Here is a 57,671-nt window from a genome sequence, read left to right as displayed (position 1 = left end):
ATCTGCGGCAGACCGGCGTCGCCTATGGCATGGCTACCTTCGCCGAAACGCTGCGCAAGGCGCAAGGCGTCACAGCCAACCTCATCAACCTGTTCGAAGCGCTGCATGATCCCGCCGCGCAGGACGGCGCGGCCGACCGGATCGCCCAGGCTCAGGCGGCAATCGAAGCGGGTCTGGAGCAGGTCACCGCAATCGACGAGGACCGCGTGCTGCGCCTGCTGCGCGCCGTCATCACCGCCACGCTGCGCACCAATTTCTACGCCCCTGCGGCGCAGGAAGCGCTGGCGTTCAAGCTCGACAGCGCACAGGTGCCCGGCCTGCCCGCGCCCCTCCCCTGGCGCGAAATCTGGGTCTATTCGCCCCGCGTGGAGGGCATCCACCTGCGCGCCGGTCCGGTGGCCCGCGGCGGGCTGCGCTGGTCAGACCGGCGCGACGATTTCCGCACCGAAATCCTGGGCCTGATGAAGGCGCAGCGGGTCAAGAACGCCGTCATCGTGCCGACCGGCGCGAAGGGCGGCTTCTATCCCAAGCAATTGCCCAGCCCCCAGGTCGATCGCGACGCCTGGCTGGCCGAAGGCACGGAAAGCTATCGCATCTTCATTCGGTCCCTGCTGTCGATCACCGACAATATCGTGAAGAACAAGGTGAAGCACCCCGCGCAAGTCGTCATCAACGACGGCGATGATCCCTATTTCGTCGTCGCGGCGGACAAGGGCACCGCCACCTTCTCCGACGTCGCCAACGCGATCGCGCTGGACCGCGATTTCTGGCTGGGCGACGCCTTCGCCAGCGGCGGCTCCAACGGTTACGATCACAAGGCGATGGGCATCACCGCGCGCGGCGCCTGGATCAGCGTACAGCGTCACTTCGCCGAAATGGGCATCGATGTGCAGAGCGAACCGGTCAGCGTCGTGGGCTGCGGCGACATGTCGGGCGACGTGTTCGGCAACGGCATGTTGCTCAGCAAGGCGATCAAACTGGTCGCCGCCTTTGACCATCGCCACATCTTCTTCGATCCCACGCCCGATCCGGCGAAGAGTTGGGAAGAGCGCCACCGGATGTTCGCCCTGCCCCGCTCCAGCTGGGAGGATTATGACAAGGCGCTCATCTCCAAGGGCGGCGGCGTCTTCTCGCGCAGCCTCAAGCGTATCGCGCTGACGCCCGAAATGCAGACTGTGCTCGACGTCACCGACAAGGAAATGGAGCCGGCCGCGCTGATCTCCGCCATCTTGAAGGCGCCGGCCGACCTGCTCTGGTTCGGCGGCATTGGCACTTATGTAAAGGCCGCGGGGCAAAGCCATGGCGATGTCGGCGATCCCGCCAACGACCGCCTGCGCATTAACGCCGAACAACTGCGCGTCAAGGTGGTGGGCGAAGGCGCAAATCTGGGCGTCACCCAGGCTGGCCGCATCGCCTTCTCACTCCATGGCGGCCGGATCAACACCGACTTCATCGACAATAGCGCTGGCGTTGACTGTTCGGACAACGAAGTGAACATCAAGATCGCGCTGAACAAGGAGATGATCGAGGGTCGCCTACCCTTCGACAAGCGCAACGCACTGCTCGAAAGCATGACCGACGCGGTCGGCGACATCGTGCTGGAGGATAACCGCCTCCAGGCGCTCGGCCTTTCCATCGCCGAAGCGGGCGGCGCGGCCGACCTTGCCTCCTATGTCCGCCTGATCGAGACGTTCGAGGAAACCGGCCGGCTCGACCGTCAGGTTGAAGGGCTGGCCGCTAACGACCAGTTGCTGCGTCGCGGCCAAGACGGCCAGGGGCTGACCCGCCCTGAACTGGCCGTCCTGCTCTCGACCGCCAAGCTGGCGTTGCAGGATGCGATCGAACATGGCGATCTGGCGACCGACGACAGCATGACCGGCGAGCTCATGGCCGCCTTCCCCGCCGCAATGCAGAAGAAGGAAGCGGACGCCATCGCCGCCCATGCGCTGCGCAAGGAAATCATCGCCACCAAGGTCGCCAACCGTATCGTCAATCGCCTGGGCCTCATCCATCCGTTCGAACTGGCGGAAGAAGAAGGCTGTTCGATGGCCGACCTTGCCAGCGCCTTCCTGATCGCCGAACGGCTTTACGACATCGGCGCGCTCTGGGCGGATATCGACGCAGCGGACATGTCGGAAGGCGCCCGCCTCGCCCTGTTCAGCGATATCGCGGGCGGCATGCGCGCGCAGATTGCAGACATATTGCGCGCCCTGCCCGCCGGGACGCTGCCCAGCGAAGGGCATGATCGCCTGTCCAAGGGCGTCGGCACCCTGGCCGCCCAGGTCGACGATCTGCTGACCAGCGAGGCGCAGCGTCGCACCAATGCCGTCACCGACCGGCTGCTCGGCCTTGGCGCGCCCGAAACCCTGGCGCTGCGCACGGCGGGGCTGTTCAAGCTAGACGGCGCGGTCGGCATCGCCGCTCTCGCCGCGCGCATGGGCGTGGAGGAAGTCGCGCTCACCCGCGCCTTCACCCATCTGGGCGAAGCGGTCGGCATCGACTGGGTCCAGTCCGCGGCCGCGCGGATGGAGCCGACCGATCCGTGGGAACGGCTGCTCATTTCCGGCGTCGCCCGCGACATGCAGCAGGTCCGGCTCGATTTCCTGGCCCAGGGGAAGGGGAAGGATATCGCCACCCATGTCGAGAACTGGTTGCAGGCCAAGGGCGCCCGCGTCCGCCAGTTCCGCACCCTGGTCCAGCGCGCCAAGGCGGCCGCGACGCCCAACGTCGCAATGCTCGCCGAGATAGCAGGCCAGGCGCGCGGCCTGCTGGGGCGGTAAGAGACGGGCGTTCCGGCGAAGGCCTGAACCCAGTCCTGCCGTCTGATCTGGGAACACGCCATGCCTTAGCCGCCAACAGAAAGAGCGTCATTCTCTTCGCGAGAATGACGCTCTTTCCGTGTCGCGCGAATACAAGCTTTATTGCGGCGCGTCCGGCGCCGGTTCGGCGGCATCATCGTCCGCATAGGGATCGGGTAACACGACCTTGGGCGCATCTTTCTTGCCCGGCGTGCGCAGGCCGTCGCCATAGATGGGCACAACCGGCTCCGCCGACACGCGCCCGTGCAGCGCTTCGATCTCCGCCTTACGCTGTTTCAGGTACAGCGTCTTGTAGACGGTATAGGGATCGTCTTCCTTGCGGATCGCCGTGATCGTCTCGTCGAATGCGGCGCGCTCGCCCAACTGGTTCAGGATCGTCGCGGGAATGACATAGGCCGGCTTGAAGAATTTGCCGCCCAGGGCGAAAGGCAGGATCATCTTGTCCGCCGTATCGCCGATGATGTCGCGCAACGTGGTCGGCCCGACGACCGGCAAATACATATACGGCCCCGGCCCTACGCCGTAGAAACCCAAAGTATTGGCAATGCCATTGTCGCGATGGGGCAGGTTGAACGGCTTGCGCTTGGCCACATCGAACATCCCGACGAAACCCAGCGTCGTATTGACGCCAAAGCGCCCGGCCGTCTCGAACGCCTTGCCCGGTTTGAACTGCAACAGATAGGCGGCCGCCACGATCGGTTCGCCCAGGTTCGAAAAGAAGTTGCGCAACCCCTTGCGCACCGGGCGCGGCAGGCCCTTGTTATAGGCCTTCGCCACCGGCTCCACGACCGCCTTGTCGACCGACTGCACCGCCTCGAAACTCTTGGCGTTGAGCTGCTCCAGCGGGTCGCCTTTGGGCGCGCCCTTGTCGCCGGTGACCACGATGTCCTGCGCCGCGTCGCCCTGTGGGGCGAGCGGCGGGGCAGCGGGCGCCTGAACGGGTGCCTGGGCCGTGGCGGCGGACGGAGCGGACGGCGCGGCATCCTGCGCCTCGCCAGCAACCTCCGCAGCCACGGCCAGTTGCGGCGCGGCGGCTTCCGCCTGCGTCCCGATCATCATCATTCCCGCAGCTACGGCCGGCAATAGCATAGTCATGTCCTAGCAGCAGCCACGCGCTCTCCCCCCGCGCAGCTATCAAAATCCGTGACATACCGGACATATAATCCGTGTTACATCAGGCATACAGTGCGGCTAGAGGTGGTGGCCATGGTCGTCAATAGCAAGGCCACGCCATAGATCGGCCGGAAGGGGCCTCTTGTCGCATCCCGATCCGGCTCTCCTTACATTTTGATACAATTTCCTGCTGCGACTCGTTTGCAACTGCGAGTCGTTCGCGTTATGCGAGGATCATCATAGCGCAGGACATATCCCACCCCATGCACGGAACCGCCCGCATCCAGACGACCAGGAAGAAGAGCGCCAAGGCCTTCTGGATGAAGCAGCTCCATACCTGGCATTGGGTGAGTTCGGCCGTCAGCCTGATCGGCCTGCTGCTTTTCGCCTTTACCGGCATCACCCTCAATCACGCCGCCGATGTCGAAGCATCGCCCCGGACCATCGAAAAGAGCGCCACCCTGCCCGCCGACCTGCTGCAACAGGTCGCGGCCAATGACGCGCCCGACGCGAAGAAGCCCCTGCCCGCGCCCGTCGCGACATGGGTCGAAAAATCGGTGGGCCTGCCGGGCGTCGGCAATGCCGAATGGTCCGCCGATGAAATCTATCTGGCCCTGCCCCGCCCCGGTGGCGATGGCTGGGTATCGATCGACCGGCACAGCGGCGCCGTCACCAGCGAAAGCACCAGCCGCGGCTGGATCAGCTATCTCAACGATCTGCACAAGGGTCGCAATGCCGGCGGCGTGTGGAAATGGTTCATCGATATTTTCTCGATCGCCTGCTTCGTCTTCGCGCTGACCGGCCTGGTGCTGCTCCACCTTCACGCCAAGAAACGGCCCAGCACCTGGCCGCTGGTCGCGATCGGCCTCGCCCTTCCGGCGCTTCTCGCCATCATCTTCATCCACTAAAGGGGAATTTTCCGCTCATGCAGATCCGCCACACGCTTATCCTGACGGGCAGCGCGACGCTGGGCGCGGCCGGAGCGCTTGCCGCCCCCGCGACTGCGCAGACGCTCGACGTCACCCTCACCCTGCCGCGCCTGTCGGTCGCCGAATATCACCGTCCCTATGTCGCGATCTGGATCGAAAAGGAGGGCGCGCCCGCCCGCACCCTGTCGATCCTGTACGACGTCGACAAGCGCAACAATGCCGGCGTCAAATGGCTGCGCGACGTGCGTAGCTGGTGGCGGGTATCGGGCCGTGCGCTCAGCCTGCCTGCCGACGGCGTCAGCGGCGCGACCCGCGCGCCGGGCACGCATAAGCTCAGCTTCACCGCCGGCAAGAGCGGGATGCCGAACCTCGCGCCCGGCAAATATACGCTGGTGGTCGAAGCCGCGCGTGAAGTGGGCGGCCGCGAAGTTGTGCGCGTCCCGCTGACCATCGGCGCATCGGGCGCGAAGGGCAGCGCCACCGGCTCGGCCGAGCTGGGCGCCGTCAATGTCGTCGTTTCACGCTAAGGGGATGCAGGTCATGATGAAATTCCGCACGCTGCTGCTCGCGGCGGGGGCTGCGCTTGCCCTGCCATCCACGGCCGGCGCCGCGCCGCGTCCCTGGATGCTGCCGTCCGAAACCATGTTCGCCGGCACCGGCAATGAATGGCTGACGGTCGATGCCGCCATCTCCACCGACCTCTTCTATTTCGATCATCCGGGGCAGGATTGGGAACCGGTCGTCACCGCCCCCGACGGATCGATCGTTCCCGCGGAAAACCGCTCCGTCGGCAAGCTGCGCGAAACCTTCGACGTGCCGGTCAAGGCCAAGGGCAGCTACAAGATCACCATCACCAATGTCGCGGTGATGGGCAGCTTCATGCTGAACGGGGAACGCAAGATGCTGCCGCGCGGCACCACGCCTGCGACGCTCGCCACCGCCGTCCCGCAGGGCGCCACCGACGTCCAGACAGCCCAGGCGATGACGCGGATCGAAACTTTCGTCAGCGCCGGCGAACCGACCCACGACATTTTCAAGCCGACCGGCAAGGGGCTGGAAATGGTGCCCGTCACCCATCCCAATGATGCGGCCGTGGGCGAGCCGGCCACCTTCCAGTTCCTGCTGAACGGCAAGCCAGCGGCTGGTCTGGACGTCACCGCCATCGCCGGCGGCGTGCGCTATCGCCAGGATCTCAAGCAAATGGACGCCAAGACCGATGCAGAGGGCAAGGTCACGCTGACTTGGCCGGACGCAGGCATGTATTGGGTCAGCGTCAGCACGGGCGGCCGTCGCGGCGGCGAGGGTGGCCCTGGTGGTCCCGGTGGCCCTGGCGGCCCCGGTGCTGGCGGCCCACAGGGTCCGGCGGGCGGCGAAGGCCAAGGCGGCCCCCGCCCACCCATGGGTCCGCCGCAGGACCGCGCCACCTACGCCATGACGATCGAGGTGCAGGGCTGAGCACCCATGGCGTCCGCATCGCGATAGCACCCGGCCTGTCGCCCGACCAGTTTGTCGGGCGACAGCGCAGGGGCGCTATCGTCCCATATGGCGGTGCCACCATGGGGACCAGCTGGTCGGCGCAGATCGTCGATCCGCCCGCCCGCTGTGAGAGCGCCATCGAAGCCGTACTGGCGCGCGTGATCGACCAGATGAGCAATTGGGAAGCGGACTCGACGATCAGCCGCTTCAACCGCTTGGGCCTTCGGGCCTGGATGCAGCTCCCCACCGACATGCTGACCGTGCTGCGCGCCGGGCTGGACATGGCGCGGCTTTCGGGCGGCGCCTTCGATCCCGCTATCGGCCAGTTGGTCGATCAATGGGGCTTCGGTCCCGGCCATGGACCGGCCGCCAAGTCCGTCACCGCCCCCTGGACTTGCATAGAGGTCGAAGGGGATCGCGCCCGCCGCCGGGCCGACGTCGCGCTCGACTTTTCCGGCATCGCCAAGGGTTTCGCCGTCGATGCCGCCGCCGCGCAGTTGCGCGCCATGGGCGTCGCCAATTTCCTGATCGAAATCGGCGGCGAGTTGCGCGGAGAAGGCATCAAGCCCGACATCCAGCCCTGGTGGGTCGATGTCGAATCCCCGCCCGACCTCGCCGTCCCCACGCTCCGCATCGCGCTGTGCGGCCAATGCGTCGCCACCTCCGGCGACTATCGCCGCTTCCGCCTCGAAGACGGCGCGCGTCTGTCCCACAGCATCGATCCCGCGACCGGCGCCCCGATCGCGCCCGGCGTCGCTTCCGTCACCGTCCTGCACGACAGCGCCATGATGGCCGACGCATGGGCCACCGCCATCACCGTCATGGGAGCCGACCGTGGCATGGCGCTGGCCACCCGCCACGATCTCGCCGCCCGCCTCGTGCAGCGCACGGGCGACGGCGCGCAGGAATATATGACCCCCGCGCTAGCGGCGATGCTGGAGTGATGGCGCTAATCCGGTGATCGAGAATGGCGAATTGAGGTGGATTCCCACCATTCTCCGATTTCTAACAACCGTTGGGGATTTGCAGCCGGTCGCTGCAAAACCAATGATCACAAATGTTCCAATGTAGGATTTTCTCTGGTCTGTCCGCGCGATGGCGTCACAGGGGCCTGGGCGGTACGATTGCCCGAAAAAGTCCGACAACGGTGTGAACTTCGGCGCGCCCGATCATGGCGCATCATCGCCCCCTACAGCGCTCGTCAGGCGTCGGCCCAGCGCCGCAGCAAATTATGATAGACGCCAGTCAGCCGGATGACCTGCGCATCGTCATGGCCGAGGGTTTCGGCAAGCTGCTGGATGCTGCTGTCCAGATCGAACAGGGTCTGGCGCGCGCTATCATCCCGCACCATCGACTGGACCCAGAAGAAACTCGCCACACGCCGCCCGCGCGTCACCGGCTCGACCCGGTGCAGCGAGGAAGAGGGATAAAGCACCGCATGACCGGCGGGCAGCTTGATCTGTTGGACACCATAATGGGTTTCCACCGTCAGTTCGCCGCCATCATAAGCCGCCGGGTCTTCCAGAAACACGGTCATGGACAGGTCGGACCGCACCCGGAATGTCGTGCCCTTGCGGATGCGGATCGCATTGTCGACATGGGTGCCGAACGCCTGCCCACCGGCATAGCTGTTGAACAGCGGCGGGAAGATGCGCTGCGGCAGCGCCGCCGCGATGAACAGCGGGTTTTGGCCAACGGCATCGAAGACGATCTGCTGCGCCTCTTGCGCGGCAGGCGAATCTTCGGGCAATTGCAGGTTGCGCTTGGCCAGCGCCGACTGATGGCCTGACGTGATGTTGCCATCCACCCAGTCGCCAGCGTCGATGACGGCACGGATAGCGGCGACGCCAGCGGGGTCGATCAGGTCGGGGATGGCGATCAACATGAAAAAGCGTGTCCGTTAGGCGGCATCGGTGCGCAGAATGAAAGGGATTTCGACCACGCCCCGAACTCGGACCGGCTGCCCGCCCCGGATGGTCGGCTTCCAGCGCCAGCCCTTGACCGCATCCCTGGCGGCATCGTCGAGCCGGGCGAAACCGCTGCTCTGGCTGACGACGATGCTCTCCACCCCGCCATCCATTGCCAGGGTGATGGTCAGCACCACCGTCCCCTGCTCGCGCTTGCGGCGGCTGTCGATGGGATAGCGGGGCGGCTTGCCCGCCACCATCTGGGCGCCCAGATCGCCGCCCTGCACCATGCTGGGCGGAGCCGGCGGCGCGGCGACCGACGTGCTTGGTCCCGGCGCGATGACGGTGACCGGCGCGGCCGCCTGCACGGGCACGGGTTCGGGCGATGTCTGGACGGTTGGCACCGGCGGCGCCGGCGTCTGCACGATCGGCGGCGGCGCGACCACTTGCGGCGCGGAAGGCGGCGGCGGGGGCGTTTCCGCTGCGGGCGGCGGAGGGGGCGGCGGCGACAGGTTCACCACCGTCAGCTTGGCCGCCTCCGTCCGCTGCACGTGGTTGCGCACCTGAATCAATGCGCCGATCAACAATGCGTGGACGACCAGGATGGCGACGATGGCCGGGACGTTGGGGCGGGACCGGGCGCCATAGCGATCGGCGGAAGACGCCACGGAGGCCGACGGAGGCAGGGCAGCAACAGGCGCGAGGGCGACGACCTGCTCCGGCGCACCATCATAATCCTCAATCGGCTGGCTGGCCGCCTGCAACATGCCAGTGCCTCCCTTTGCGTGACCCTGTGGCGGTTCGCAATAGCGTGAAGCCTAATGCGAATCAATTGCGATGTTTGCGAAGGCTTTCGATCGGGCCATGCAGGGACGCTGGCGCAAACCGGAGCCTGTCGCCGCCCATCCTGCCCCCCCCGGCCGGTTGGACCGGGGGATTGGATCAGAATTTATAGCCCAGAGTCAGGATCGCCGCCCGTCCTTCTCCGACCCGCGCCCACTGGGCCGACGTCTGCGCGCCGTTGCGAACCCCAGTATAATAGGTCTTGTCGGTGAAATTCTTCACATTGAGCTGGGCGGACAGACCCGGCGTGAAGTCATAGGCCAGCATCGCATTGTGGATCAGATAATCATCCACCTGATAGATGGCGCCGGTCGTCGCCGAATTGAGATCGAACTTGCCCTGATAGGTGAAGCCATAGCCGATTTTCAGGCCGAAGGGCAGCGCATAGGTGGTGAAGAAGCTGCCCGAATGTGTCGGCACATTGGTCAGTTCCGCACCCGACAGCGGATCGACCTCCCCATCCGCGACGCTCTGGATGATCTTGCTGTCCAGGTAGGTATAATTGGCGGTGACGGTCCAATTGGGCGTGATCTGGCCATTGGCGCCCAGCGCGACGCCATCGACCCGCGACTTGCCGTCCAACTGCATTTCACCCAGCGGATTGTCGTCGCTCACGATGCCGGTCACGCGGAAATTGCTACGCTCGTTGCGAAACAGCGCTGCCGTCAGCAGAACGCCTTCGCCCAATTCCGCCTTGGCGCCGATTTCATAATTGACCGCCGATTCCGGCTTCACGTTGCACGACGCCGCGGTGCAGGATCCATTGACCGAAGTCTTGGACGGGGTCTTGCTGTTGCCATAGGCGGCATAGAGGCTGATCGCTTCGACCGGCTTGTAATTGAGGCCGACGCGGTAGGAAAACAGGTCATCCTCGTTGCGGAAGGTCGTGCCGGGCGTCACCGTCCCCATGCTGGTGGCGGTTGCGCCGACGATCGTGTCGGCGCGATAGCTGCCCTTGTTCTTTTCATAGCGAAGGCCGCCGGTCAGCTCGAACTGGTCGGTCAGCTTCATCGTGTCGAACAGATAGACAGCGTAATTTTCCAGCTCGCCGGTCTGCGCCGCCGTCGGGATGAAGTTGACTGGGCCGGTATAGATGTTGCTGCCATAGGTGAAACCGTCCGGGCCGGTCACGATCGCGTTGGGATTGGCGACGTTCATCAGCGGATAAGCGCTGAAAGCTGCCGTGCCGTCCGCATTGCGCAGGCTGTTGCCCGACCGGAGGTCATATTTCTCCCACGTCACCGCCGTACCCAACACGATCGTATGTTCGATCCCGCCGGTGTTCGCCACAGCCCGCAGGTCGAGCTGGTTGAAGGCGAGCTGGTTGCGCGAATCGCGGGTGGTCCCGCGTGGGCCGCTGGGCAGATAATAACCGGCCGGAACCGTCGCAGGACAGGCATCGCCATTGGGCAGTGCTCCGTTGGCCAGGCAATAGGTGCCCTGTGGCGGATTGACGACGGTGAACTGGGTCACATCTTGCCAGCGGGTCAGGTTACGGATACTGACCGTATCGCTGAAATCATGTTCAAAAATGGCCGTCAGCTGATCGACATTGGTTTCCTGCGTATCGACATTGCGATAACCGAAATAGTCGGTGCTGTCGGCGCCCGGCAGCAAACCGCCCAGCGCGGCCACATAGGGCGCGCCATATTGGGGGGTATTTTCGTCTTCCTGATGCAGATATTGCAGCGTCAGGCGGGTCGGGCTTTCGATGCCGAAGGTGATCGACGGTGCCACGCCCCAGCGTTTATAATCCTCGACATCGCGGCCCGGCACGTCATTCTTGTGCGCCATCGCATTGATGCGAAAAGCGATGAATTCGCTGGCGCGAACATTGGCGTCGATCGCGGCGCGATAATAATTGTCGGTGCCGATGCCGGCATTGGCGACGACCTGCGTGTCGGCTTTGGGCCGCTTGGTCACGATATTGATCGAACCGCCGACAGAGCCGGACCCGGCGGTGACCGAATTGGCGCCGTTGGTGACTTCGATCTGTTCGGTGTTGAAACTGTCGGTGCGGCTGTACTGGGCGCTGTCGCGCACGCCGTCGGTGGTGATGTCGGTATTGGCCGAATAGCCGCGCAATGTGATGCTGTCGCCATAGCCCCCGCCGCCTTCGCCCGCGCCAAAGGTGATGCCGGGCACTGTCGACAACACGTCGCGCAGCGTCAACAGATTCTGCTGCTCGATCACGGTGTTGGTCAGGATGGTAATCGTCTGCGGCGTGTCGCGGACGGGGCGGGTCGCCTTGGGGCTTTCCTGCCGGGCCGGAGCGTCCTCGATTGCGGTGTCCGTGACGGTCATGCCGCCCAAACGGGGCCCCTGCTCCGCCTCTTGCGCGTTCGCAGTCGTCGCAAAAGCCATCACGCCGACGCAACCCATCGCCAGAAACGAGGTCATGCTCACCGATTTCGACATAGTTTCAGATCCCCTTTTAGTCGTTGGGGGCCTGCTATTGAGAGTCCTTCTCAGAGTCAACGCTATTGCGAATAATTCTTATCGTTGTCGCAAAATGTCCAGCGAACAGCCAGCACCGGATGGCGCTGGCCAGATTGGGCGGATGCGGCGCGGCCAACCGCGCAGCATCGATACGAGCGACCAGCGCGTTGATCGGAAGATTTTGCCGCAAGGCATGGGTACGCAAGGCGTCCCAGAAGATCGGCTCCAGGCTGATCGCAGTCTGGTGTCCGGCAATGGTCACGCTCCGCTTGACCGGCGGCGCGAAGGGCGACCCCGAAGGATGGTCAGGGTCGCCCGTCATCATCAATACATGTGCTGGCCGCCGTTGATCGACAAGGTGCTGCCGGTCACGAAGCCGCCTTCCTCGCTACAGAAGAAGGCGACGCCACGCGCGATTTCGCTGGCCTGGCCCAGGCGGCCGACCGGGATTTTGGCGACGATCTTCTCCAGCACCGGCGCGGGGACCGCGGCCACCATGTCGGTGTCTATATAGCCGGGCGCGATCGCGTTGACGGTGATGCCGGACTTGGCGCCTTCCTGCGCCAGCGCCTTGGTGAAGCCGTGAATGCCCGACTTGGCGGCGGCATAGTTGACCTGGCCATATTGTCCGGCCTGGCCGTTGATCGAACCGATATTGACGATCCGGCCCCAGCCGCGTTCCCGCATCCCGCCGAAGGTCGCCTTCGACATGTTGAAGCAACCGCCGAGGTTGATGCGCATCACCTCGTTCCAATCGTCGAAGCTCATCTTGGCGAGCACGCCGTCGCGGGTGATGCCGGCATTGTTGACGACGATGTCGATCGGACCCAACGCTTCGGTCACCGCGGCGCAGCCGTCGAGGCAAGCCTGGTGATCGCCGACGTCCCATTTGAAGGTCGCGATGCCGGTCTTGTCGGTAAAGGCCTTCGCCTTCTCCTCATTGCCACCATAGTTGGCGGCGACGGTATAGCCCATCTCCTGCAAAGCCAGGCTGATCGCCTCGCCGATGCCGCGCGTTCCGCCGGTCACGATCGCCACTCTCGACATATGCGTATCCTCTTCCTGCAAACGGGTCAGTTGATCCAACCCGAAAGTTCGCGGCTCACAAGCCTGTCGTACAGAGTGATAGCTTCCGCTGATGCGTTTAGACAGGGCAAAAGGGCAAATTTTTCGCCACCTTGGGCCAAAAAAACATCTTTCGCACGCAGGGCGATTTCCTCTAGGGTTTCAAGGCAATCCGCCGCGAATCCCGGTGTGACCACGGCAACATTGCGGACACCTTCCTTCACCAATTTGGCGAGCGTAGCTTCGGTTTCCGGTTCGAGCCATTTGGCGCGACCGAAGCGCGACTGGAAGCTCATATGGACCGGCAGCGGCGGGTTTTTCAGAGACAGGGCTTCACGCAGCAGGCGGACCGTCTTGACCGATTGGCAATGATAGGGATCGCCCAGATGCAAAGTGCGTTCGGGCATGCCGTGGAAACTGGCGAGCAGCGCGTCGGGAACGAAGTCGAGTGCGGCGACATGCCGGTCGATCGACGCCTTGAGCGCGGCGATATAGGCCGGATCGTCATGATAGGGCGGCAAGGTGCGAATGGCGGGTTGCCAGCGCATTGCGGCCAAGGCGGCGAAGGCCGCGTCATTGGCGGTCGCGGTGGTAGCGGCGCTATATTGCGGATAAAGCGGCGCGAGCAGGATGCGTTCGCAGCCTTGCGCCTTCATCGCCGCCAGCTTCGCCGCAATGGCCGGATTGCCGTAGCGCATCGCCCAGTCGATCACCACGCCCTGCCCCATCGCCTGTTGCAGCGCATGGGCGGCGGCGCCGGTATGGACCGCCAGCGGCGAGCCGTCCGGCGTCCACACCTGTTGATAGGCGTGGGCGGATTTCTTCGGGCGGGTGGTGAGGATCACGCCGCGCAGGATCGGTTGCCAAAGGAGTTGCGGAATCTCCACCACGCGCCGGTCGGAGAGAAATTCCGCCAGATAGCGACGCACCGATTTTGGATCGGGCGCATCGGGCGTGCCGAGATTGATGAGCAACACGCCGACCTTGGGCGTGGCAATGACGGGATGATTGGCGGGCTGGTTCATGCGGCTCCCACTAGCGGCAGGCTGCGCATACGCTGACCTGTCCATGTGTACAGGGCGTTGGCGATGGCGGGGGCGACGAGCGGCGCTGCCAGATCGCTGACCCCGGCCGGATCGGCGGTGCTGCGCATCAGTTCCACCGTGACTTCGCCGATGTCGGCGAGGCGCGGCAGGTTCATGCGGCCAAGGATAGCGCGGGTGGGCAGGCCGCGTTCATAAGGGACGGATGCGCCCATGGCGTAGGCAAGGCCATAGACCAGCCCGCTTTCTATTTGCTGGCGGGCGATGTCGGGATTGACCTGATCGCCGGCGTCGACGGCCGCGACGATGCGGCTGACGCTGATCTTATCGCCGTTCATCGCAGCCTCCACCATAATGGCGGCATAGGCGCCGTCCATCATATGGGCGGATAGCCCCTGCCCGCTGCCCGCTATGCCGCCCTGCCAGTCGCCCATCGACGCCGCGGTCGACAGGCAATGGGCGAGGCGCGGATTGCCGCCCAGCATCTGGATGCGGAAGGACATGGCCTCCATCCCCGACAGATGCGCCAGTTCATCGACGAAACTTTCCGTGAAGAAAGCGCTGTGCAGATGCGCATTACCGCGGGTGAAGCCGAGCGGCAGGCCGACATCGGTCGGGAAATGATCGACCGCCCAATTGGGAATGGCATAGGGCGGGGCCATGCCGGCGACGGCCAGCCGGGTCGCCCTGTCCGCGGCGTCCGCCGCCGCAACGTGCGGTAAGACGCCGTCGGCGATGTGCGCCCATGTCTGCGTCAGGGCGCAGGGCGCGGCGACCTTCGCCAGCCAGCCTTCGATCGCGCCGGCGCGGCCGAGCTTGGCCGCCATGCGGGCGTGGGCGGGGGCGCTGGGCCGATCCTGGACCACATCCTCCAGCCGCGACCAGAGGAGTTGCACCGGCCGCCCCATGGCGCGCGCCAGCAGCGCCGCCTGCACCCCGGCATCCCAATCCATCCTGCGGCCGAACGACCCGCCAGCATGGAGCGGATAGAGCGTCACCGCCCGTTCCGGCAGGCCCAGCGCATCGGCGATCGCCGCACGGGCGAGGCCGGGCGCCTGCGTCGCCATCCAGATTTCCGCGCCGTCGTCGGTGACGCGGGCGGTGGCGCACTGGGGTTCGAGCGCCAGATGCAGCCCGGCATCGACCTGATATTCGCTGGCTAGGATGGTCGCCCCCTCGAACACCGGGGCGAGATCGCCCTGGGCATAGAGGCGGCGGCCGTCCGACCCCGCAAAAGCCGCCTCCAGCGCGTCGTCGATGCCGCCACTGCTGACCGGCACGCCGCGCAGCGTGAAGACCGGGTCGGACAGGTCGAGCGCCTTGTTCGCGGCCCACCAGTTGCTGGCGACCGCGGCGACCCAGCGTTCCTGCCGCACGAGCTTGAGGAAGCCGGTGACGCTGCCGGCGGCGCGCTCGTCCAGCCCGGCCAGCACGGCGTCGCCGATCGGTCCCTGCCGGATCGAGGCATAGACCATGTCGGGCAGACGAATGTCGGCGGTGAAATTATGGCTGCCGTCGATCTTCGACGGGGTATCGAGCCGCGGCAGATCCTGCCCGGACAGGCGGCCATCCTGCCCCTGGCGATAGGGCAGGATATCGGGCAGGTCGAACCGGGCGGCATCCGCGACCACATCACCGATCTTCATGCGGCGCGCGCCGCCGTCGGAGATGATGCCATCCTGAATGTCGCAACTTTCCCAGGGAATGGCCCAGCGCGCCGCCGCCGCCTTGCACAGCAGCACGCGGGCAGCCGCGCCGGCATCGCGATAGGCGTCGCGGAACATCGGGACGGAGGTGCCACCGCCGGTCAGCATCAGCGCGCCGCGCGTCGCATATTGGCCGATCGCCCAGTCGCCAGCGTCACCGAGCAGCCGCGTCCAGTCGCTCGCCAGCCATGCGCGCGCCAGCAGGGTGTTGGCGTAGAGCGGGCTGATCGGCGCGCTCTGCACCGCGACTGTGCGCCAGTCCGCGCCCAGTTCGTCGGCCAATATCTGTGGCAGGACTGTGGTGACGCCCTGCCCCATTTCGGTTTGCGGCACGACGACGATGATCTGGCCGGATGCGTCGATCTTCAGGAAGGCGTTGACGATGGTTTCGCCGGGACCGGCGTTGAGATTGGGCTGGTAGCTGCGCGGCCATACGCCCCAGGCGAGCAGCAGCCCCGCCGCTGCGCCACCGCCGACCAGCAGCGTGCGCCGGTTGATGCCCTGATGTTTGCCGGATTGCTTCCGCGGGATGCGCGCCATGCCAGCCTGATAGAGCCGCAGGCGCGCGCTGCCTAGCGTTAATCAGCGACTATTGGTGCGACGCCAAGCCGGGGAATGTCGATCGCCGGGCAACGATCCATCACCACCTTCAACCCGGCCGCTTCGGCGCGCGCCGCCGCCGCTTCGTTGACGACGCCCAGTTGCATCCACACCGCCTTGGCCCCGGCGGCGATGGCGTCGTCCACCGCCTCCCCCGCCGCTTCGCTGCGACGGAAGATATCGACCATGTCGACGGCCACGCCGATGTCGGACAGGCGGCCCCAGACAAATTCGCCATGGACATGCTCACCGGCAATCTGCGGATTGACCGGCAGGACGCGATAGCCATGGTCCTGAAGGAATTTCATCACGCCATAGCTGGGGCGGTCCGGGCGATCGGAAATGCCGACCAGCGCGATGGTGCGGGTTTCGGACAGCAAGGCGGCGATGTCCTGCGGGGCGGTGAGCGGCATGGCGTATCTCCTTTGCGACCGAGATGGGGAGGACGCAGGCGGACGCAAGACGTTCCTTTCCCGGCGCGACCGGGCGCTATAATCAGGCCGATGCCTTAAGCCAGTCGGCAACCTTGCGCGCGATGGCGTGGAAGGCGTCGGCATGGACGCCCTCGCCCGCCGCCGGCGGATCGCCCGCGTCCGAGCGGCGACGGATGTCGATCGCCAGGGGCACACGGCCAAGGAAGGGCATGGACAGGTCGCCAGCCGTGCTTTCAGCGCCGCCATGGCCGAACGGATCGGAGACTTCGCCGCAATGGGGACAGGCATAGCCGGCCATATTTTCGACCAGGCCGACCATCGGCACCCCGGCCTGATGGAACAGGCTGACCGCGCGGGTGGCGTCGATCAGCGCCAGATCCTGTGGCGTGGACACGATCACCGCGCCGGCGGGCTTGTGCTTCTGCACCATGGTCAACTGGATGTCGCCGGTGCCGGGCGGCATGTCGACGACCAGCAATTCCGTCTCGCCCCACTCCGCATCGATCAGCTGCGTCAGCGCATTGCCCACCATCGGCCCGCGCCAGGCCAGCGCCTTGCCCGGCTCCACCAGATGCGCCATCGACAGCATCGGGATGCCCAGCGCGCCGGTGACGGGAATCAGCTTCTTGTCGCGGGCTTGCGGCTTTTGATTTTCGCTCCCCATCAATCGCGCCTGCGACGGGCCGTAAATATCGGCGTCGACCAGCCCGACCTTCAGTCCGAGCCGGTGCAGCGCGACGGCGAGATTGGCCGACAGGGTGGATTTGCCCACCCCGCCCTTGCCCGACGCGACGGCCAGAATGCGCAGCGGCGCCTTGGCGGGCGGCGTTTCTGCGGGCTTTCGCTCTGCGGTCATGGCGATGCGGACGTCGGTGACGCCGGGCACGGTCAGCGCGCCTTCGCGGATCGCCGCGGCTAACCCATCGCGCCGATCGTGTTCCAGTCCGCCTACGTCCAGGGCGATGGTCATCACCCCTTCCTTGAGCCGCGGCGCGCTGGCGCGGCCGTCGGTAAGGGCGGTCAGACGGGCGGTGAAATCGGCAAGATCGGTCATGGCCATGCCCTGTAGGAAATAATCGCAGGCATTTGCACTGTTTTTCGGCGAAGAGCCTTCCTATAGAAGGTGGCATGAGAAGAATGTTCGGGTGGATGCCCGCGATCGCAGCGATGGTCCAAGGCCCCTGGGGCAGCAAGAATGACGGACCCGAAGGGGACGGACAGAGGGGTGGCGGCGACGGCGGCCCGCGCAATCCGTGGACCCAGCCGGGCAGACCGTCCGGCGGCCAGAAGGGGCCATCCGCCATCGAAGAACTACTGCGCCGCGGCCGCGAAAGCTTTGGCCAGGGCGGCGGCGGGAATGGCGGTGGCTTCGGCGGGCTTCCCCCGCGCGCGTCGGGCAAGGCGCTCTGGCCGATCGCCATCGCCCTGGTTGTGATATTGTGGCTGGTCCTGACCAGTTTCCATCGCGTCGGCCCGCAGGAGCGCGGCGTCGTCACCCTGCTCGGCAAATATAGCCGCACCCTGACACCCGGCATCAGCCTGACCATGCCCGCTCCGTTCGAGGCGGTGACGACGGTCGATGTCGAGGAAATCCGCACCATCGATATAGGCTCCGCCAGTGCGGAGAGCGAAAATCTGGTGCTGACCGGGGACCAGAATATCATCGATCTCGCTTATTCGGTGCGCTGGAACATCCGCAACCCGGAACTCTATCTGTTCCAGCTGTCGGACCCGGACGCGAGCGTGCGCGAAGTCGCCGAAAGCGCGATGCGCTCCGTGCTCGCCAGCGTCAGCCTAGACGATGCGCTGGGCGCCGGGCGGACCGCGATCGAACAGCAGGTCGAATTGCGGATGCAGGAGATATTGGACGGCTACAAGTCGGGCATCCGCATCCAGGGCGTCGCGATCAAGCAGGCCGACCCGCCGACCGCCGTCAACGATGCGTTCAAGGCGGTGTCCGCCGCGCAGCAGACGGCGCAGACCTACTTGAACGAAGCGCGCGCCGCCGCCCAACAGGTGACGGCCAAGGCGCAGGGCGAGGCCGCGGCTTTCGACAAGGTCTATGAGCAATATAAGCTGTCGCCCGACGTGACCCGCCGCCGCATGTATTATGAAACCATGGAGGGCGTGCTGTCGAACGTCGACAAGACCATCGTCGAGGGCGGTAATGTGACGCCCTATCTGCCGCTGCCCGAAATCAAGCGCCGGGCGCAGCCCACCCCGACGCCAGACGCCGCCAGCACGGGAGGCCAGTGATGCCCGGCATATTGCGCCATCCCGTCGCCCTCGCGCTGATCCTGCTCGCCCTGCTGATCATGGTCGGCAGCACCGTGGCGATCGTGCCCGAAACCAAACAGGGCGTGGTCGTCCGCTTCGGCGATCCCAAGGCGATCATCAACCGCTATCGCCCCAACGAAAGTTTCGGCAACACCGGCGCCGGCATCATCTGGCGCTGGCCGTTCGTCGATCAGATCGTCTGGATCGACAAGCGTGTGCTGTCGGTCGAGATGGAGCGGCAGCAAGTGCTGTCGACTGACCAGTTGCGGCTTCAGGTCGACGCTTTCGCCCGCTATCGCATCGTCGATCCGCTGCGCATGTATATCGCGGCGGGCAACGAAGAGCGGGTCGGCGAGGCGCTGCGCCCGATCCTGGGATCCGCGCTGCGCAACGAACTGGGCAAGCGGCCCTTCGCCGCGCTGCTCAGCCCCGAACGCGGCCAGGTGATGCAGAATATCGAGGCGGGCCTCGACCGGGTCGCGCGCCAATATGGCGCCGAGATCGTCGACGTGCGGATCAAGCGCGCCGATCTGCCCGACGGCACGCCGCTGGAAAGCGCCTTCACCCGGATGCGCACCGCGCGCGAGCAGGAAGCGCTGACCATCCGCGCCCAAGGCGCCAAGCAGGCGCAGATCATCCGCGCGGAAGCCGACGCCAACGCTGCGCGCATCTATGCCGAGAGCTTCGGGAAGGACCCGTCCTTCTACGATTTCTATCGCGGGATGCAGAGCTATCGCTACACCTTCGCGCCCGATCGGCCGGGCCAGACCAATATCATCCTGTCGCCGGACAATGAATTCCTGCGGCAATTTCAGGGACGACGTTAAACTTTCGTCATGATCCCCCGGAGATCATTACGGAACCAGCGTCATTCAATGAGGGTTAAGGCAAGGCGGAGCATCTGAGGGCTTCCTAAAAGTCCCGCCTTCCTTACCATGAAGCTTTGAAGAGGACCGTCACGAGTGCGTTACGCTTATGCCATCACCGGCGCCCTGCTGCTCGGCGGCACCGCCATTGCGGTCACGACCAGTTCCAATGTCGGGGCGCAGACCGCGCAGAATGAAGGCCTCACGGCTGCGGCGCCCGCGGGTGCGCCGGCCAGCCTGGCCGACATGGTCGAGAAACTGCAACCCGCCGTGGTCAATATCTCCACCAAGCAGCGGGTGAAGGTGCAGAATCCTTTCGCCGGCACGCCATTTGGCGAATTATTCGGTCAGGGTCAGGGTGGACAGCCCCAGACCCGGCAGGCGCAATCGCTGGGATCGGGCTTCCTGATCTCCGCCGACGGTTATATAGTCACCAACAATCATGTGGTGTCTGCCGGCGCTGAAGGCGCAAGCGTCGATTCGATCACGGTCACCATGACCGACAAGCAGGAGTTTTCCGCCAAGCTGGTTGGGCGCGACCCTGCGACGGACCTGGCGGTGCTGAAAATAGAATCGCCAAAGCCCCTGCCCTTCGTCAAGTTCGGCGACAGCAGCAAGGCGCGTGTGGGCGACTGGGTCGTCGCGATCGGCAACCCCTTCGCCCTTTCGGGTACGGTCACGGCGGGCATCATTTCCGCCCTGCATCGTGGCACCGGCGGCACCTATGACAAGTTCATCCAGACAGATGCGTCCATCAACCAGGGCAATAGCGGCGGCCCGATGTTCGACATGCGCGGTAATGTCATCGGCATCAACAGCCAGATTCTGTCGCCGTCGGGCGGCAATGTGGGCATCGGCTTCGCGATTCCCTCGGAACAGGCGGCGCCGATCGTCGATACGTTGCGCAAGGGCCAGGCGATCAAGCGCGGCTATCTGGGCGTGCAGATCAGCCCGCTGGGCGAAGACCTGGCCGACTCGCTCGGCCTCGCCAAGAATCGTGGCGAATTCGTCCAAGGCGTGGAGCCGGGCAAGGGTGCTGAAAAAGCCGGGATCAAGGCGGGCGACGTGATCGTCAGCGTTGCCGGCCAGGAAGTGACCGCAGACCAGAATCTATCCTCGATCGTCGCCAATCAGGACATCGGCGCGCGCGTGCCGATCATCCTGATCCGCAACGGCCAGCGGCAGACCGTCACCGCCATCGTCGGCGAGCGTCCGTCCGAAGACGAATTGAACAATTTCGCCCAACCGCAAGGCGACGAAGATTTCAGCCAGCAGGACCAGAATCCGGGTCAAGCGACACAGCAGGCGCTGGGCATCTCGGCGATCCCGCTGACGCCGGGCATCATCCGCCAGCTCGGCATCGCCGCCGACACGAAGGGCGTCGTCATCACGGCGGTCGATGGGTCGACTGACGCGGGAGCCAAGGGCCTGCGCCGCGGCGATGTCATCATCAGCGCCAACAACCGCCCGGTCGCAAGCCAGGCGGAGCTGGACGCGCAGGCGAAGGCGGTGGCGGCCCAGGGCCGCAACGCTATCCTGCTTCAGGTGCTGCGGCGGGGTCAGCCAGCCATCTTCCTGCCGGTACGTCTGCGCGACAAGTAAGCGGCGCTTGCCGAACCGTCCTAGCCCGGTAGAGTGAGGACGTCCTATCAGACCCGTTCGGGCTTAGCCTGTCGAAGCCTTCTTCTTCCCCTGAAGAACAGAAAGGTCCTTCGACAGGCTAAGGGCGAACGGGTTTTTCTTTTCGGAGTTGCAGCAATGAGCGACGGTATCTTCATCGGCTTGGGCGCACCGGAGAAGGAAGGCGGCGTTCCGCAGATGCTGAACCTGCGCCGCGCCAACCGTCATGGGCTGATCGCAGGCGCGACCGGCACCGGCAAGACCGTGACCTTGCAGGGAATCGCCGAGAGTTTTTCCGCGCTTGGCGTGCCGGTGTTCCTGGCCGACGTGAAGGGCGACCTTACCGGCATATCCATGGCCGGTTCCCCCACCGCCAAAAATGCCGACAAGCTGGTGGCGCGCGCGGCGGAAATCGGCATCAGCAATTATAGCTATGCCGATAATCCGGCGATCTTCTGGGATCTCTATGGCGAGCAAGGCCATCCGATCCGCACCACCGTCAGTGAAATGGGGCCGTTGCTGCTCGCGCGGCTGATGGGCCTCAACGAAACGCAGGAAGGCGTGCTGTCCATCGCCTTCAAATATGCCGATGAGGAAGGGCTGCTGCTGCTCGATCTGGGCGATCTGCAGGCGATGCTGGCCTATTGCGCGGAAAATGCCGATACGCTGTCGGCCCGCTACGGCAATGTCACCAAGGCCAGCGTCGGCGCGATTCAGCGGCAGTTGCTGCAACTGGAAAGCCAGGGCGGCGACCATTTCTTCGGTGAACCCGCGCTCGACATCCACGACATGCTGCAGGTGGACGAAAAAGGGCGCGGTTACGTGAACGTGCTGGCCGCCGACAAGCTGATGCAGAGCCCCAAACTCTACGCGACCTTCCTGCTATGGCTGTTGTCGGAATTGTTCGAGACGCTGCCGGAAGTCGGCGACCCCGACAAGCCTAAGCTGGTCTTCTTTTTCGACGAGGCGCATCTGCTGTTCGACGACGCGCCCAAGGCGCTGACCGACAAGATCGAACAGGTCGTGCGCCTGATCCGGTCCAAGGGCGTAGGCGTCTATTTCGTGACCCAGAACCCGATCGACATTCCAGAGGATGTCGCCGGGCAGCTGGGCAACCGGGTGCAACATGCGCTGCGCGCCTTCACCCCGCGCGACCAGCGGGCGATCAAGGCGGCGGCCGAAACTTTCCGCATCAATCCCGATCTGAACGTCGAGACGGCGATTACGGAGTTGAAGGTCGGCGAAGCGCTGGTTTCGCTGCTGCAGGAGGACGGGTCGCCCGGCATCGTCCAACGCACGCTGATCGCGCCGCCGCGGTCGCGGCTGGGACCGCTGGATGCCAAGGAGCGGGCGATCATCCAGTCGATCTCGCCGGTCGCCGGCAAATATGACGACGCAGTCGATCGCGAATCGGCTGAAGAGATATTGGCCGCACGCGGGCAGGCCGCCGCTGCGGCAGCGCAGGCGCAAAAGGCGCAGGCAGAGGCCGACAAAACCGCCGCCGCCCAAGCCAAGATCGAGGCGAAGCAGCGCGAGGCAGAATTGAAGGCGCAGGCCCGGCGCGAAACGGTGGAGGCGCGCGAAGCGGCCAAGCCCAGCGCTTTCGACAAAGCGATCCAGTCGGCCACGCGGGCGGCGGGCTCATCGGTCGGAAGGCAAGTCGCCAACGAACTGGGCCGCGCCGTGTTCGGCGGCACGAGCCGCAAATCCTCGTCCGGCGGGATCGCCGGCAAACTGGTCCGCGGCATATTGGGCAGCCTGTTCAAATAGGCTATGCTGTCTACCGGCAGGGAGGCGGCGCGTCATGCAGAAGACAGCGATTTGGACAGTAGTAGCGCTGGTCGCGGCCAGCCCGCTCCACGCCCAGACGATTGATCCCCATCATGTCATCGGCGCTGCGATCGCCAGCGACATCGCGCGCGACCGGCAGGCCGAGCGCGACGCCCGTCGCACGCCCTATGCCTCGCCAGGCTATGGCGCGATCGCAACGGCCGCTGCCGCACGCGACGCCTGCGCGGCCAAGGCGCTGTACCAGGCCGGCCCCGACGGCAAGCTGATCGGCCGCCCCCGCGCCAGCACCATGGCGACCGGATGGGAGGTGGAGGGCGAGATCGGCTTTGCCGAGGGCGGGGCCGCACCCTTCGTCTGCTCCGTGCGCAACGGATCGGTCAGCGGCGTGCTGTTGCAACGCTGATCGGCTATGTGGGGCGGAGCGATGGATCGCCGCCCGCCCCGCTCATAGGTCGCAAAGCAAATCTTGTTGCATGGTGGGCCGCACCCCTGTTGCTTCGGCAATATAAGCGCCGCTAAAGCCGTGGCCATGACGGCTGCCCCCTCCCCTCGCCACCCCCTGCATTTCGGCAATTTCCGGGCCTATCTCGCGGGACGGCTGTGCGCCGTGCTGGCGCAATACAGCATGATGATCGTGCTGGCGTGGCAGGCCTATAATATCGCGCGGGAGACGATGACGACCGCAGGCGCTTCGGCGCAGCTTGGCCTGATCGGGCTGGCGCAGTTCCTGCCGCTTTTCTTCCTGACACCCGTCACCGGATGGGTCGCCGACCATTATGACAGGCGGATCATCACCCGGCTGACGCTCACCTTGCTGACGATCGCGGCCGGGCTGCTTGCCTTCGCCACCTATGAAGGCTGGGTCAGCCTGCCGCTGATCTTCGGGATCGCCGTGATCGTGGGCATCGCCCGCGCCTTCAACGGCCCGGCCTATGGCGCGCTGGCGCCCAATCTGGTGCCACCAGCCGCGCTGCCCACCGCTATCGCCATTTCCAGCGTCTCGTGGCAGGCCGGGATGATCGCGGGACCGGCGGTAGGCGGCTATGCCTATGCCGCCACCCCTTGGGGCGCCTATGCGCTGGCGGCCATCCTCTATGGCGTGGCGCTGGGCGCGATGCTGCTGATCGGGCCGGTGCCGCAGCCGCCGCGCGACACCAGCCGCCATCCGGTACGCCAGATGATCGACGGCTTCACCTATGTGAAGGGCAACCGGCTGGTGCTGGCGACGATCACGCTGGACCTGTTCGCGGTGCTGCTGGCGGGCGCGACCGCGCTGCTGCCGGTCTATGCCCGCGACATATTGCATGTGGGGTCGGCCGGGCTGGGCCATCTGGCAGCCGCGCCCGGCATCGGCGCGGCGGCGACCGCGCTCTGGTTCTCCTTCCGTCCGATGAAGACCGAGGTGGGGCTGAAGATGCTGGGGTCGGTCATCCTGTTCGGCCTGGCCACCATCGCGTTCGGCTGCACCGCCTTCCTGCCGCGCGGCATCGCGATCGAGGCGGGGATCGCATCGCTGGTGGTGCTGGGCGGCGCGGACATGGTGTCGGTCTTCGTGCGCCAGTCACTGGTCCAATTGCACACGCCCGATGCGATGCGCGGGCGGGTGTCCAGCCTGTCGCAGCTTACCATCTCTGCCTCCAACGAACTGGGCGAGGCGGAGTCCGGTTTCCTCGCCGCGCTGGTCGGCCCTGTCGCGGCGGTGATCGGCGGCGGCGTCGGTGCTATCATCATCACCCTATTCTGGGCGCGACTCTTTCCCGAATTGCGCCTTGCACGAAGCTTCGATCCACCCGACATCGGGCGAGAAGAGAACAGCCAGGAGAAAAACCCATGAAAGCTGCCACGATTCTCGAAACCATCGGCAATACGCCACATGTCCGCATCAACCGGCTGTTCGGCGATGCGCCCGCCGGCACCGAAGTGTGGATCAAGTCGGAACGGTCCAATCCCGGCGGGTCGATCAAGGATCGCATCGCGCTGGCCATGATCGAGGCGGCGGAGGCCAGCGGCGAGTTGCAGCCGGGCGGCACCATCATCGAGCCGACATCGGGCAATACCGGCGTGGGCCTGGCCATGGTCGCGGCGGTCAAGGGCTACAAGCTGGTGCTGGTCATGCCCGAAAGCATGTCGATCGAGCGCCGCCGGCTGATGCTGGCCTATGGCGCCAGCTTCGACCTGACGCCGCGCGAAAAGGGCATGAAGGGCGCGATCGAACGCGCGCTGGAGTTGGTGTCGCAGACGCCGGGTAGCTGGATGCCGCAGCAGTTCGAAAATCCCGCCAATATCGACGTGCATGTCCGCACCACCGCACAGGAGATATTGGCCGATTTCGCCGACATGCCGATCGATGCGCTGATTACCGGCGTGGGCACAGGCGGCCATATCACCGGCGTCGCCGAAGTACTGAAAAAAGCATGGCCCGCGATCAAGATCTTCGCGGTCGAACCGACCCTCTCCCCGGTCATCAGCGGCGGCCAGCCCGGCCCGCACCCGATCCAGGGCATCGGCGCGGGCTTCATCCCGGCCAACCTGCACACCCAGTTGCTGGACGGCGTGATCCAGGTCGATCCGGCCGACGCCAAGGACTATGCCCGCCGCGCCGCGACGCAGGAAGGCCTGCTGGTCGGCATCTCGTCGGGCGGCACGCTGGCGGCGATCGCGCAGAAGCTGAAGGAACTGCCCGCGGGCAGCCGGGTTCTGGGCTTCAACTATGATACCGGCGAACGCTATCTGTCGGTGCCCGACTTCCTGCCCGAATAGGCTATTGGCGGCAAGCGAGGCATGACCGACCTACCTCCCCCGGCCCGGCCGCATCCTTTCCTGTGGCTGGTCTGGGCACTCCTGTTTGTCGGCCTGCCCGCACTGGCCGCCGCCTGGGACACGCGGGCGCGGCCGGACGCGGGCGCGCGCCGGATGGCCGTGGTCGAAGCCGAACGGATGAAACGCCCCACCACGCCGCCGCCGCCAGTGGAGCCGGTCGAGGTCTTCGCGCTGGAGCGGAACCAGGCGGTGGCGTTCAACGCGACCATCCCCTTTTCGCGCGATCCCAACCCGGCCGCCCGGCCCTTCCGCTTTTCGGGCTCCGAAACCGATCTGGCGCGTGCGACCGATTGCCTGGCGGCGGCGGAAATCTTCGAAGCGGGCGACGACGCCGTGGGCGAACAGGCGGTGGCGCAGGTGGTGCTGAACCGCGTGCGCCACCCCGCCTTCCCCAAGACGGTCTGCGGTGTCGTGTTTCAGGGACAGGAACGGCGCACCGGATGCCAGTTCACCTTCAGTTGCGACGGGGCGCTGACCCGCACGCCGGGCGAGGCCGCTTGGGGCCGCGCGCGCGAGATCGCCCGCGCCGCGCTGGCAGGCAAGGTCTACAAGCCGGTCGGCCACGCCACCCATTATCATACCGACTGGGTCGTGCCCTATTGGAGCGGCAGCCTGGACAAGATCGCGGCGGTCGGCACGCACCTCTTCTTCCGCTGGCGCGGCTGGTGGGGGACGCCCCCCGCATTTCACCAGAGCGACGACAAGGGCGAGCCGCTGATCGGCCGGATCGCGCGCTTCTCGCCTGCGCATCAGGGTGGGACGGATACCCCCTTGATGCCGCCGCCGACCGTGGCGGCGGCGGAGGCTGCCGCAGCGCTCGCCGCCCGGCCGCAACAGACGATCGGCGCGGATTCGCTGGGGCGTACGGTGGCGGGGGTTCGGCTGATCGCGATCGCGCCGGGGGCGAAGAGCTTTCTGGTCGAACTGCCTGCCGGCAGCGGCGGCGCGGATGGCTGGCCGGCGATGGCGCAGACCTTCTGCGCCGGGCGGGTCGAATGCCGGATCATGGCATGGCGGCCGGGCGCTGCGCCTGCGGGCCTGCCTCTCAGCGACGCGCAGATGGCGACGATGAGCTTCGCCTATATCCATAACGCCGGCAGCGGCTTGCAGCGGGCGCTGTGGAATTGCGGGCAGACGCCGCGGACGGCGAAGGAGGAATGTATGCGCCAGCGCGTGCCGACCATTGTCCCCACCCTGCCCACCGAAGCGCTGGCCGGTGTCCGGCGCAAGGGGCGGTTCGAAACGGTGAAGATCGCGCCGGTCATGCCCGCCGGTGAGACAAGAACAGCGACACCTTGAACGCTTGGCGTTTTGGCGGCTTACCTGCCCCCTTCACAAACCGGGCGCCAGCGCCTATATCGGCGGCAATCCGGTCGTCCTCTGCGCTGTGCGTAACGGGATAGGCCGTCCCCCGGATCGCTCGGGGTCTGGCTTCGAATTGCGCGCGAAGCTGGCGGAATTGGGCGAATTTTGGCGGGTCACAAAGTGCTGACAGTGCGGATCGGACAGTCCCGGCCCGCACTTTTTTGCGTGGATTGGCGGGTGCGAATCACCCCCTATTCCATCGCGCTTGGACTGAGTTTTCGCTGGGATGCGGAAAAACGCGACGAATGAAGGCAAGGACAACGCATGGCGACCAGAGCTCTCCCCCCGATCAGCAACACCGGCGCGAAGAAGCGCATCAGAAAGGTGTTCGGCGACATCCACGAAGTGGTGCAGATGCCCAACCTGATCGAGGTCCAGAGGGAGAGCTATGAACAGTTCCTCCGGTCCGACCCGTCGATCGGCTATGTGTCGGGCCTGGAAAAGACGCTGCGCAGCGTGTTCCCGATCCGCGATTTCGCCGGCACCGCCGAAATGGACTTCGTCCATTATGAGCTGGAAGACCCCAAATACGACGTCGAGGAATGCCGTCAGCGCGGCATCACCTATGCGGCGCCGATGCGCGTTACCCTGCGCCTGATCGTATTCGAAGTCGATCAGGACACCGAAACCCGTTCGGTCCTGGATATCAAGGAGCAGGACGTCTACATGGGCGACATGCCCCTGATGACGGGCAACGGCACCTTCATCGTCAACGGCACCGAGCGCGTCATCGTGTCGCAGATGCATCGTTCGCCGGGCGTCCTGTTCGACCATGACCGTGGCAAGACCCACTCGTCGGGCAAATATCTGTTCGCCGCGCGCGTCATCCCCTATCGTGGTTCGTGGCTCGACTTCGAATTCGACGCCAAGGACATCGTCAACGTCCGTATCGATCGCAAGCGCAAGCTGCCGGTCACGGCGCTGCTGTTCGCGCTGGGCCTGACGCCGGAAGATATCCTGGGCGAATTCTACAACAAGGTGACCTATGTCCGCGGTGAAGGCGGTTGGGTGATCCCCTATCTCGCCGAAGCCTGGCGCGGCCTGAAGCCCGCCTTCGACATCGTCGATGCGAAGACCGGTGAAGCGATCTTCCTCGCCGGCACCAAGATTTCGCCGCGCGCCGCCAACAAGGCGGAAAAGGACGGCCTGGAAACGCTGCTGATCCCGACCGAGGAAGTCTATGGCCGCTACAGCGCCTATGACCTCATCAACGAGAGCACCGGCGAAATCTACATCGAGGCGGGCGACGAAGTGTCGCCTGAAAATCTCGAAAAGCTGGACAAGGCGGGCATCGACCGCCTGGAACTGCTCGACATCGACCATGTCGGCACCGGCCCCTGGATTCGTAACACGCTGAAAGCCGACAAGGCCGAGGATCGCGACCAGGCGCTGAGCGACATTTATCGCGTCATGCGCCCCGGCGAACCGCCGACGAAGGAAACCGCCGAAGCGCTGTTCGCCGGTCTGTTCTTCGATCCGGAGCGCTACGACCTGTCGGCTGTGGGCCGCGTGAAGCTCAACATGCGCCTGGACCTGGACGCCGAAGACACGGTCACCACCCTGCGCGTCGAGGACATCCTCGCCGTGGTCAAGGAACTGGTGAACCTGAAGGACGGCAAGGGCGAAATCGACGATATCGATAACCTCGGCAACCGTCGCGTCCGTTCCGTCGGCGAACTGCTGGAAAACCAGTATCGCGTCGGGCTGCTGCGCATGGAGCGCGCCGTCAAGGAGCGCATGTCGTCGGTCGACGTGTCGACGGTGATGCCGAACGACCTGATCAACGCCAAGCCTGCCGTGGCCGCCGTGCGTGAATTCTTCGGCTCGTCGCAGCTGTCGCAGTTCATGGACCAGACCAACCCGCTGTCGGAAGTCACCCACAAGCGCCGCGTGTCGGCGCTTGGGCCGGGCGGTCTGACCCGCGAGCGCGCAGGCTTCGAAGTCCGCGACGTTCATCCGACGCATTATGGCCGTATCTGCCCGATCGAAACGCCCGAAGGCCCGAATATCGGTCTCATCAACTCGCTGGCCACATTCAGCCGCGTCAACAAATATGGCTTCATCGAAACGCCGTACCGCAAGGTCGTAGACAATAAGGTCACCGACGACGTCGTCTATCTGTCGGCGATGGAAGAAGCCAAGCACACGATCGCGCAGGCCAACGCCGAAGTCGATGCCGACGGCCATTTCGTCGAGGATCTGATCTCCTCACGCGAAGCCGGCGAATTCCTGATGGCGCCGCGCGACCACATCACCCTGATGGACGTCAGCCCCAAGCAGCTGGTGTCGGTGGCGGCTTCGCTCATTCCGTTCCTGGAAAATGATGACGCCAACCGCGCGCTCATGGGATCGAACATGCAGCGTCAGGCCGTGCCGCTGGTGCGCGCCGAAGCCCCGTTTGTGGGCACCGGCATGGAAGGCACGGTCGCCCGTGACTCCGGCGCGGCGGTCGCGTCCAAGCGGGCGGGCATCGTCGATCAGGTCGACGCGACCCGTATCGTCATCCGCGCGACCGGCGACATCGAAGCCGGCCAGTCGGGCGTCGATATCTATACGCTCCAGAAGTTCCAGCGGTCGAACCAGGACACCTGCATCAACCAGCGTCCGCTGGTCCAGGTCGGCGATCTGGTCGAAGCCGGCGACGTCATCGCCGATGGTCCCTCGACCGAGTTCGGCGAACTGGCGCTGGGCCGGAACACGCTCGTCGCGTTCATGCCCTGGAACGGCTATAACTACGAAGACTCCATCCTGATCTCCGAACGGATCGTGAAGGACGACGTCTTCACCTCGATCCATATCGAGGAGTTCGAGGTCATGGCCCGCGACACCAAGCTGGGGCCGGAGGACATCACCCGCGACATTCCCAATGTCGGTGAAGAAGCGCTGCGCAACCTCGACGAGGCGGGCATCGTCTATATCGGCGCGGAAGTGGAGCCGGGCGACATTCTGGTCGGCAAGATCACCCCGAAGGGTGAATCGCCGATGACCCCGGAAGAAAAGCTGCTCCGCGCCATCTTCGGCGAAAAGGCGAGCGACGTGCGCGACACGTCCCTGCGTCTGCCGCCGGGCGTCGCCGGGACGGTCGTGGAAGTCCGCGTGTTCAACCGTCACGGCATCGACAAGGACGAGCGCGCCATGGCGATCGAGCGGGAGGAAATCGACCGCCTGGCGAAGGATCGCGAGGACGAACGCGCTATTCTCAACCGGGCGACCTTCAACCGCCTGCACGAAATGCTGCTGACCCAGACGGCGTCTGCCGCGCCCAAGGGCGTCAAGAAGGGCGTCGTGATCGACGATGCTCTGCTGGCCGAAGTCGAGCGTCACGAATGGTGGAAGTTCGCCGTCGAGGACGACGGCCGCCAGGCCCAGATCGAGGCGATCAAGGGCCAGTATGACGAAGCGGTGAAGTCGATCGTCGACAAGTTCGAGGATCGCGTCGACAAGCTGCAGCGTGGCGACGAACTGCCGCCGGGCGTGCTGAAGATGGTCAAAGTGTTCGTCGCGGTGAAGCGCAAGCTGCAGCCGGGCGACAAGATGGCCGGCCGTCACGGTAACAAGGGCGTCATTTCGCGCATCCTGCCCGTGGAGGACATGCCGTTCCTGGAAGATGGCACCCATGTCGACATCGTGCTGAACCCGCTGGGCGTGCCATCGCGCATGAACGTCGGCCAGATCTTCGAAACGCATCTGGGCTGGGCCGCCCGTGGCCTTGGCCAGCAGCTCAAGCACGCGCTGGAAGACTGGCGTGAGGCCAATCCGAACCCATCGGCGGGCGACATGCCCGACGCGGTCAAGGAACGGCTGCTGACCTCCTATGGTCCGCGCTATGCCGAGCAGATCGAAGGCCGCTCGCCGGAACAGATCATCGACCTGGCCGAGCATCTTCAGCGGGGCATCCCGATGGCGACGCCGGTGTTCGATGGCGCCCGTGAAGCGGACGTGTCGGCAATGCTGTCGCTGGCAGGCCTGCACACGTCGGGCCAGTCGGACCTGTATGATGGCCGCACCGGCGATCGGTTCGACCGCAAGGTGACCGTGGGCATCATCTACATGCTCAAGCTGCATCACTTGGTCGACGACAAGATCCATGCCCGTTCCATTGGGCCGTACTCGCTCGTCACGCAGCAGCCGCTGGGTGGCAAGGCGCAGTTCGGTGGCCAGCGCTTCGGTGAAATGGAGGTCTGGGCGCTCCAGGCCTATGGCGCGGCCTATACGCTCCAGGAAATGCTGACGGTGAAGTCGGACGACGTGGTCGGCCGCACCAAGGTCTATGAGGCGATCGTCAAGGGTGACGACACGTTCGAGGCCGGCATTCCCGAAAGCTTCAACGTGCTGGTCAAGGAAATGCGCTCGCTGGGCCTCAACGTCGAACTCGCCACGATGGACCCGGTCCTCGACGAAGACGGCGTCGCGCTGGCTGCGGAATAAGGGAAGCTTCGGGCGCTGTCTCCCGACGACAGTGCCCTGCCCCTTCTTCACCCCAGAATTTTACCCTCTAGAGGGACTGAAAAAATGAACGAACTGACCAACTTCGCGAACCCGGTCCAGAAGGCCGAGACTTTCGACCAGATCCAGATCGGCCTCGCCTCGCCAGAGCGCATCCGGTCCTGGTCCTTTGGCGAGATCAAAAAGCCGGAAACCATCAACTATCGCACGTTCAAGCCGGAACGTGACGGCCTGTTCTGTGCCCGCATCTTCGGTCCGATCAAGGATTATGAATGCCTGTGCGGCAAATATAAGCGCATGAAGTATAAGGGCATCGTCTGCGAAAAATGCGGTGTCGAAGTTACCGTGAGCAAGGTGCGCCGCGAGCGCATGGGCCATATCGAACTGGCCGCCCCGGTTGCGCATATCTGGTTCTTGAAGTCGCTGCCCTCGCGCATCGGCCTCCTGCTCGACATGCAGCTCAAGCAGCTTGAGCGCGTTCTGTATTTCGAAAGCTATATCGTCATCGAGCCGGGCCTGACCTCGCTCGACAAATATCAGCTGCTGAACGAAGACGAACTGCTCGACGCGCAGGACCAATATGGCGAAGACGCCTTCTCCGCCGGGATCGGCGCGGAAGCGGTCAAGCAGATGCTGATGGACCTCGACCTGGAAGGCGAAAAGCAGATCCTGCTGGACGAGCTGGCCGTCACCAAGTCGGAGCTGAAGCCCAAGAAGATCATCAAGCGCCTGAAGGTCGTCGAAAGCTTCCTGGAATCGGGCAACCGCCCCGAATGGATGATCCTGGACGTCGTCCCGGTCATTCCGCCAGAACTGCGTCCGCTTGTGCCGCTGGACGGTGGTCGTTTCGCGACGTCGGATCTGAACGATCTCTATCGCCGCGTCATCAACCGGAACAACCGCCTGAAGCGCCTGATGGAACTGCGCGCGCCGGACATCATCGTCCGCAACGAAAAGCGCATGTTGCAGGAAGCCGTCGACGCCCTGTTCGACAATGGCCGTCGCGGCCGCGTCATCACCGGCGCGAACAAGCGTCCTTTGAAGTCGCTGTCCGACATGCTCAAGGGCAAGCAGGGCCGCTTCCGTCAGAACCTGCTCGGCAAGCGCGTCGACTATTCGGGTCGTTCGGTCATCGTGACCGGCCCGGAACTCAAGCTGCACCAGTGTGGCCTGCCCAAGAAGATGGCGCTCGAACTGTTCAAGCCGTTCATCTACGCGCGTCTGGACGCCAAGGGTCTGTCCATGACCCTGAAGCAGGCCAAGAAGTGGGTCGAGAAGGAACGCAAGGAAGTCTGGGACATCCTGGACGAGGTGATCCGCGAGCATCCGGTCATGCTGAACCGCGCGCCCACGCTCCACCGCCTGGGCATCCAGGCGTTCGAACCCGTCCTGATCGAGGGCAAGGCGATCCAGCTGCACCCGCTGGTCTGTTCGGCCTTCAACGCCGACTTCGACGGTGACCAGATGGCCGTCCACGTTCCGCTCTCGCTGGAAGCCCAGCTGGAAGCGCGCGTGCTGATGATGTCCACCAACAACATCCTGTCGCCCGCCAACGGCAAGCCGATCATCGTGCCGTCGCAGGACATGGTGCTGGGCATCTATTATCTGTCGATGGAACGCGAAGGCGAGCCGGGCGAAGGCATGTTGCTGTCGGACATGCAGGAAGTGCATCAGGCCCTCTTCACCAAATCCGTGACGCTGCATTCCAAGGTCATCAGCCGCGTGCCGCAGACCGACGAGGCGGGTAACGCCTATCTCAAGCGCTACGAAACCACGCCGGGCCGTATGTTGCTGGGCGAATGCCTGCCCAAGTCGCACAAGGTGCCCTTCGACGTCGTCAATCGCCTGCTCACCAAGAAGGACGTGGGCGACGTGATCGACGAGGTCTATCGTCATACCGGCCAGAAGGACACGGTTCTGTTCGCCGACGCCATCATGAGCCTGGGCTTCCGTCACGCATTCCAGGCCGGCATCTCGTTCGGCAAGGACGACATGGTGATCCCGGACAGCAAGGAAGGCACCGTCGCCGAAACCAAGGCGCTGGTGGCCGATTACGAGCAGCAATATCAGGACGGCCTGATCACCCAGCAGGAAAAATACAACAAGGTGATCGACGCCTGGAGCCGTTGCGGCGATCAGGTCGCGAACGCCATGATGGACGAGATCAAGGCCCAGCCCAAGGATCCGCAAACCGGTCGCCTCGCGCAGATCAACTCGATCTACATGATGGCGCATTCCGGTGCGCGTGGTTCGCAGGCCCAGATGAAGCAGCTGGCGGGTATGCGCGGCCTGATGGCCAAGCCGTCGGGCGAGATCATCGAAACGCCGATCATCTCGAACTTCAAGGAAGGCCTGACCGTCCTTGAATATTTCAACTCGACCCACGGCGCGCGCAAGGGCCTGGCGGATACGGCGCTCAAGACGGCGAATTCGGGTTACCTGACCCGCCGTCTGGTCGACGTGTCGCAGGACTGCACGATCGTCGAGGAAGATTGCGGCACCGAAAAGGCGCTGGAGATGAAGGCGATCGTCCAGGGCGGCAGCGTCATCGCCTCGCTGGGCGAGCGCATTCTGGGCCGCACCACGGCGCAGGACATCGTCGACAGCAAGGATGGCAGCGTCGTCATCCCGATCGGCACCCTGCTGGACGAACCGATGATCGCGAAGATCGAGGCCATCGGCACCCAGGCGGTCAAGATCCGCAGCCCGCTGATCTGCGAAAGCCGGATGGGCGTTTGCGGCAAATGCTACGGCCGTGACCTGGCCCGCGGTACGCCGGTGAATATCGGCGAAGCGGTCGGCGTCATCGCGGCGCAGTCCATCGGCGAGCCGGGCACGCAGCTCACCATGCGGACCTTCCACATCGGCGGTGCGGCGAATTTCAACGAAACGTCAAACCTGGAATCGATGGCGGACGGCACGATCGAACTGCGCGACATGCCGACCATCACCGACAAGCAGGGCCGTCGCCTGTCGCTCGCCCGCAACGGCGAGATCGCGATCATCGACAGCGAAGGCCGCGAGCGCGAAACCCATCGTCTGCCTTATGGCGCCACCATCCTGTTTGCGGATGGCGACGCGATCAAGAAGGGCGAGCGTTTCGCCGAATGGGACCCGTTCACCATGCCGGTGATCACGGAAAAGCCCGGCATCGTGAAATATGTCGACCTGATCGACAGCAAGACGCTGACCGAGCAGACCGACGAAGCCACCGGCATCGCCCAGCGCGTCGTGACGGAACATCGTGGCGCCGCCCGCACCAAGGAAGACCTTCGCCCGCGCCTCACCCTGTTGGACGACCAGTCCGGCGAAGCCGCTCGCTACATGCTGGCGGTGGGGGCGACCCTGTCGGTCGATGATGGCGCCCAGGTGCAGGCCGGTGACGTGCTGGCGCGTGTCAGCCGTGAAGCGGCCAAGACCCGCGACATCACCGGTGGTCTGCCGCGCGTCGCCGAACTGTTCGAAGCCCGCAAGCCCAAGGACAATGCGATCATTGCCAAGGTGTCGGGCCGCGTCCAGTTCCTGAAGGATTACAAGGCGAAGCGTAAGATCGCCATCAATCCGGAAGATGGCGGCGAGCCGGTCGAATATCTGATCCCCAAGAGCAAGGTGATCGACGTTCAGGAAGGCGATTTCGTCAAGCGCGGCGACAACCTGATCGGCGGTTCGCCCGATCCGCACGACATTCTGGAAGTGCTGGGTATCGAGCCGCTGGCCGAATATCTGGTGGCCGAAATCCAGGAAGTCTATCGCTTGCAGGGTGTGAAGATCAACGACAAGCACATCGAAACGATCGTTCGTCAGATGCTGCAAAAGGTCGAGATCATCGAATCCGGCGACACCACCTTGCTGGTGGGCGAGCAGATCGACCGCGAGGAGATGGACGAGATCAACGCCAAGCTCCAGCCGGGCTTCGCGCCCGCCGCGGGCAAGCCGGTGCTGCTGGGCATCACCAAGGCGTCGCTCCAGACCCGCTCGTTCATCTCGGCGGCGTCCTTCCAAGAAACCACCCGCGTCCTCACGGAAGCGGCGGTACAGGGCAAGAAGGACACGCTGGTCGGTCTCAAGGAAAACGTCATTGTCGGCCGCCTGATCCCGGCGGGCACCGGCGCCGGCATGAACCGCCTGCGCGTAGCCGCCTCGTCGCGTGACGCGGCGCTGCGGGCCGCGCTGCGCGCGTCCAGCCAGGTGGACCTGATCGCACCCAAGTCGGCTGCCGCCGAACGTGCGGCCGAACTGGCGCAGGGTCCAGAAGCGGCGATCGGCAATGATCCGCTGGCCGCTCTTGAAGGCGAAACCCACGGCACCGACGCGGACGCGGGCGATTACCTGCTGAAGAGCGACGGCGAATAAGCCCTTTGAAAGCATGGGAGGCGCTTCCTATATAGGTGGCGGCTCCCATGCCATTCGCTCCCGCAAGGGAGAGAAGCTCATGCCCGCCGGACGCTTCACGCGCTCCGGCGGGCTTTCTTTTTACGGGAAAAAATCGGCAGCCGACTTGCAAAAAAGTGCGTCGATCCGTTTCACAAACCCCTTGACCATCGCCAGAACCGCGCTTATTTGCGGCCTCCCAAGCGAGACACGCGCTTGGCTGATGCCCGATCCTCTAATGGTAAGAGAGCGGACTCTGACTCCGTCAATCAAGGTTCGAGTCCTTGTCGGGCATCCAGAATTTTCCCATCATGATGACCCATTGCCGTCGCAGGCGCGCGCATGGGATTGGCACGCGCCCGTGGCCCCGTGCAGTCCGTGCGCGTTCCATCTGCGGCCGCCCGTTTAGGGAATATCCTTCCTCATCGCGCCGATCATGATGCGCCATACATTGGCGGCGTCGGCCTGATGCGCCGAGAACGGCTCGTCCGGGCTGATATTCTGTATCAGTTCCGCTCCCGCCTCGCTCATCCACGCGCTGGGTTCATGCAGAGCCTCTATCACGGCGAGGGCCTGAGCCATGTAGCCGTGCCACAATAGCCCCCCTTCTACGGCTGTGTCTTCGGTCTTGCCGTCAAGGGCGCACAGGGCGCGGGCGGCGCGTTCGATCGGTGTCATCTTCACAAGGTTGCGGAAGCTTGCGGGTCCGTCAAGCGCCATGCCCGCGCGAATCCTTAATATGCATTTATCCCATGGTGCAGGCGACCGCTTCGGCGACCTTGATGCCATCGATCGCGGCGGACAGGATGCCGCCGGCATAGCCCGCGCCTTCCCCCGCCGGGTAGAGGCCGGTCACGTTGAGGCTCTGGAAATCCTTGCCCCGCGTGATGCGGATGGGCGAGGAGGTGCGCGTTTCCACGCCCGTCATCACCGCATCGGGATGGTCGTAATGGGCGATCTGGCGGCCGAAGGCGGGCATCGCTTCGTGGAAGGCTTCTATCACATAGTCGGGCAGGCAGCGCGCCAGGTCGGTGGGGGTCACGCCCGGCTTGTAGGATGGCACGACATCGCCCAGCTGCGTCGAGGGTCGGCGAGCCAGAAAATCGCCCACGGTCTGCCCCGGCGCCCAGTAGCAAGAGCCGCCCGCAACATAGGCCATCGATTCCCAATGCCGTTGCAGGTCGATCCCGGCCAGCGGCCCGTCGGGATAGTCGCGCGCCGGGTCGATGCCGACGACCAAACCGGAATTGGCGTTGAATTCCGCGCGGCTATATTGGCTCATGCCGTTGGTGACGACGCGCCCTTCTTCCGACGTGGCGGCGACGACGCGGCCGCCCGGACACATGCAGAAGCTGTAGACGGTGCGGCCATTGGCGCAATGATGGGCCAGGCTGTAGGAGGCCGCGCCCAGATCGGGATGCCCGGCGCAATGGCCGTAGCGGGCGCGATCAACCCAGCTTTGTGGATGTTCGATCCGCACGCCGATCGAAAAAGGCTTGGACTCGATATGGACGCCGCGGCCGTGCAGCATCTCGAAGGTCGGCCGGGCGCTGTGTCCGACGGCCAACACGACATGGTCGGTGTCGATCACGCTGCCATCGTGGAGGACGAGGCCGCGCAAGCGCTGTTCGCCCTCGCCGGTGCGTTCCAGCACCAGATCATCCACCCGATGCTGCCAGCGATATTCGCCGCCCAGCGATTCGATCTGCCGCCGCATCGCCTCGACCATGGTGACAAGGCGGAAGGTGCCGATATGGGGATGCGCTTCCCACAGGATGTCGTCGGGCGCACCCGCGGCGACGAATTCCTCCAGCACCTTGCGGCCCAGGAAGCGCGGGTCTTTCACCCGGCAATAGAGTTTGCCGTCAGAGAAGGTGCCTGCCCCGCCCTCGCCGAACTGGACATTGCTGTCCGGGTTCAGCTCGGCGCGGCGCCACAGGCCCCAGGTGTCCTTGGTCCGTTCGCGCACCACCTTGCCGCGATCAAGGATGATCGGACGAAAGCCCATTTGCGCCAGGATCAAGCCCGCGAACAGGCCGCATGGCCCCGCGCCGATAACGACCGGGCGCTTACCCTGCCAGCCGTCGGGCGCGTGGGTGACGAATTTATAGCTGGTGTCGGGCGTAAGCCGGACGTCATGGTCGTCGGCGAAGCGGGCCAGCACGGCGGCTTCGTCCACGACATCGATATCGAGCGTATAGACCAGCAGAATCGCGCTGCGGCGGCGGGCGTCGTTGCCGCGCCGCACCAGGCTGTGGCCGCGCAGTTCGTGCGGGTCCAGGCCAAGGCGGTCGCAGATGGCGGCGGGCATCGCTTCGGCCGGATGGTCGAGGGGCAGTTTCAGGCCGGACAGGCGGATCATGGCATCGCCCATAGTGCGTCGGGACCGGAAATGAAATGGCGGTCAGGCCATCCGCACCTGCCCGACCAGCCATTCCCCCGCCAGAGCGGCCAGCATCGACAGGCCGGTGAGCGGGAAGAATATGCCCAGTCCCAGCATCAGCGCCGCGACCATGCGCCGGGTCGCGGGCGTGGAGGCGGGCGGCGGGTGCAGGCGGCCATGCTTGCGCCGCTTCCACCACAGGATCGGCGCGGTGACGCACAGCGCCAGCAGGCAGAGGCAGCCCGCCAGCATCAGCAGGCGATTGGCCTCGCCATATTGCTGGCCCTGATGGGCGGCGATGCCCCATTCGACCGCTTTCGCCCCCGGACCGAACATGCGCCAGTCGATATCCTGCACAACCGCGCCGCTGGCCGCGTCGATAGTGAGGGCGCGGGCGTCGTCGGCGCGTTGCACCAGGCTCGCGACCAGATAGGGCGCGCCGGGATGGGACGGCAGGATGATCTGATAGCCATGACGCAGCCCGCGCATCGCGGCGATCCGGGCGACCGCATCGACGCCAATGTCGCCAGGCGCGCCCGCCGCGCCGCCGCCTTCGCGCAGGGTCCAGGGGAGCGCGTCCCTGGCCGGGGCGGTCAAGGGGATGACCGCCATTTTCGGGCGGCCCCAGTCGTTGGCGGCGACGACGGCGCGCAATCCCCCGCCCCAGATGTCGGTCCAGGGCATCCCGGTCACCGCGAGGAACAGGATGATCCCCGCCGACAGAAAGCCCAGCGTGCCATGCAGGTCGCGCCAGAACAGCCGCCCGGTCGGTCGGCCTCGTAACGCCAATGCGGGCTGCCCGCGGCGGGGCCAGCGCAGATAGACGCCGGTGACGCACAAGATGATCGCCCAGCCCGCGACGACCTCCACCAACCGGTTGCCGATCGGGCCGGTCAGCGCCAGGCTGTGCAGATCCTTGATCGTCTTCATGACGCCGCCGCGGTGGATCACGCCCAGAATATGGCCGTCAAATGCGTCAACGAGTTGGACAGTTGAATCGCCGTTTTCGGCTTTGGTCGTCACCCGCCAGCTTTCCGTCCGGGCGGCCGGGATCAGCAATTGGGTGACCGGATCGCCCGATATTCGTTGCGTTATCGTAATGATTTGCGAGGGCGGCAGGGTCCGCGCATCCGGCGGCGCGGCGATCCGCACCGGATAGAGCGCCGCCTCCAGCTCCGGCTTGTAGAGATAGAGCGCGCCGGTCACTGCCATCAGCGCCAATATAGGGAGCACGATCAGTCCGGCATAGAAATGCCAGCGCCACATCGCCCGGTAGAATGCGCCTCCCGCCATGGTTCCGCCCTCCATCAGAAGCGCGCGCGCACGCCGCCATAAATGGCGCGGCGTTCGATGGGATAGAAGGCGGCGCTGCCTTCGTCGGCGGTGGTGGCGGCATTGTCCGGCGTGTAGCGGACGAGCGCGCTGATATCGCCGATCGCGCGGCGGGCGGTCAGGTTGCGGGCGTCGAGGAACAGGGTCACGCCATCGCGTAGCTGCGCCTGCGCGCCCAGGTTCAACATCGCATAGCCGCCCACGCGCTTCGTATTGGCATAATCGACCCAGGCGCCCTGCGGCAGCCATTCGACCACGGGCGAGACGGACAGGCGATCCGTGCCTAGCTGGAGTTCCGCACGATAGGCGTGGCGCGGGATCACCGGCAGGCGGTTGTCGCCGAACTGTGCGTCGTCGCGGAATCGGAAGTCGCTATATTGATAGACCTGCCGCAGCGTCGCCCAAGGCGCGAATGCCAGGTCCAGCCCCGCCTCCAACCCCTGGTGCCGGGTGCGATCGGCGTTGAAAGTGGCGGCGGGGATCGTGCCCGGCACCACGCTATATTGCAGCATCTCCCCCCTTATGTCGGCGCGGTAGAGGCTGATATCCCATCGGGCGATGCCCATCGCGCCGCGCGTGCCGACCTCCGCCGTCCACGCCTTTTGCAGGCCGACCGGGGTGAAGCCCGGCACGCCGCCGGCCGGCGTCTGGCTCAATTCGGCATAGCCCGGCATTTCGACCGAGCGGCTGACATTGGCATAGAATTGCAGGGTATCGGCGGGTTGATAGAGCAGGCCCAGTTTCGGCGCGAAGCTGTCGAAACTGGCCTTACCGCTGCGCGCGGGGGCGAAGCGATTGTCGATCTTGCGCTCGCCATGGCTGTGGAGGCCGCCCGCGATCAGCCACAGGCCCGGCAAAGGCGCGACGCGCACCTCGCCATAGCTGTTGATGGTCTGCGCGCTGGGCCGCTGATAGGCGGTGGGCGCGCCGGGCTTGCCGCCAATATTGACGAATTGCCGCGATGTGCCATTGCCGAATCGCGCCTGGCTGCCCAGCGTCAGTTCCACCGGCAGACCGCCCACATCGCCCACCAGGTCGAGGCTGACGAAGCCGCCCCAGACCTGCGACGTCTGGTCGATCACCTGATAGATGGGATGGTCGAGCGATTTCGCGTTGAAGAAGCCGCCGAAGGCCAGTTGGCCGTGCGCCAGATCGACCGTGGTGCGGTTCTGCAAGCGGATCGAATCGATGTTGCGGGCCTGATCGCCGACGACATTGCCTTTGGCCGGATTGGTCAGCGCGTTCTTCTCGCTCAGCGCACCGGCGAGTTTCTGGCAGATCGTCTGGGCGCTGGCATAGAAGCGGGTTTCGATATGGTCGCTGAGCCTCAGCCCGATATTGCCGTTGAAACGCAGCGCCTTACGATCGCCATGGATGCGGTCGCTGTCGGAGCGGTCGGCCGTCAGCGCGGCATAGGCGTCGCCATGATCGTCGGCATAGCCATAGGCGATCTTGCCGCGCAGCGTGTCGAAGCTGCCGCCGTCGATGCGGACTTCCGCGCCGGGCGTATTGCGGCCGGTCGGGGTCACCGCATTGATCGCCCCGCCCAGCGTCGACCCGCCGTAACGCAGCGCATTGCCGCCGCGATAGACCTCGATATGCTGGAAAACCTGCGGGTCCAGTTCCTGGAAATCGCCATTATCGTCGGCGCTATTGATCGGCACGCCATCCTGCAACAGCGTCAGCCCGCGCATATGATAGCCGCGCGACAGGCCCGACCCGCGGATCGATATCCGCACCTCCTGCCCGAAACGCGGCTGCGTATAGACGCCGGGCGAAAAGGCGAGCGCATCGCGCAGGGAGACGGCGAGTTTGTTTTCGAACGCTTCCGCGGCAACGACATCGACGCCACCGGGGGTGCGCTGCACGCGGGCAGCGGCGGCTTCGACAGCGGGACTGGCGGTGACGATGATGGCGCTGTGGTCGGCTTCGTCGGCGAAGGCCGGGGCGGCGGAGAGGGCAAGAATGAGGGCGCACAGCGGCAGGCTGCGCATGGCGTGGATGTGACGCATGGAACGACTTTCTGAAAACGGGTAATGCAGGATCGGCGCGCGGGCGCGACGATCAGGTCATGCCACTTCAGGACCGTTGATCAGGCGCTTCGCGAAGAGAGCCGCGCTTTTCGTCAAGAAAAGGACGGGGCTTCGACAGGCTCAGCCCGAACGGTGAGAGGTGGCGATAGCGTTCAGAAAGTCGTGGGCGGCCCTGATGAGGGCGGCGGCGGCGCGGCGAGGCGGGTGATGACGCCGGTCTTGAGCGCGAAGGCGATTGGGCCGAAGGCGATCTGCCAGGCCGGGAGCGACAGGTCGGCGACGACGAGCGGCGGCACGAGCGGCTGGACCGAGGCGGCGAAGGGGCAATGCTGCTGCCCGGTCATGCCATCGTCCGGCTGGCCTTGCTTGCCCGGCGCTTCCCCGCGCGGGACCACGACATTGACCGCACCCTGCCCGGTGCAAAGCGTCACCACGACGCCCGTTGCGGTGCGAACCGGCATGAAGCCGGCGGGCGCGATCAACTGGATGGCGAGGACGAGGAGCGCCAGTGCGGCCAACAGCCCGCGCGCCCTTTCCGATTGTCTGATCGCCCCCATCATGGCGCTTCCCTAGCGGCGACGGGGCGTTCTGTCATCCGGTCAAAAGGTCCAACCTGTCCATTCACTCACCTTGACGTAAACGTAAAGCTCGATTACATCTTTCGGCATGAACAACCGCAGCAGCATCGCCGGCATCGAACTGCCCGACCATAGCGAACGGCAGAGCTACAGCATCACCGACCTGTCCGAAGAGTTCGGCGTGACCGCGCGCGCGCTGCGCTTCTATGAGGATGAGGGGCTGATCTCGCCGGAACGGCAGGGGCTGGCCCGCATCTATTCGCGGCGCGACCGCGCCCGGCTCGCCTGGATTTTGCGCGGCAAGCGCGTCGGTTTCAGCCTGACCGAAATCCGCGAGATGATCGATCTCTACGACGCCGACGAAGAGCATGAGGCCCAGCGTCGCGTCACCGTGGACAAATGCAAGGCGCGAATCGACCTTTTGACCCGGCAGAAAGAAGATATCGACGCCGCCATCGCCGAACTGGACGCCTTCGTCGCGACCATCGAACAGCGCTAATTCCCTCCCCTACCCTTCAATAAAAATATCGCAGGAGAAGATCATGCCCAGCTATGCCGCCCCCGTTCGCGACACCCGTTTCGTGCTGGACCATGTGGTCGGGCTGGACCGCTACGCCAATCTGCCCGGCTTCGAGAACGCCACCCCAGACCTGGTCGAGGCGATCCTGACCGAAGGCGGCAAGATGGCGGCCGAAGTGCTGTTCCCGCTGAACGCGGTGGGCGACAAGGAAGGCTGCACCCGGCATCCGGACGGCAGCGTGACGACGCCGACCGGCTTCAAGGCGGCGTTCGACCAGTTCGTCGCGGGCGGATGGACGACGATCCACGGCCCGGCGGAATTTGGCGGCCAGGGCCTGCCCAGCGTGCTGGCGACGGCGGTGGACGAATATGTGCTGTCGGCCAACCAGGCGTTTGAAATGTATCACGGCCTGACCGCCGGCGCGGTCGCGGCGCTGATCGCCAAGGGCAGCGCCGAATTGCAGCAGCGCTATATTCCCAAGATGGTGTCGGGCGAATGGACCGGCACGATGAACCTGACCGAACCGCATTGCGGCACGGACCTGGGCCTCATCAAGACCAAGGCGGTACCACAGGCCGATGGCAGCTACAGCATCACCGGCACAAAGATCTTCATTTCGGCGGGCGAACATGACCTGTCGGAAAATATCATCCACCTGGTCCTGGCCAAAACGCCCGACGCGCCCGAAGGCAGCAAGGGTATTTCGCTGTTCGTCGTGCCCAAGCTGTTCGTCGATGACGACGGGACAGTGGGCGACCGCAACGCCGTGTCCTGCGGGTCGATCGAGCATAAGATGGGCATTCACGGCAACGCCACCTGCGTCATGAATTATGACGGCGCGACCGGCTGGATCGTGGGCGAGGAGAATAAGGGCCTGGCCGCGATGTTCATCATGATGAACGCCGCGCGGCTGGGCGTGGGCCTGCAGGGGCTGGGCCAGGCGGAGATCGCGTTCCAGAATGCGGTCCATTATGCGAAGGATCGCCGTCAGGGCCGGGCGCTGACCGGGCCGAAGGAGCCGAACGAGAAGGCCGACACGCTGTTCGTCCATCCCGACGTGCGCCGGATGCTGATGGAGGCCAAGGCGATCACCGAAGGATTGCGCGCCTTCATCCTGTGGGGCGCATTGCAGGTCGACCTGTCGCACCATGCCGCCACCCCCGAAGAGCGGCAGAGCGCCGACGATCTCATCACCCTGCTGACCCCGGTGATCAAGGGCTATGGCACCGACAAGGGCTTCGACGTGGCGGTCGCCTGCCAGCAGGTGTTCGGCGGCCATGGCTATATCTGGGAAAATGGCGTGGAACAGTATGTCCGCGACGCCCGTATCGCCCAGATTTACGAAGGCACCAATGGCGTGCAGGCGATGGACCTGGTCGGCCGCAAGCTGCCGATGAACGGCGGGCGGGCGCTCCAGGCGTTCCTGAAGATCGTGGCGGACGAAGTGGCCGACGCGAAGGGGCATGAGAAGCTGAGCAGCTTTGCCGAGGCGCTGGAAAAGGCGAGCGGCCAGTTGGGCGCGGCGACCATGTGGCTGATGCAGAATGCGATGAAGAACCCCGACCATGCCGGGGCGGGCGCGCATCATTATATGCACATCATGGGCATCGTCGCGACCGGCCTGATGTGGCTGCGCATGAGCAAGGCGGCGGTGACGCTGCTGGAAGCGGGCGAAGGGGACGCGCAGTATCTGGAAGCCAAGCTGGTGACGGCGCGCTTCTATGCGGAACGGATCATGCCCGATGCAGGGTCGCTGCGTCGCAAGATTGAGGGCGGCGCCGATGCGCTTATGGCGCTCGATCCAGACATGTTCCTGGCCGCCTGACCCGGCGCGACCAGTATCAGACGAAAAAAGGGCGGCCCATCGGTCGCCCTTTTTGCGTCAGGCTGCGAGCGGGATCGGGGTCACATCGTCCTCGACCGGCGTCTGCGCCTTGGCGAGGCCGGCCATATAGCGTTCGCCGATGACGACGTCACGGCGATAGGCGAAATAAAGCGACAGCAGGGAAAACATCGTGGAGCCTCGATTGATAGATTTTGCTGCGTTGCAACATCAAGGTTCATCTGGGCTTCCGGTCGCGCTTTCGCAAATGCAATGCGGGTCGAGGCGATTGCAGTTAATGTAAGTCGGCGTAGCGGGTTGGTCTGGTAGCGACCGAGGACGTGTCCCACTCCCGCTGGCGGGGGCATGGCCGTAAACCACCCATCCTCCCCTCCCCGTGCAACAACCGACCCTAGCCATCGTCCCCCGCCCCCGTTAGCATCCGCCCATGCCAGCCCCCGACATCGCCGCGCCTTCGCCCCCTTCCTCCGCCCGCACCCTGGGCCTGGCCGCCTGCATTGCGCTGGTCATGGGCAATATGATCGGGTCGGGCGTGTTCCTGCTGCCCGCGGCGCTCGCGCCGTTCGGCTGGGATGCGGTGGCGGGGTGGGTCTTCACCATCGCTGGGTCGCTGGTGCTGGCCTTCGTCATCGCCCGGATGACCGTCGCCATGCCCGACGCCAATGCATCGCAGATGATCGCGCGCGCCTATGGCCCGCTGGCGGGCTTTGCGATCGGCTGGATCTACTGGGTGTCGATCATCATCACCAACGTCACCATCGCGGTGGCGGCGACCGCGAACCTGAGCAGCGTGCTGCCTGCGCTCGCTGCGCCGGGTATGGGCGCAATCTGCTCGATCGCCTTCCTCTGGGCGATGACCGGCATCAACCTGATCGGCGCGCGGGCGGCGGGCATGACGCAGATCGCCACCACCTGCGTCAAGCTGATCCCCATCATCGTCGTCATGGTGTTGCTGGTGCTGATCCTCTCCAGCGGCGAGGCGCAGGTCGCGCCTTTTCCCGCGCAAGGCCTGACCGGCGCGGGGATCACCGCGTCGGCGGCGTTGACCCTGTGGGCGTTGCTGGGGTTCGAATCCGCCAGCGTCGCAGCCGACAAGGTGCGCGATCCTGCGCGCACCATCCCGCGCGCGACATTGATCGGCACGGCGGGGACGGGGCTGATATACCTGCTGGTCTGTTCAGGCATCGCGCTCACGCTGCCAGCGGCGGAAACGCAGACCGGGTCGCCCTTCGCCGCGTTCGTCAGCCATTATTGGTCGGCGGGACCAGCGCGCTACATCGCGATCTTCGTGGTCGTCAGTTGCCTGGGCGCGCTCAATGGCTGGACTTTGCTTCAGGGCGAAGTCCCTTTGGCGATGGCGCGGGCGGGCGAATTGCCGCGCTGGCTGGCTGGCACCGACGCCAAAGGGACGCCGGTGCGCGGGTTGATCCTGTCCACGACATTGGCCAGCCTGTTGCTGGTCGCCAATAGTTTGCAGGGGCTGGTGGCGCTGTTCACGGCGATGGCGCTGCTGGCGACATCGGCGACCTTGTGGCTCTATGTCGGGTGCGCGTTGGCGAGCCTGCGTTTCCGGCTGGTGGCGCCGGCGGCGGTCATCGGGCTTGGCTATGCGCTCTGGACGCTGTGGGGCGCGGGACTGGCGGCCAGCGGGTCGAGCGTCTTGCTGATGGCGGCCGGCCTGCCCTTCTACTGGTGGGCGCGGCGGGAGCGACGGTCCTTGTAAGACATCCGTTCGGTTCGCGCTTGTCGAGACCCATTCTCGATACGCCTTCTCGACAGGCTCGAAGGCTACTCGAATCGAACGGCATCTTTTTTAAGGATCAATCCGCCCACAAATCCTTGAGTTTGGAGAAGAAGCCGCTGACCTGCGGACATTCCTCGCCGGTTTCGGTCTCGCGGAAGGCTTCAAGCAGTTCCTTCTGCTTCGCGGTCAGGCGGGTCGGCGTCTCGACGTCGATCTGGACGACCAGATCGCCCTGACCCCGGCCGTTCAGCACCGGCATACCGCCGCCACGCTGGCGAATCTGCTTGCCCGACTGAATGCCGCTGGGAATCTTGATCTCATGCCGCAGGCCGTCCAGGCCCGGCACTTCAATCGATCCCCCCAGCGCCGCCGTCGTGAAGCTGACCGGCGCGCGACAGAACAACGTCGTGCCGTCGCGTTCGAACAGGCCGTGCCGCTTCACATGCAGGAAGATATAGAGGTCACCCGCCGGTGCGCCGCGCGCGCCAGCCTCGCCCTCGCCCGACAGGCGAATGCGCGTGCCTTCGTCAACACCGGCCGGGATATTGACCGACAGACTCTTGGGCTTGTCCACCCGGCCTTCGCCCCGGCAGGAGCGGCACGGGCTTTCGATCACCTGACCTGCGCCATGGCAGGACGGACAGGTGCGTTCGACCACGAAAAAGCCCTGCTGCGCGCGGACCTGGCCATGGCCCTTGCACGTGCCGCAGCTCTTGACCCCGGTGCCGGGCTGCGCGCCCGATCCCTCGCAACTATCGCAGGCCGTGGACACCTCGATCTCGATCTCTGTCTTCTTGCCATGATAGGCTTCGTCCAGCGTGATCTCCATGTCGTAGCGCAGGTCCGCGCCGCGACGATTGGCCTGACGCCCGCCACCCTGCCCGCCAAAGCCGGACTGGCCGAAAATGGTTTCGAAAATATCGCCCAAGTCGGAAAAGCCGCCTGCGCCGCCGCCGTGAAAACCGCCGCCGCCGCCCTGCTGTTGCTGGGTGTAGGCCGCATGGCCGAACCGGTCATAGGCCGCGCGCTTTTGCGGATCTTTCAGGCAGTCGTAAGCCGCCGACACGGCCTTGAACTTCGCTTCGCTGTCGGTGCATCCCCCGGTCTTGTCCGGGTGATATTTCATCGCCATTTTGCGATAGGCGCTTTTGATGGCGCCTCCGTCAGCCGTGCGCTCGATTTCGAGCAACTCGTAATAATCAACTTCGGTCGTCATAGAGGCTCCCGCCCGCTTCGCCCGTCACCCCGGTTCGTACCGGCATGACGGGCGATGGGCATAGATTATGCCTTGTTGTTTTCGTCGACTTCCGAGAATTCGGCGTCAACGACATCATCGTCAGCCTTAGGCGCATCCGCACCCGGAGCAGCGGCCGAAGCCTGCTCCTTCTCGTAGATCGCCTGGCCCAGCTTCATCGCGACGGTCGCGAGTTCCTGCGCCTTGGCTTTCATCGCTTCGGGCTCGCCGCCCTCGATCGCCGCCTTGGTGTCGGCGATCGCGGTTTCGATCTCGCCCTTCAGGCTGGCGTCGACCTTGTCGCCATGTTCGGCCAGCTGCGCTTCGGTCGTGTGGACCAGGCTCTCGGCGTTGTTCTTCGCCTCGGCCGCCTCGCGACGCTTCTTGTCGTCCTCGGCGAAACGCTCGGCATCCTTGACCATCTGGTCGATGTCGGAATCGCTGAGGCCACCCGACGCCTGGATGCGGATCTGCTGTTCCTTGCCGGTGCCCTTGTCCTTGGCCGACACATTGACCAGGCCGTTGGCGTCGATGTCGAACGTGACTTCGATCTGCGGCACGCCCCGCGGCGCCGGCGGGATGCCGAGCAGGTCGAACTGGCCCAGGATCTTGTTGTCCGCCGCCATTTCCCGCTCACCCTGGAACACGCGGATCGTCACCGCCTGCTGATTGTCGTCGGCGGTCGAATAGACCTGCGACTTTTTGGCGGGGATCGTCGTGTTGCGGTCGATCATACGGGTGAACACGCCACCGAGCGTCTCGATGCCCAGCGACAGCGGCGTCACATCGAGCAGCAGCACGTCCTTGACGTCGCCCTGCAACACGCCCGCCTGGATCGCCGCGCCCATGGCGACGACTTCGTCGGGGTTCACGCCGGTATGCGGTTCCTTGCCGAAGAACTCCTTCACGGCTTCGCGCACCTTGGGCATCCGGGTCATGCCGCCCACCAGCACCACTTCGCTGATCTCGCTCGCCGAAACGCCCGCGTCGGCCATCGCCTTCTTGCACGGTTCCATGGTCCGCTTGATGAGGTCGGCGACCATACGCTCCAGATCGGCGCGGGTGATCGTCTTGACCAGATGCTTGGGACCATTTTGGTCGGCGGTGATGAAAGGCAGGTTGACTTCGGTCGACTGGGCCGACGATAGTTCGATCTTCGCCTTTTCCGCGGCTTCCTTCAGACGCTGGAGGGCCAGCTTGTCCTTTGTCAGATCGATGCTCTCGGTCTTCTTGAAGTCGTCGGCCAGGAACTGCACGACCTTGGCGTCGAAATCCTCGCCGCCAAGGAAGGTGTCGCCATTGGTCGACTTCACTTCGAACACGCCGTCGCCGATCTCCAGGATCGAGATGTCGAACGTGCCGCCGCCAAGGTCATAGACCGCGATCGTCTTGCCGTCCTGCTTGTCCAGCCCGTATGCAAGGGCGGCCGCGGTCGGCTCATTAATGATGCGCAGGACTTCGAGGCCCGCAATCTGGCCGGCGTCCTTGGTCGCCTGACGCTGGGCGTCGTTGAAATAGGCGGGAACGGTGATGACCGCCTGCGTGACCGTTTCGCCCAGATAGGATTCGGCGGTTTCCTTCATCTTCTGCAGGATGAACGCGCTGATCTGCGACGGGCTGTAATCCTCGCCACCGGCCTTGACCCAGGCGTCGCCATTCGGACCCTTGGCGATGTCATAGGGGACGAGTTCCATGTCCTTCTTGGTCATGGGATCGTCGAAGCGGCGGCCGATCAGGCGCTTCACCGCGAAAATCGTGTTGTCGCCATTGGTGACAGCCTGGCGCTTGGCCGGCTGACCGATCAGGCGCTCGCCATCCTTGGCGAAGGCGACGATCGAGGGCGTGGTGCGCGCACCTTCTGCATTTTCGATGACCTTGGGCTTGCCGCCGTCCATGACGGCGATGCAGCTGTTGGTGGTGCCAAGGTCGATACCGATTACTTTTGCCATTGTGTCCTCTTTGAACCCCAAATTCTATTCAGCGGTTGACGGCCCAATACCTCACATAAGCGCCAAGGCAAGGCCGGTTTGCAGGTGGGATATAGGCGCGCTTTCGCTTGGCACAAGAAGTTGTGACGATTACCTATGCGGGCGACCGGAAACGAGACAGTCATGGAGCATCCAATGCGCGCGCCCCTTATCCTCTTCGCCCTTGCCGCACCGATGCTGCTCAGCGCCTGCGGCGATCCTGCCCCCAGCTATATCGACCAGGCCTGGGTGCGGCTGTCGCCCAATAAGGACACGCCCTCGGCCGGCTATTTCGTTATCCATGGCGGCGACGCGGGCACGCAGCTGCGCGGCGTGCTGACCGACTATGCGCTCAAGGTCGAAATGCATGAGAGTATCGACAAGGACGGGATGATGACGATGCAGGCGGTCGACAAGGTCGACGTGCCGCCCAAGGCAACGGTCGCCTTCGCGCCTGGGGCTAAACATCTGATGCTGTGGGGCGTCAACGATACGGCGATCAGCCGGGGCAAGATGCAGCTCACCTTCCTGATGGGCAATGGCGACCGGCTGCTGGTGGACGCGGTGATCCGCAAGCCCGAAGCGGCGGGTGCGACCGCCGCCGCCAAGTCGGAGGGGCACGAGGGCCATTGACCAGCCGCGCGCTGACAACGCAGGAGGTTGCGCTGGCGCGCGGCATGTTCGGCGGGGCGATCGATTATAGTCGGGTGCGAGCGCATGAGCGCAAATGGTGGCCGCTCCAGCCCAAAGGGGTGACGATGGCGCCGGATGGCGACCTGTGGTTTCATCCTGACGGCGGGTTGTTCTGCGCGGATTTTTGCGACGGGCCGCTGCATTTGCAGGGGCATTTCATCCACGAAATGACCCATGTTTGGCAGGCGCAGCGTTCGGGAAAGTGGTGGCTGCCGCTGATGCGGCATCCCTTCTGCCGCTATGGTTATGATGTGGTGCCGGGACGACCGTTCGACCGCTATGGCATAGAGCAGCAGGCGGAGATCGTGCGGCACGCCTTTCTGTTGCGGCGGGGTGTCGCGGTGGTGGGGAAACCGGGGCTAGAGGTTTATGAGGGGCTGCTGCCCTTTGGTTAAGACGGTTACCAATATTTGGTAGCATCGCGTCATGAGCAGCAAGACCACCTCCATCGCGCCGGGCGATCGCTTCCGCGAATTTGCCGCGCGCAAGGTCAGCGAAGGCCGTTACGGAAGATTTCGTTTCCGACGTCTTTTTGGCGGCTAAAAGACATGCCCGATGATGGGTCGGATCATCCGCATGGCCATGATAGCGTGGACATTGTGTGCGTATTCCATCAGCGGATGGATGCTGCCGCAAAGTTCTGATGCCTGATGCGATACAGAAAGGGCGGACCTTCCGGCCCGCCCTATTCCGCATTCACACCAGATCGCGGCCTTTAATATACGCGCGCCTTGGGCTTCACATATTCCGCTTCGTCGGTCATCGTATAGTCGTGGACCGGGCGATAATCGAGCGTCACCTTGCCGCCCGAACCGCCCCAGCCTTCGAACCAGCTGATGGTGTGCTTCATCCAGTTTTCGTCGTCGCGGTTGGGGAAATCCTCATGCGCGTGAGCGCCGCGCGATTCCTTGCGCGCTTCGGCGCCTTCCATCGTGCAGATCGCCTGGCACATCAGATTGTCCAGCTCCAGCGTCTCGATGAGGTCGGTGTTCCAGATCAGCGAGCGATCCGAAACCTTGACGTCCTGCAACCGCTTGTTGACGGCCTGCATCTGGATAACGCCTTCGGACAGAAGCGCGCTGTCGCGGAACACGGCGGCGTGCTTCTGCATGGTGCGCTGCATGTCCAGGCGGATGTCCGCCGTCGGCGTGCTGCCCTTGGCGTTTCGATAATGGTCGAGACGCGAGAGCGCCAGGTCCGCGGCATCGGCCGGCAGCGCCTTGTGCGGCGCGTTGGGCTTGAGATTGTCCTTGAGGAACAAGCCCGTAGCACGGCCGAACACGACTAGGTCGATGAGGCTGTTGGAGCCAAGGCGGTTGGCGCCATGGACCGACACGCAGGCCGCTTCGCCGACCGCGAACAGGCCTTTCACGATCACTTCGGGATCGTCGCCCACCTTGGTCACGACCTGACCATGATAATTGCAGGGGATGCCGCCCATATTATAATGGACGGTCGGCGTCACGGGCAGCGGCTGGCGGGTCAGGTCGACGCCCGCGAAAATCTTGCCGCTTTCGGTGATGCCCGGCAGGCGTTCGGCCAGCACCTTGGGATCGATATGGTCGAGGTGCAGGAAGATATGATCCTTATGCTCGCCCACGCCGCGCCCTTCGCGCATTTCCATCGCCATCGAGCGGGACACGACGTCGCGCGACGCCAGATCCTTGGCCGAGGGGGCATAGCGTTCCATGAAACGCTCGCCTTCGGAGTTGGTGAGGTAGCCACCCTCGCCGCGCGCGCCTTCGGTGATGAGCACGCCCGCGCCGTAGATGCCGGTCGGGTGGAACTGCACGAACTCCAGATCCTGAAGCGGCAGGCCCGCGCGCAGCACCATGCCGCCGCCGTCGCCGGTGCAGCTATGCGCCGAGGTGGCGGAAAAATAGGCGCGGCCATAGCCGCCCGTCGCCAGCACGACCGCATGGCTGCGGAAGCGATGGATTGAGCCATCCTCCATGCAGATGGCGATGACGCCGCGACATTCGCCATTTTCCATGATGAGGTCGATGGCGAAATATTCGATGTAAAAGTCCGCGTCATATTTCAGCGACTGCTGATAGAGCGCGTGCAGCATGGCGTGGCCGGTGCGGTCGGCAGCGGCGCAGGTGCGCTGCACCGGCGGGCCGGCGCCCATATTCTGCATATGGCCGCCGAAGGGCCGCTGGTAGATGGTCCCGTCCTCGTTGCGGCTGAACGGCACGCCGGCATGTTCCAGTTCGATCACGGCCGCCGGCGCTTCGCGCACCATATATTCGATCGCGTCCTGGTCGCCCAGCCAGTCGGACCCCTTGACGGTGTCGTACATGTGCCAGGTCCAGTGGTCGGGACTGTTATTGCCCAGCGACGCGGCGATGCCGCCCTGCGCCGCGACGGTGTGGCTGCGTGTCGGGAACAGCTTGGTGATGCAGGCGGTCTTGAGGCCCGCCTCGGCGCTGCCCATGGTCGCGCGCAGGCCGGAGCCGCCCGCGCCCACGACAACCGTGTCGTAGGTGTGGTCGATGATCTTATAGGCTTCGGTCATGGCTTGACGACCCCAATGAAGGCGATCTTGGCGATCGCGAAGACGCCCGCGGCCGCGCCGCCAAAGGCATAGAAATTCAGGACGAGCATGGAGAAGAAGGCCAGACCCTTGTCATGGACATAATCCTCCAGCATCACCTGCATCCCCAGGCGCAGGTGCATGAAAATGCTGACGACCATCAGCATCAACGGCACCGCGACCACCGGGTTGGCGATCCAGCCGACGACGCTTTCATAATCCAGGCCGGGCAGGCTGAGCAGGCTGAACAGCAGCCACAGCGTCAGCAGCAGGTTGCCGACGGCGGTGTAGCGCTGAGCCAGCCAATGATGCGCGCCGTGACGGGCCGAGCCCAGGCCGCGGACGCGACCGATACCAGTACCGTTGCCCATCAGAGCGCCTTTCCGAAGATGGTGAGCCAGACGAGGCCGGTCACGAGCAGCGATGCGATGAAGGTCGCGATCGACCACAACTTGTTGTTCTTCAGTTCGTAACCCGCGCCCATGTCGAGCACGAAGTGCCGCAGGCCAGAGAAGAGATGCTGGAAGAAGAACCAGCTAAGGCCGATCATCACCAGATAGCCGATCGGCGAAGTGGCGCACTTCACGAAGGTCGCATAAGCCTCCGGCCCGGTAGCGGCGGCCATCAGCCACCAGATGAGGCCGAGTGCGCCGGCGGTAGCCAAGCCATTGCCCGTTACGCGGTGCATGATGGAGACGGCCATGGCCGGTCCCCATTTCCAGATCGTCAAATGCGGCGAGAGCGGCCGGCTGTTGGATCGCGCCATGTCTACCCTAGTCCCTGATACGTGTCCCTGAGTCCGCCCCCCTTAGGTGCGATACGCCAAGAGGGCAAGAAGCGGAAAGCGGGAGATTGCCGCTACCCCTTTGGCCATGTCGGCCAGCCGGGCATATGGTCAGGCATAAGAAGTGATTAACCAACGCGCGCTAAAAGGACGAACACGCACCGATCACGTCATCAGCAGGGACCGTCCTTCATGCCGTCCAATCTTCCTTCCGCCGCCGCCACATCGGATTTTCTGGCGGAGGTCGATCCCACCGGCGACATCGCCCGCGCCGCGCGCGAAGTGGGCGAATTGATCGGCGACGATCTGGGCAGCGTCGGCGCCGCCTTCTTCACCAGTTATATGCGTGAAACGGGGCTTCAGGACCGGCTGGGCAGCGCCGTCATCGCGCGAATCGAGCGCGAAGCCGACACCTATGTCCGCGAAAAGCTGATGCATTTCGCCGAAGGGCGCTGGGCGCGGTCGGCTTCCGATTGCGTGCGCCACGCCCGCAAGCACGACGTGTCAGTGCGCGCGGTTCTGAGCGCCGTCGCCGCCGCCAACGAGCGCATCACCGACATCATCTGGGAACGCTGCCATGATGACGGGCCGCGTTGCCGCCGACTGCTGCGCATGATGTTGCAGATCGCGATGATCGATTCGGGTTTCATGAGCAATGTGCTGGCCACCGACCAGGCCGAAGCGCAGCGCGCCGAGCGCCAGCGTTACGGCACCCTGTTCGAACAGCGCATCGTGGGCGAGATCGACGGCGCGTCCAAACTGGGCGAATCGCTGCGCGAACAGGCCAAGGACGCCTCCGCCGCCACGCGGGGCATGTTGGGCAAGGCGTCCGAAGTCGCCGCCGCCGCCGAACAATCGGCGCTGGCCATGCGCGAGGCCGCCCGCACGTCGGCCGGCCTGATCCGCGCGATCGAGGACGCCCGCACCGAAGTCGAGAGCGCGGCCGAGGTCGCCCAGCGCGCATCCGCCCAGTCAGGTGACGCGGTGTCCATGTCCTCCACCCTGTCCGACCATGCCAAGTCGATCGAATCGATCCTGGGCCTGATCCGCGACATTGCAGGGCAAACCAACCTGCTCGCCCTGAACGCCACGATCGAGGCCGCCCGCGCCGGGGACGCCGGGCGCGGCTTCGCCGTCGTCGCGCAGGAAGTGAAAAGCCTGGCCAACCAGACCGCCCGCGCCACCGACGAGATCGCTGGCAAGATCGCCGACATCCAGGCGTCGACCCGCCAGTCGGTCGAAACCAACGAGCGTATCCGCGATACGGTGGGCGAGGTGCAAGCCAGCGCCGAACGCATCCGCCACGCCATGGATGCGCAGGCGCAGACCGTCACTATGATCACCGCCGCAGTCGATGAAACCGCGCTGGCCGCCGATTCGATGTCGACCACCATTTCGGCGATCCGCCAGGACACCGAAGTCGTGGCGTCGGAAATCGACCAGTTGGAACGCGGCTTCGTCAGCGTCGAGGGCAAGCTCGCCAGCCTGCGCCATGCCTCGTCCGATTTCGGCCGCCAGGTGGCCTGAGCGGCTCTCTCAAGCGCCTATCTCCGTTCGAAACGAACGGATGGCTTGTGCCACCCTGTAGCCCGTCTTCCCCTGCCCCGCCCGCTGGTCTAAAGGCGGCGGGATGAACGATGTCGCCAAGCCAGTCCAAAGCTGGAAAGTCACCCTGCCCTGCACCCGCGCCGAAGCGGAGGCGCTGGACGGGGACATCGCCGCCTTCACCATGATGGAGCAGCCGCCGGTGCTGATGACCAGCGAGGCGACGCCCGATGACGAGGATGCCTGGCGCCTAGACGCCTATTTCGAGGGCAAGCCCAGCGTGGCAGCGATCAAGCTGCTCAAGACGCTGGTGCCCAGCGCCAGCCGCGCCAAGCCCATTGTAGAGGCGCTGCCTGACGAGGATTGGGTGACGCTGAGCCAGCAGGGGCTGGAACCGGTGACCGCCGGCCGCTTCCATGTCCGCAACATCGCCACCGATCCCGAACTGCCCGACCATATCAATCTGCTGATCGAGGCAGGTCGCGCCTTCGGCACCGGACAGCATGAAACGACCGCGGGCTGCCTCGCCATGCTCGACCGGATGCGCCGGGTGGGGATGCGTTTTGCCCATGTCGCCGATATCGGCACTGGCACCGGCCTGCTCGCCTTCGCGGCGCTCAACCTGTGGCCCCGCGCCCATGCGATCGCGTCGGACATCGACGCCGTCGCGGTGGAGATCAGCGCCGACAATGCGCGCGCCAATGGCGTGACGCTGGGCGACGGACCGGGTCGGCTGGCGCTAGTGACGGCGGCGGGCGGCAACCATCCCGCGCTGATCGGCCGGGCGCCCTATGACCTGCTGATCGCCAATATCCTGGCCGGGCCGCTGATCGAACTGGCGCCAACGCTGTGCGCCCTCGTCGAGGATGGCGGCACGATCGTCCTGGCGGGCCTGCTGAACGAACAGGCGGACGCGGTAATCGCGGCCTATCGCACGCAAGGGATGCGGCTCGCCGAACGCAGCGACCGGGGCGAATGGCCTACGCTGCGCCTGCGCAAGCGGCCCAGTATCGGCTGGAAGCGGCCCCGTCGCATCAATGCCGCCGCGCGCGGCGAAGCCCCCGGCTTCGGCAGCATCTGACCTTTAACGGAGGTATCGTCCATGAGCATCACCCGCACCGTCATCGTTCAGGACATGGCCGGCGACCCCTTCGAGCATGTCGCCGTCGCAGACGAAGCCGTCGGCCCGCGTCCCGGCATCCTGCTCTTCCCCAACATACTGGGCACGAAGGAGGCCGACTTCGCCTATGCCGAGAAGGTCGCGGCGCTCGGTTACGCCGTACTGGTCGCCGACGTCTTTGGCCAGGGCAAGCGCACCACCCGTGCCGACCCCGATGCCGGGCGCTACATGGCGCCGCTGAACGCCGACCGCGCCTTGCTGCGCGACCGGGTGAACGGCGCGCATGATGTGCTCAAGGGGCTGGCGGACGTCGATGCAGAGAGGACGGCGGCGATCGGCTTCTGCTTTGGCGGCAAATGCGTGCTCGATCTTGCTCGCTCCGGCGCGGACATTAGCGGCGGCGTCAGCTTCCATGGGGTCTATGACCCGGTGCCCTTCCCCAACGCGCCGATCACCGCCAAATTGCTGGTCTGCCACGGCTGGGACGACCCGATCGCGCCGCCAGAGGCGACCGCGGGTCTGGCCCGCGAACTGACCGACGCAGGCTGCGACTGGCAGATTCACGCCTATGGCGGCACCGGCCACGCCTTCACCGACGAGGGCGTCAATATGCCGGAAAAGGGGCTGGCCTATAGCCCAAGCGCCGACCGGCGCAGCTTCCGCGCGATGACGGATTTCCTGGGCGACCTGTTCGGATAAAAGCCGAAAACAGGACTGTCTTAACGGGTCGGAATGCGCCGGGCGCTGGCGAGATGATGGGCGTGGGTGATCGCCACCGCCAGCGCATCGGATGCGTCCGGCCCCACGATCTTCGCGCCGGGCAGCAGGCGCGACACCATCGCATGGACCTGCTCCTTCGACGCATTGCCGACGCCAACCACTGATTTCTTGACGAGGCGCGCGGCATATTCGCCGACCTCCATGCCCGATCGCGCGGCATTGAGCAGAATTACGCCCCGCGCCTGCCCCAGCTTCAGCGTCGATTGCGGGTTCACATTGACGAACACTTCCTCGACCGCCGCGCCATCGGGCCGATGTTCGAGGATCAGGTCGGTCAGCGCCAGGTCGAGCGCCAGCAGTCGCGTGGACAGCGCCATGCTGCTGTCGGTCTTGATCTGGCCATTGCCGATATGGGTCAGCCGATTGCCATCCGCGGCGATCAGGCCCCAGCCGGTGGTGCCAAGGCCGGGGTCCAGGCCAAGCAGGATCATAAACTCTCTGAACTTAGCCACTCCCCTTCAGGGGAGGGGTTGGGGTGGGGCCAGCGATCCGGCAGCGTTTCAAGCTGCGTCATGATCTGCACCAGAACGCCTTCGACATTCTCGGCAACATCCCGATCCGAGACGTGCAAAACAGCAACGCCCATACCGGTCAGTTCGGCGTCTCTGACAGCCATTTCGTCCACATCATGCGTGTCACCATCGACTTC

Annotated in this window: 46 protein-coding genes and 1 tRNA gene (2 of these 47 cut by a window edge); 24 read left to right on the top strand and 23 right to left on the bottom strand. The window is 64.9% G+C overall.

The genetic code is table 11. The annotated features are described in order from the left end of the window. Positions 1-2,780 carry the 3' portion of an NAD-glutamate dehydrogenase gene (locus tag EWH12_RS05030; protein WP_129925910.1) on the top strand. Its footprint begins 1,885 nt before the window's first position, so 2,780 of the gene's 4,665 nt are visible here — the last part of the coding sequence; the start codon falls outside the window, past its left edge; the stop codon is at positions 2,778-2,780. A gap of 138 nt (positions 2,781-2,918) precedes the next feature. On the opposite strand, the gene EWH12_RS05025 is transcribed toward EWH12_RS05030, so the two are convergent. Continuing rightward, positions 2,919-3,908 carry an MlaA family lipoprotein gene (locus EWH12_RS05025; protein WP_129925918.1) on the bottom strand — a complete coding sequence of 330 codons (990 nt, stop codon included), beginning with the start codon at positions 3,906-3,908 and terminating at the stop codon, positions 2,919-2,921. 287 nt (positions 3,909-4,195) lie between these two features. Here EWH12_RS05025 and EWH12_RS05020 point away from each other — a divergent pair, with 287 nt between their 5' ends. The 4 genes from EWH12_RS05020 to EWH12_RS05005 all read left to right on the top strand — a co-directional run bounded on the left by EWH12_RS05020 (position 4,196) and on the right by EWH12_RS05005 (position 7,281). Further along, positions 4,196-4,840 (top strand): PepSY-associated TM helix domain-containing protein, encoded by a 645-nt coding sequence (locus tag EWH12_RS05020; RefSeq protein WP_129925909.1) that lies wholly within the window; start codon positions 4,196-4,198, stop codon positions 4,838-4,840. Positions 4,841-4,857: 17 nt separating this feature from the next. Next, complete coding sequence (locus EWH12_RS05015; RefSeq protein WP_129925908.1) at positions 4,858-5,388, top strand: DUF2271 domain-containing protein; 531 nt, start codon at positions 4,858-4,860, stop codon at positions 5,386-5,388. Positions 5,389-5,401: 13 nt separating this feature from the next. Next, a complete protein-coding gene (locus tag EWH12_RS05010) occupies positions 5,402-6,316 on the top strand; it encodes a DUF4198 domain-containing protein (protein WP_129925907.1) in 915 nt (304 codons plus the stop codon). Between the two features lie 101 nt (positions 6,317-6,417). After that, positions 6,418-7,281 (top strand): FAD:protein FMN transferase, encoded by an 864-nt coding sequence (locus tag EWH12_RS05005; protein ID WP_129925906.1) that lies wholly within the window; start codon positions 6,418-6,420, stop codon positions 7,279-7,281. Positions 7,282-7,538: 257 nt separating this feature from the next. Here EWH12_RS05005 and EWH12_RS05000 read toward each other — a convergent pair whose 3' ends face one another. The 9 genes from EWH12_RS05000 to EWH12_RS04960 all read right to left on the bottom strand — a co-directional run bounded on the left by EWH12_RS05000 (position 7,539) and on the right by EWH12_RS04960 (position 17,428). Then, a complete protein-coding gene (locus tag EWH12_RS05000) occupies positions 7,539-8,222 on the bottom strand; it encodes a Fe2+-dependent dioxygenase (protein WP_129925905.1) in 684 nt (227 codons plus the stop codon). A gap of 15 nt (positions 8,223-8,237) precedes the next feature. Further along, positions 8,238-9,011 (bottom strand): energy transducer TonB, encoded by a 774-nt coding sequence (locus tag EWH12_RS04995; RefSeq protein ID WP_066604363.1) that lies wholly within the window; start codon positions 9,009-9,011, stop codon positions 8,238-8,240. 175 nt (positions 9,012-9,186) lie between these two features. Continuing rightward, positions 9,187-11,505: a TonB-dependent receptor gene (locus EWH12_RS04990; protein WP_066604369.1), complete on the bottom strand. Its 2,319-nt coding sequence runs from the start codon at positions 11,503-11,505 to the stop codon at positions 9,187-9,189. Between the two features lie 34 nt (positions 11,506-11,539). Beyond that, the gene (locus tag EWH12_RS04985; protein WP_422917716.1) at positions 11,540-11,851 is read right to left on the bottom strand and encodes a ribbon-helix-helix domain-containing protein; all 312 of its coding nucleotides are present in this window, start codon (positions 11,849-11,851) and stop codon (positions 11,540-11,542) included. Then, on the bottom strand, positions 11,851-12,573 hold the full coding sequence (gene phbB / locus EWH12_RS04980) for an acetoacetyl-CoA reductase (protein WP_066605635.1): 723 nt from the start codon (positions 12,571-12,573) through the stop codon (positions 11,851-11,853). Before phbB ends, EWH12_RS04985 begins: the two co-directional genes overlap by 1 nt. Positions 12,574-12,599: 26 nt before the next feature. Then, entirely contained in the window at positions 12,600-13,616 is a 1,017-nt protein-coding gene (gene hemH, locus EWH12_RS04975; RefSeq protein ID WP_129925904.1) for a ferrochelatase, read from the bottom strand. Next, entirely contained in the window at positions 13,613-15,880 is a 2,268-nt protein-coding gene (locus EWH12_RS04970; protein ID WP_129925903.1) for a xanthine dehydrogenase family protein molybdopterin-binding subunit, read from the bottom strand. Before EWH12_RS04970 ends, hemH begins: the two co-directional genes overlap by 4 nt. 38 nt (positions 15,881-15,918) lie before the next feature. Next, a complete protein-coding gene (locus EWH12_RS04965) occupies positions 15,919-16,353 on the bottom strand; it encodes a CoA-binding protein (RefSeq protein WP_129925902.1) in 435 nt (144 codons plus the stop codon). Positions 16,354-16,435: 82 nt separating this feature from the next. Beyond that, positions 16,436-17,428 (bottom strand): Mrp/NBP35 family ATP-binding protein, encoded by a 993-nt coding sequence (locus EWH12_RS04960; RefSeq protein ID WP_129925901.1) that lies wholly within the window; start codon positions 17,426-17,428, stop codon positions 16,436-16,438. 74 nt (positions 17,429-17,502) lie between these two features. Here EWH12_RS04960 and hflK point away from each other — a divergent pair, with 74 nt between their 5' ends. The 11 genes from hflK to EWH12_RS04905 all read left to right on the top strand — a co-directional run bounded on the left by hflK (position 17,503) and on the right by EWH12_RS04905 (position 36,228). Further along, the gene (hflK, locus tag EWH12_RS04955; protein WP_207212359.1) at positions 17,503-18,630 is read left to right on the top strand and encodes an FtsH protease activity modulator HflK; all 1,128 of its coding nucleotides are present in this window, start codon (positions 17,503-17,505) and stop codon (positions 18,628-18,630) included. Next, a complete protein-coding gene (gene hflC / locus EWH12_RS04950) occupies positions 18,630-19,478 on the top strand; it encodes a protease modulator HflC (RefSeq protein ID WP_066604385.1) in 849 nt (282 codons plus the stop codon). Before hflK ends, hflC begins: the two co-directional genes overlap by 1 nt. 135 nt (positions 19,479-19,613) lie before the next feature. Then, positions 19,614-21,119, top strand: coding sequence for a Do family serine endopeptidase (locus tag EWH12_RS04945; RefSeq protein WP_066604387.1), 1,506 nt, complete (start codon positions 19,614-19,616; stop codon positions 21,117-21,119). Positions 21,120-21,275: 156 nt separating this feature from the next. Then, positions 21,276-22,907, top strand: a complete 1,632-nt coding sequence (locus tag EWH12_RS04940) for a helicase HerA-like domain-containing protein (protein WP_129925899.1) — start codon at positions 21,276-21,278, stop codon at positions 22,905-22,907. Positions 22,908-22,941: 34 nt separating this feature from the next. Beyond that, entirely contained in the window at positions 22,942-23,331 is a 390-nt protein-coding gene (locus EWH12_RS04935; RefSeq protein ID WP_129925898.1) for a hypothetical protein, read from the top strand. Positions 23,332-23,457: 126 nt separating this feature from the next. Then, positions 23,458-24,762 carry an MFS transporter gene (locus EWH12_RS04930; protein WP_066604399.1) on the top strand — a complete coding sequence of 435 codons (1,305 nt, stop codon included), beginning with the start codon at positions 23,458-23,460 and terminating at the stop codon, positions 24,760-24,762. After that, a complete protein-coding gene (gene cysK / locus EWH12_RS04925; protein WP_129925897.1) occupies positions 24,759-25,688 on the top strand; it encodes a cysteine synthase A in 930 nt (309 codons plus the stop codon). The genes EWH12_RS04930 and cysK overlap by 4 nt, the downstream gene beginning before the upstream one ends. 21 nt (positions 25,689-25,709) lie before the next feature. Further along, on the top strand, positions 25,710-27,047 hold the full coding sequence (locus EWH12_RS04920) for a cell wall hydrolase (RefSeq protein ID WP_129925896.1): 1,338 nt from the start codon (positions 25,710-25,712) through the stop codon (positions 27,045-27,047). Between the two features lie 330 nt (positions 27,048-27,377). Beyond that, positions 27,378-31,541: a DNA-directed RNA polymerase subunit beta gene (rpoB, locus tag EWH12_RS04915; protein ID WP_129925895.1), complete on the top strand. Its 4,164-nt coding sequence runs from the start codon at positions 27,378-27,380 to the stop codon at positions 31,539-31,541. A gap of 84 nt (positions 31,542-31,625) precedes the next feature. Next, positions 31,626-35,912 (top strand): DNA-directed RNA polymerase subunit beta', encoded by a 4,287-nt coding sequence (gene rpoC / locus EWH12_RS04910; protein WP_066604414.1) that lies wholly within the window; start codon positions 31,626-31,628, stop codon positions 35,910-35,912. 242 nt (positions 35,913-36,154) lie between these two features. Further along, positions 36,155-36,228, top strand: a tRNA-Gln gene (locus tag EWH12_RS04905). Between the two features lie 107 nt (positions 36,229-36,335). On the opposite strand, the gene EWH12_RS04900 is transcribed toward EWH12_RS04905, so the two are convergent. From EWH12_RS04900 to EWH12_RS04880, 5 genes are all read right to left on the bottom strand, one after another. Further along, positions 36,336-36,650 carry a hypothetical protein gene (locus tag EWH12_RS04900; protein ID WP_242495956.1) on the bottom strand — a complete coding sequence of 105 codons (315 nt, stop codon included), beginning with the start codon at positions 36,648-36,650 and terminating at the stop codon, positions 36,336-36,338. A gap of 25 nt (positions 36,651-36,675) precedes the next feature. Then, positions 36,676-38,292 carry an NAD(P)/FAD-dependent oxidoreductase gene (locus EWH12_RS04895; RefSeq protein WP_129925894.1) on the bottom strand — a complete coding sequence of 539 codons (1,617 nt, stop codon included), beginning with the start codon at positions 38,290-38,292 and terminating at the stop codon, positions 36,676-36,678. 42 nt (positions 38,293-38,334) lie between these two features. After that, positions 38,335-39,606 (bottom strand): PepSY-associated TM helix domain-containing protein, encoded by a 1,272-nt coding sequence (locus tag EWH12_RS04890; protein WP_242495955.1) that lies wholly within the window; start codon positions 39,604-39,606, stop codon positions 38,335-38,337. Between the two features lie 14 nt (positions 39,607-39,620). Further along, positions 39,621-41,657 carry a TonB-dependent receptor family protein gene (locus tag EWH12_RS04885; protein WP_129925893.1) on the bottom strand — a complete coding sequence of 679 codons (2,037 nt, stop codon included), beginning with the start codon at positions 41,655-41,657 and terminating at the stop codon, positions 39,621-39,623. A 173-nt stretch (positions 41,658-41,830) separates the two neighbouring features. Continuing rightward, complete coding sequence (locus tag EWH12_RS04880) at positions 41,831-42,238, bottom strand: DUF2946 family protein (protein ID WP_129925892.1); 408 nt, start codon at positions 42,236-42,238, stop codon at positions 41,831-41,833. A 106-nt stretch (positions 42,239-42,344) separates the two neighbouring features. Between EWH12_RS04880 and EWH12_RS04875 the strand changes: the two genes are divergently transcribed. Together EWH12_RS04875 and EWH12_RS04870 are read left to right on the top strand one after the other, a co-directional pair. Beyond that, positions 42,345-42,755 carry a MerR family transcriptional regulator gene (locus EWH12_RS04875; RefSeq protein ID WP_066604422.1) on the top strand — a complete coding sequence of 137 codons (411 nt, stop codon included), beginning with the start codon at positions 42,345-42,347 and terminating at the stop codon, positions 42,753-42,755. A 43-nt stretch (positions 42,756-42,798) separates the two neighbouring features. Next, positions 42,799-44,601, top strand: a complete 1,803-nt coding sequence (locus tag EWH12_RS04870) for an acyl-CoA dehydrogenase C-terminal domain-containing protein (protein WP_129925891.1) — start codon at positions 42,799-42,801, stop codon at positions 44,599-44,601. 57 nt (positions 44,602-44,658) lie between these two features. Here EWH12_RS04870 and EWH12_RS22875 read toward each other — a convergent pair whose 3' ends face one another. Further along, positions 44,659-44,790 carry a hypothetical protein gene (locus EWH12_RS22875; protein ID WP_269076438.1) on the bottom strand — a complete coding sequence of 44 codons (132 nt, stop codon included), beginning with the start codon at positions 44,788-44,790 and terminating at the stop codon, positions 44,659-44,661. A 256-nt stretch (positions 44,791-45,046) separates the two neighbouring features. Here EWH12_RS22875 and EWH12_RS04865 point away from each other — a divergent pair, with 256 nt between their 5' ends. Further along, the gene (locus EWH12_RS04865; protein ID WP_129925890.1) at positions 45,047-46,342 is read left to right on the top strand and encodes an amino acid permease; all 1,296 of its coding nucleotides are present in this window, start codon (positions 45,047-45,049) and stop codon (positions 46,340-46,342) included. A gap of 97 nt (positions 46,343-46,439) precedes the next feature. On the opposite strand, the gene dnaJ is transcribed toward EWH12_RS04865, so the two are convergent. Then, a complete protein-coding gene (gene dnaJ, locus EWH12_RS04860; RefSeq protein ID WP_066604429.1) occupies positions 46,440-47,579 on the bottom strand; it encodes a molecular chaperone DnaJ in 1,140 nt (379 codons plus the stop codon). A 65-nt stretch (positions 47,580-47,644) separates the two neighbouring features. Beyond that, positions 47,645-49,546, bottom strand: coding sequence for a molecular chaperone DnaK (dnaK, locus tag EWH12_RS04855; protein WP_066604431.1), 1,902 nt, complete (start codon positions 49,544-49,546; stop codon positions 47,645-47,647). A 174-nt stretch (positions 49,547-49,720) separates the two neighbouring features. Here dnaK and EWH12_RS04850 point away from each other — a divergent pair, with 174 nt between their 5' ends. Continuing rightward, positions 49,721-50,197, top strand: a complete 477-nt coding sequence (locus EWH12_RS04850) for a copper chaperone PCu(A)C (RefSeq protein WP_129925889.1) — start codon at positions 49,721-49,723, stop codon at positions 50,195-50,197. Next, a complete protein-coding gene (locus tag EWH12_RS04845; RefSeq protein WP_066604434.1) occupies positions 50,194-50,652 on the top strand; it encodes a vgr related protein in 459 nt (152 codons plus the stop codon). The genes EWH12_RS04850 and EWH12_RS04845 overlap by 4 nt, the downstream gene beginning before the upstream one ends. 320 nt (positions 50,653-50,972) lie before the next feature. Here EWH12_RS04845 and sdhA read toward each other — a convergent pair whose 3' ends face one another. From sdhA to sdhC, 3 genes are read right to left on the bottom strand one after another with little or no spacing between them, the layout of a single operon-like run. After that, entirely contained in the window at positions 50,973-52,775 is a 1,803-nt protein-coding gene (sdhA, locus tag EWH12_RS04840; RefSeq protein WP_066604435.1) for a succinate dehydrogenase flavoprotein subunit, read from the bottom strand. After that, a complete protein-coding gene (sdhD, locus tag EWH12_RS04835; RefSeq protein WP_066604441.1) occupies positions 52,772-53,164 on the bottom strand; it encodes a succinate dehydrogenase, hydrophobic membrane anchor protein in 393 nt (130 codons plus the stop codon). Before sdhD ends, sdhA begins: the two co-directional genes overlap by 4 nt. Further along, positions 53,164-53,559: a succinate dehydrogenase, cytochrome b556 subunit gene (gene sdhC, locus EWH12_RS04830; RefSeq protein WP_066604444.1), complete on the bottom strand. Its 396-nt coding sequence runs from the start codon at positions 53,557-53,559 to the stop codon at positions 53,164-53,166. Before sdhC ends, sdhD begins: the two co-directional genes overlap by 1 nt. 210 nt (positions 53,560-53,769) lie before the next feature. Here sdhC and EWH12_RS04825 point away from each other — a divergent pair, with 210 nt between their 5' ends. The 3 genes from EWH12_RS04825 (at position 53,770) to EWH12_RS04815 (ending at position 56,941) form a co-directional block, all read left to right on the top strand. Continuing rightward, positions 53,770-55,104, top strand: a complete 1,335-nt coding sequence (locus EWH12_RS04825; RefSeq protein WP_066604446.1) for a methyl-accepting chemotaxis protein — start codon at positions 53,770-53,772, stop codon at positions 55,102-55,104. A 103-nt stretch (positions 55,105-55,207) separates the two neighbouring features. After that, positions 55,208-56,203, top strand: a complete 996-nt coding sequence (locus EWH12_RS04820) for a 50S ribosomal protein L11 methyltransferase (RefSeq protein WP_129925888.1) — start codon at positions 55,208-55,210, stop codon at positions 56,201-56,203. 21 nt (positions 56,204-56,224) lie between these two features. Then, complete coding sequence (locus tag EWH12_RS04815; RefSeq protein ID WP_129925887.1) at positions 56,225-56,941, top strand: dienelactone hydrolase family protein; 717 nt, start codon at positions 56,225-56,227, stop codon at positions 56,939-56,941. A gap of 20 nt (positions 56,942-56,961) precedes the next feature. On the opposite strand, the gene ruvC is transcribed toward EWH12_RS04815, so the two are convergent. Together ruvC and EWH12_RS04805 are read right to left on the bottom strand one after the other, a co-directional pair. Then, a complete protein-coding gene (gene ruvC / locus EWH12_RS04810) occupies positions 56,962-57,453 on the bottom strand; it encodes a crossover junction endodeoxyribonuclease RuvC (protein WP_066604456.1) in 492 nt (163 codons plus the stop codon). Beyond that, positions 57,450-57,671, bottom strand: the 3' portion of a protein-coding gene (locus EWH12_RS04805; RefSeq protein WP_129925886.1) for an endonuclease domain-containing protein. 180 nt of this gene lie beyond the right edge of the window; only the last 222 of its 402 coding nucleotides appear in the window; the start codon falls outside the window, past its right edge — the gene reads right to left on this strand; the stop codon is at positions 57,450-57,452. Before EWH12_RS04805 ends, ruvC begins: the two co-directional genes overlap by 4 nt.

Source organism: Sphingobium cupriresistens, from assembly GCF_004152865.1.
Classification (GTDB): domain Bacteria; phylum Pseudomonadota; class Alphaproteobacteria; order Sphingomonadales; family Sphingomonadaceae; genus Sphingobium; species Sphingobium cupriresistens.
This window is presented reverse-complemented; position numbering and strand designations above follow the sequence as displayed.

Excerpts from the sequence above, each read along its gene's own strand:
- EWH12_RS04865 (WP_129925890.1), top strand. The coding sequence starts at position 45,047 with ATGCCAGCCCCCGACATCGCCGCGCCTTCGCCCCCTTCCTCCGCCCGC.
- EWH12_RS04935 (WP_129925898.1), top strand. The coding sequence starts at position 22,942 with ATGCAGAAGACAGCGATTTGGACAGTAGTAGCGCTGGTCGCGGCCAGC.
- EWH12_RS04995 (WP_066604363.1), bottom strand. The coding sequence starts at position 9,011 with ATGTTGCAGGCGGCCAGCCAGCCGATTGAGGATTATGATGGTGCGCCG.
- EWH12_RS05025 (WP_129925918.1), bottom strand. The coding sequence starts at position 3,908 with ATGCTATTGCCGGCCGTAGCTGCGGGAATGATGATGATCGGGACGCAG.
- rpoC (WP_066604414.1), top strand. The coding sequence starts at position 31,626 with ATGAACGAACTGACCAACTTCGCGAACCCGGTCCAGAAGGCCGAGACT.
- EWH12_RS04960 (WP_129925901.1), bottom strand. The coding sequence starts at position 17,428 with ATGACCGATCTTGCCGATTTCACCGCCCGTCTGACCGCCCTTACCGAC.
- EWH12_RS05000 (WP_129925905.1), bottom strand. The coding sequence starts at position 8,222 with ATGTTGATCGCCATCCCCGACCTGATCGACCCCGCTGGCGTCGCCGCT.
- dnaK (WP_066604431.1), bottom strand. The coding sequence starts at position 49,546 with ATGGCAAAAGTAATCGGTATCGACCTTGGCACCACCAACAGCTGCATC.
- EWH12_RS04990 (WP_066604369.1), bottom strand. The coding sequence starts at position 11,505 with ATGTCGAAATCGGTGAGCATGACCTCGTTTCTGGCGATGGGTTGCGTC.
- EWH12_RS04900 (WP_242495956.1), bottom strand. The coding sequence starts at position 36,650 with ATGGCGCTTGACGGACCCGCAAGCTTCCGCAACCTTGTGAAGATGACA.
- hflK (WP_207212359.1), top strand. The coding sequence starts at position 17,503 with ATGAGAAGAATGTTCGGGTGGATGCCCGCGATCGCAGCGATGGTCCAA.
- EWH12_RS04895 (WP_129925894.1), bottom strand. The coding sequence starts at position 38,292 with ATGATCCGCCTGTCCGGCCTGAAACTGCCCCTCGACCATCCGGCCGAA.
- EWH12_RS05005 (WP_129925906.1), top strand. The coding sequence starts at position 6,418 with ATGGGGACCAGCTGGTCGGCGCAGATCGTCGATCCGCCCGCCCGCTGT.
- EWH12_RS04820 (WP_129925888.1), top strand. The coding sequence starts at position 55,208 with ATGAACGATGTCGCCAAGCCAGTCCAAAGCTGGAAAGTCACCCTGCCC.
- EWH12_RS04965 (WP_129925902.1), bottom strand. The coding sequence starts at position 16,353 with ATGCCGCTCACCGCCCCGCAGGACATCGCCGCCTTGCTGTCCGAAACC.
- hflC (WP_066604385.1), top strand. The coding sequence starts at position 18,630 with ATGCCCGGCATATTGCGCCATCCCGTCGCCCTCGCGCTGATCCTGCTC.
- cysK (WP_129925897.1), top strand. The coding sequence starts at position 24,759 with ATGAAAGCTGCCACGATTCTCGAAACCATCGGCAATACGCCACATGTC.
- sdhC (WP_066604444.1), bottom strand. The coding sequence starts at position 53,559 with ATGGCGCGATCCAACAGCCGGCCGCTCTCGCCGCATTTGACGATCTGG.
- EWH12_RS22875 (WP_269076438.1), bottom strand. The coding sequence starts at position 44,790 with ATGTTTTCCCTGCTGTCGCTTTATTTCGCCTATCGCCGTGACGTCGTC.
- EWH12_RS04885 (WP_129925893.1), bottom strand. The coding sequence starts at position 41,657 with ATGCGTCACATCCACGCCATGCGCAGCCTGCCGCTGTGCGCCCTCATT.
- sdhD (WP_066604441.1), bottom strand. The coding sequence starts at position 53,164 with ATGGGCAACGGTACTGGTATCGGTCGCGTCCGCGGCCTGGGCTCGGCC.
- sdhA (WP_066604435.1), bottom strand. The coding sequence starts at position 52,775 with ATGACCGAAGCCTATAAGATCATCGACCACACCTACGACACGGTTGTC.
- EWH12_RS05020 (WP_129925909.1), top strand. The coding sequence starts at position 4,196 with ATGCACGGAACCGCCCGCATCCAGACGACCAGGAAGAAGAGCGCCAAG.
- rpoB (WP_129925895.1), top strand. The coding sequence starts at position 27,378 with ATGGCGACCAGAGCTCTCCCCCCGATCAGCAACACCGGCGCGAAGAAG.
- hemH (WP_129925904.1), bottom strand. The coding sequence starts at position 13,616 with ATGAACCAGCCCGCCAATCATCCCGTCATTGCCACGCCCAAGGTCGGC.
- dnaJ (WP_066604429.1), bottom strand. The coding sequence starts at position 47,579 with ATGACGACCGAAGTTGATTATTACGAGTTGCTCGAAATCGAGCGCACG.
- EWH12_RS04940 (WP_129925899.1), top strand. The coding sequence starts at position 21,276 with ATGAGCGACGGTATCTTCATCGGCTTGGGCGCACCGGAGAAGGAAGGC.
- EWH12_RS05010 (WP_129925907.1), top strand. The coding sequence starts at position 5,402 with ATGATGAAATTCCGCACGCTGCTGCTCGCGGCGGGGGCTGCGCTTGCC.
- EWH12_RS04870 (WP_129925891.1), top strand. The coding sequence starts at position 42,799 with ATGCCCAGCTATGCCGCCCCCGTTCGCGACACCCGTTTCGTGCTGGAC.
- EWH12_RS05015 (WP_129925908.1), top strand. The coding sequence starts at position 4,858 with ATGCAGATCCGCCACACGCTTATCCTGACGGGCAGCGCGACGCTGGGC.
- EWH12_RS04880 (WP_129925892.1), bottom strand. The coding sequence starts at position 42,238 with ATGATGGGGGCGATCAGACAATCGGAAAGGGCGCGCGGGCTGTTGGCC.
- EWH12_RS04815 (WP_129925887.1), top strand. The coding sequence starts at position 56,225 with ATGAGCATCACCCGCACCGTCATCGTTCAGGACATGGCCGGCGACCCC.
- phbB (WP_066605635.1), bottom strand. The coding sequence starts at position 12,573 with ATGTCGAGAGTGGCGATCGTGACCGGCGGAACGCGCGGCATCGGCGAG.
- EWH12_RS04890 (WP_242495955.1), bottom strand. The coding sequence starts at position 39,606 with ATGGCGGGAGGCGCATTCTACCGGGCGATGTGGCGCTGGCATTTCTAT.
- EWH12_RS04875 (WP_066604422.1), top strand. The coding sequence starts at position 42,345 with ATGAACAACCGCAGCAGCATCGCCGGCATCGAACTGCCCGACCATAGC.
- EWH12_RS04970 (WP_129925903.1), bottom strand. The coding sequence starts at position 15,880 with ATGGCGCGCATCCCGCGGAAGCAATCCGGCAAACATCAGGGCATCAAC.
- EWH12_RS04985 (WP_422917716.1), bottom strand. The coding sequence starts at position 11,851 with ATGATGACGGGCGACCCTGACCATCCTTCGGGGTCGCCCTTCGCGCCG.
- ruvC (WP_066604456.1), bottom strand. The coding sequence starts at position 57,453 with ATGATCCTGCTTGGCCTGGACCCCGGCCTTGGCACCACCGGCTGGGGC.
- EWH12_RS04930 (WP_066604399.1), top strand. The coding sequence starts at position 23,458 with ATGACGGCTGCCCCCTCCCCTCGCCACCCCCTGCATTTCGGCAATTTC.
- EWH12_RS04825 (WP_066604446.1), top strand. The coding sequence starts at position 53,770 with ATGCCGTCCAATCTTCCTTCCGCCGCCGCCACATCGGATTTTCTGGCG.
- EWH12_RS04920 (WP_129925896.1), top strand. The coding sequence starts at position 25,710 with ATGACCGACCTACCTCCCCCGGCCCGGCCGCATCCTTTCCTGTGGCTG.
- EWH12_RS04850 (WP_129925889.1), top strand. The coding sequence starts at position 49,721 with ATGCGCGCGCCCCTTATCCTCTTCGCCCTTGCCGCACCGATGCTGCTC.